Here is a 57,671-nt window from a genome sequence, read left to right on the forward strand (position 1 = left end):
GGAGCCGGCGGCGGCGCGGGTTTTGCGCGTCCGCTTGGCTGCGCCTGCGGACGGGGCTTCGCCTTCGAAGGCCGTCTTGTCGGCCTTCGATTGCACGCGAACCTTATCGACGATCAGGTTCGTAAATTTCTTTACGTTGGCCATGAACGCCTCGTCCGAGGCCAACCCGCGGGCAATCTCATTGAGGCGGCGCTCCCAATGGCCGGTCATCTCGGGCGACGTCAGCAGATCGACGCCCGCCCCCCGGATCAGCTCCACCGCCGTGCGCCCCTTCTGCGTAATGACGATCCGCTTGCCCTGCATGACGATGTAGCCGACCTGCTTCAGCCGCTCGATGACGGAAGCGCGCGTAGCCGGCGTGCCTAGACCCGAATCCTTCATCGCGTCGCGCAGCTCCTCGTCCTCCACCTGCTTGCCTGCGCCTTCCATCGCCTTCAGCAGCGTGCCTTCAGTATACGCTTTAGGAGGCTGCGTCTCCTTCTCCTTGGCCGCCGTTTTGGCGCACAGGACGCCTTCCTTGGCATTCAGACTGAACGGAGTGCTGATTTCTTCCTCCGGCTCCTCTTCACCTTCCTTATCCGTCTTGCTTTTGCGTTTGGCCTGTTCCTTCTTCTGGTCTTCGTAGATCACCTTCCAGCCGAGGGACAGCAGCTGCTTGATCGTGCTTTTGAACGTTTCGCGCTCCACTTCCGTCAAGACCGTATGGACCTTGTATTCCGCCGCCGGATAGAAGTGGGACAGGAATCTTCTCACTATCAAATCGTATACGTTCTGCTCGTCCGCGGACAAGCCGCCCGCCTTTTTATGCGTCGGGAGAATCGCGTGATGGTCCTCGACCTTCGCCGGATTGCAAACCGCCCGATTGTTTTTGTGCACCAGCCGCTTGTCCGCCTGCTCCGCCAAATCTCCGTATGAAGTCCCGCGCAGCTGATCCAAGGAACGATGCATTTCGGCGATGTTTTGCTCCGTCACATAGTTCGAATTCGTCCGCGGATAACTGATCACCTTATGCTTCTCGTAGAGCGACTGGGCGATATCCAGCGTCTTCTTCGCCGAATAGCCGTATTTCGCGTTCGCTTCGCGCTGCAGCAGCGTCAGATCGTACAGCCGGAACGGATACTCCTTCGTATCCTTCACCTCATAGCTGGCGATGACGCCCGGCTTGCCTTTCAGCTTGGCCGCAAGCGCGGCGGCCTTGTCGGGATCGATCAACCGCTCCCCTTGCCACAGGCCCTTGTATTCCGTCTCGCCTTGCCGGAATAGCGCCTCGACCTCGTAAAATTTGCTGGATCGAAACGCTTCGATCTCTTTCTGCCTGTCATACAAAATCGCCAGCACCGGCGTCTGAACGCGGCCTACGGAGAGCAGCTCGTTGTGCTTCGTCGTAAACGCCCGCGAGCCGTTCATCCCGATCAGCCAATCCGCTTCGCTGCGCGCCCTGGCCGCCTTGGTCAAATTATCGTATTCCGATCCTTCCTTCAGCTCGGCAAAGCCTCTGCGGATCGTCTCCGGGGTCAAGTCGGATATCCACAGCCGTTTAACCGGATGCCTCAGCTTCAAATGGCGCTGAATAAGCGAGAAAATATGCTGACCCTCTCGCCCGGCGTCGCAAGCATTGACAAGCTCTTTGCTGCGCTTGGCCAGCTCGGCGATCACCTTTAGCTGGTCCTTCGTCTTATAATTCGGAACCAGCTTGAACGTGCCCGGAATAATCGGCAAATCGTTGAAATTCCACTTTTTATATTTATCGTCATACGCATCCGGTTCCGCCAGCCCGATCAGATGCCCGATCGCCCATGTAATAATGTACTGCTCGCCCTCAATGTAAGTACGGTGATTTTTCGCCTTCGGATCGATGGCCGCGGCGATGTTTCTCCCCATATCGGGTTTTTCGGCAATGATTAATGTTTTCAAAAATATGTTCGCTCCCTACCGTGGACAATAGTTCCCATATTCGCCATGGTAACGAAAAAATGACGATTTGTAAATCGTCATTGATCGCTTCTGCCCTGGGAAGACATTGGCATAAGCATGAATATTTTCGTACCTTCGCCCGCTTTGCTCTCGATTCGCAGGCCGTATTCCTCGCCGAACACCATCTGAATGCGGCGGTGCACATTGACGATTCCGATCCCTCCGGTAACCCGCTCCTTGCTGCCATGATCGTCGGTCAGACGGTAGGAGCTCAGCCTCTCGTTCAACTCGGCCAGCTTGGCTTCGGGAATGCCCTCTCCGTTATCCTCGACGCTGACCCAGAAGATGCCGTCCTCCTCCCCGGCGTCGACCCGGATGTAATGATGAGGCTCCACCCCCTCGGGAAAGGCATGCTGGAAAATATTTTCCACCAGCGGCTGCAGCGTAAGCCGTACCATTTTGTGCAGCAAATACTTGGGCGGCACTGCGGCGTCGATTTCGAATTCATAATCGATCCGATGCCGGAGAATGACCATATACGTAAGCACATGCTTCAATTCATTGGCCACCGTAATCTCCTCAAGATTCGTTTGCACCGAATAACGAAGCATATACGCCATCGCCTTGACGATTTCCGATATTTCGTCCGAATCCTTCAATGCCGCATAGCAGGCGATCGTCTCCAGCGTATTGTATAGAAAATGCGGGTTGATCTGCATCTGAAGCGATTGAAACTCGGCCTTTTGCCGCTCCAGCTGCGTCTCCCGATTCGTCAATTCCGCCTCGTACACCTGCTTCACCAGCTCCGACAGCCGCTTCACCATCAGGTTGTAGCTGAAGGTCAGCTCATCAATCTCGTCCTTGGGCTCATAATGATTCACCGGAATCGTGACCCAGTTTCCTTTCTCCGTCTGCCTCATGCCGTTTTTGAGCACGCGGATCGGCCGGGTAATCGATAGGCCGAACCGCTGCGACAGCCATATGGCGAGGACGAGCGTCACCAGACCGATGGCGATCGTAGTCGTGCGGATGCTGGAAATCGGTTTTTTCAGCTGGTCCAGCGGCATGGACACGACCAGCGTCCAGCCCGAATAAGCGGATTTGCGGCTGACGAACGCCTGCTTCTTATTACCCTCGCCGCCTTCGAACATCTGCGCGTCGGAGGCGCCGATCTGCTCGCGCAGCTTGTCCGGCACCATCGTTCCGATCATCTCCCGCTGCGGATGGTACACGATTTCGCCGGATTCATCCATAATGAAGAAGTAGCCTTCCTCGCCGAGATCGATGCCTCCCCACAGCGTCGACAGCTCCCTCGACTGTACCTCGAAAGCGAGAATGCCGTTAAAATTCGGCGACGACAGCCCCTTGATTTTCCGCGCCAGCGTGATCACGCTATTTTTCCGCTCCGGCAGAATCGTCGTATTCAAAGCGCTGAGCAGCCCGTTATCTTTAGTGCGCTGCTTCAGCATCTGCAGCTGCTCATGCACCTCGGGCGGGGAGAGCGGCTGGTCATATCCGCTGTTAAAGGCGAAGATCGCGTTTTCATTATAGCTGATAATATAGACGTTATTGATCTCTGGGTTGCTGATAAACAGCGGTTTAATTCCGTACGCCTTGATCGAAGAATAAAAGCTGTAATAGTCGTAGCCGTCGATCCGCGGCATATCGATAAATTGCTTTACATCCTGGTTGGACAGAAGCGAAGTCATGGCGCGATCGTAATTTTGCAAATACAGATCGGTTTGGTACATCGCGTTATTGACGATCTGCGACATATGACGTGCGCTTTGCTCGTCCAGCTCCTTGGATGCGCGGGTATACGTCACTACGCCTACGGAAGAGAGAGAGAGCACGATCACGATCAAAAAGTACGTGAGCAGCTTGCGCGACAAATTGCCCTTCATTATTTAATCCCCAATATGCTGCGGTACTCGGAAGGCGAATAACCGGTCATTTTCTTAAACATTTTCGTAAAATGCGGGTAATCCTCGTAGCCGACCTCCGCCGCAATATCGCTCATTTTCAGATGAGGGACGGCCATCAGCTTCTGCGCCAGCTCGATCCGCCTCTTAATCCGGTACTGTACGAACGTCTCGCTTGTCATTTTCTTAAACAAAGAGCTGAAATATGTCGGCGTCAAACCGACCATATCCGCCACTTCCTCCAGCGTAATTTCCTGGGACAAATGGTTGTCTATATACGATTTCGCCTCTTTCATCGGGTCCTTGTAGTTGCCGCTCCGCTTCACCGTCAGCTCGGCGGTCAGCTGTTTTAATTGACGGTCGAAGTCGGCGAAAGCCTCCTCCCGCGTAAGAAACCGTTCCTCCGATTTCTCAGGCGCAACCGTGATGGATTTGCGGGCCAGACGTTTGACCAGCATCGTAATGCATTCCTTCAGCAGCTCCTTCAGCTGCGCTACGTTCAACTCCGAGGACAGGCAGTACTGCTTCCACTGCTCGGTAAGCCGCTCCACCTCTTCCAGATTGAGCATCCAAATCGCATGCTCCACCTGCTCGATCCAATCCTCGTACTTGGTCAGCGACAAAAACCCCTTTGTTTTGGCTTTCATCAGCGTCTCCAATATATCGGCCACATCCGTTTTGGTAACGGGCTTGAGCAAATAATGCTTAACGCCGTAGGACATGCACTTTTGCGCGTATTCAAAATCGGAATAGCCGGATATAACGACAATAGGGATGTGCGCATACTGCTCATGAAGCTGCTTGCACAGCTCCAGACCGTCCATCTTCGGCATTCTTATGTCCGTAAAGATAATGTCCGGAACTTGCTCCCGGATGATTTCCAAAGCTTGAACCCCATTGGTAGCCGTCTCGATGCCGGATAACGGAAGCTCGCACTGCTCCGCCATCTTAGCGAGACCCTTACGAATAATCGGTTCGTCATCTACGATCAGTAATTGCATGCAGGAAATCCTCCTTCTCGCGAAAACGGGAAAAGCATCTACCCTTTTCGATGCCGATCCGGGTAGATGCTTATTCATTATTGATTGTTAAAGAGAGATACGCCGTCTTTCTTATTATATCGTTCCGTAGCTTCTTTAATAATCTCGTTGCCGCCTTTGGACTTGTACTCTTCGATAACTTTCGGCCAATCGGAGATCGGCTCTTTGCCGTAAATCATTTTGACCATGTGATCGATGATCAGTTTAGGGCCTGTGTCGCCGAGCGGCGTCAAGTCAGGATATTTGGAGAATGCTTTCAGGTCCGGATAGAAGCCGATACCCGGAAGACCTTCTTTGGAAAGAATCGTATCGAACGCAGTCAATGTATCTTTGCCGTCTTTGCTTTGCTCCAGCTGCAATTTGTTGTAGGTCGAGTCTTGTCCGACCCACAGCGTCGTGCGCCATCCTTCTTCTTCCGTTTCGGCTTTGTTCGTAGGCGATTTGTACTTGATTTGTCCGTTCTCCACCGTGTAGTTCTCGCCTTCAACGCCAAGGCTGAAAAATTTGGCCGCCTCGTCGGTTGTCATCCATTCGAAGTATTTCATGATGCCGGCCGCTTTATCTTTGTCTACGTTTTTGTTGATGTAGAACGTACGAACCATCGGGGAGTACAAGAAGTATCCGCCTTTGCCTTCAGGACCTTTAGGAGAAGGAATAACGTCCACTTTTGCATTCGCATCTACCGATTTAATGTTCGTTCTGAAGTTAGCCAAGCCTCCGCTGACGTTAGCCGTCCACATGCCCGATTTTCCGGCGTTAATGTTTTTGCTGTAATCCGTCGAAGAGATCGTAGCGAAGTCTTTCGGGATCAAGCCTTCGTCATACATCGTTTTATAGGTTTGCAGCGCTTTTTGCATATTCTCGACATCGAAGAACTTCGGCACCACCTGATCGCCCTGCACCTCGAACTGGTCCTTGTAAGGGAGCACGTCGAACGCGCCCAGGAACGTATCGGCGTATTTGAAATTTTCGCGCATTTGGAAAGGATTTTCTACGCCCAGCTTTTTGAACGCGCGCAGCACGTCCAAATATTCGTCGACGGTTTTCGGTACCGGCAGCCCCGTTTTCTCCAGCAAGTCGGTGCGGATGTACGTACCGCGGCGGGACGGGTTCGTCAAGTAGTCAGGAATGCCGTAAATTTTGCCGTTATACGTAACGGAATCCCATGCCGCTTTCGGCACCTTCTTCAGCAGCGTAGGCGCGTATTGTTTCAGCAGATCGTCGAGCGGTTGGAACACCCCGGCTTCTACGGAACCGGCCATATCTTTTCCTGTCGGCAAGTCAAGGCTCCCCAGAACGTCGGGAATGTCGTTGCCGGCGAACAGCACGCTCATCTTCTCTCTCTGAATCAGCCTAACATCCAGCTCCGTGTTGGTCAACTTATCCAGACGCTGAACCCACTTTTCTTTGCTCAGATCCGGTTGTTTTTGCCCGTAACCGTCGCCCGTCGTCGTCGGGAAGGAAATCGAGAATTTCAAAGGACCCGCAGGCGCTGCAGCCCCTCCGCCGCTTCCTTCCGCTTCCTTGGAACCCGATCCGCTCGAGCAGCCCGCAATGGAGCCGACCGCCAGAACAGATGCCATTACCAGGCTTACTGTTTTTTTCATATTACCCCTTCTCCCTTTAGAGTCTTGAAATCTGTTTGGTTGCGTTTACATTCGTATCATAACCTAACTGACCCTGAAGCAGAATTGCTAAAATTACGGAAGGTTGTGTTTTTTTATGATTTAATCGAACCTACCAGCATCCCTTTAATAAAATGCTTTTGCAAGAACGGATAAACCAGCATGATCGGTATGGTTGCTACGACGATAACCGCCATTTTGAGCCCTTCGGGCGAAAGATCTATCGCCGAATCCAGCGCGGAGGAGTCGGAAGCCCCGAACTGATCCGTAATAATCATCTCGCGAAGCCGCACCTGCAGCGGAATTAACGACCGGGTGTTAATATAATAAATGGCCGCCGAATACGTGTTCCAGTTGGACACCGCATACATGATGCCCATCGTCGCCATCGCCGGCTTGGACAGCGGCAGCACGATTCTCCATAGCATTCCCATCTCGCCGCAGCCGTCGATCCGTGCGGAATCGAACAGCTCGTTCGGCAAATTCATAAAGAAGGACCGCATGACGAACAAATTATATGCGCTGATCGCCGTAGGAATCATAAGCACCCATAGCGTATCCAGCATTTTAATATTTTTGAGCAGCAGGTAGTTCGGAATAAGCGGCGCATGGAAAATCAATGTAATGAGCACCATAATCAAAATGATTTTGCGACCGATATATTCCTGTCTCGACAAAGGATACGCCAGCGAAGCCGTTGCAATCAAATTGATCAGGGTACCGCCCACGGTAATGATCACGCTGTTCCGAAACGCAATCCAAATCGTCGGGTCGTTCAAAATGCTGGAGTAGTTCGCCGTCGTAAAGCTGACCGGCCAAAAGTAGACGAGCCCTTTATTAATCGCGATGCTGTTGCTGAACGATTGCGCGATCACGTGCAGCAGCGGCAGCACCATCGTTAATCCCAATAAAGTCAAAAATACGATGTTAATGACGTTAAATGTTTTTACACCTTTGCTGATAACCATATCGTTTCACCTCCATAGAACAGGCTCCTTTAATAGAGACCGTCTCCCGTAGCTTTTTTGCTGAACGTGTTGCCGATCACGATAAGCGCGAGACCGACAAGCGATTTGAACAATCCGATCGCGGTCGTATAGCTGTATTGGCGATCGACCAAACCTGCCCGGTATACGTAAGTATCCAGAATCTCCCCGTTCTCGCTATTCAGCGGGTTAAGGAAAATATAGACGCGCTCGAAGCCGAAATCGAGGAAGTTCCCCATATGGAGCAGCAGCAAAATCGTAATGGTCGGCAAAATCGTCGGCAGCGTGATCGAGAACGTCTGACGCCAGCGGCTCGCGCCGTCAATTTGCGCCGCTTCGTACAAATCCGGGTTAATCCCCGCGATAGCCGCCAAATAGATGATCGTTCCCCAACCGCTGTCTTTCCATACGCCCGATCCGATCAGGATCGTACGGATGTACGAATTATCGCCCAGGAAGTAGATCGGTTCGATGCCGAAGGTAGACAAAATTTGATTGACGAAGCCGGTTGTCGGAGACAACAGACCGACGACGATACCGCCGACGATAACCCAAGACAGAAAGTGCGGCATATATACAACCGTTTGGATAATCCGTTTATACGCCATAATCCGCAGCTCGTTAAGCAGCAGCGCCAGGATGATCGGCACCGGAAACGCAAATACCAGATCGTACAGACCGATCAATAACGTATTTTTCAAAATCGTAATAAACTCCGTGTATTCAAACATGCGTTTGAAATTCGCGAGCCCTATCCACTCGCTTCCCGTTATCCCTTTAAAAATGTTGTAGTCTTGAAAGGCAATAACCGAGCCTAACAGCGGCACGTATTTGAACAACAGGAAGAAAATAATTCCTGGAACTGAAATAAGATACAAGGCAAAATATTTACGGATAAACGCCGTCTTGGCATTGCCGGATTTAAAGTTTACTTGTACCCGATCAGAAGCTTGAATTTTGCTTGCCATACTACACCCCTCCTCTAGTTTTCGTGAAAGTTATTGTAACTAAATTGTACTTGGCGGCCGCTTGTCCAACAATGGACTGACTTGTAGTGAGTTGTGTTTTTTTACGTTTTCTCGCTTGGTTGCAATTTCCAAAGCAATTATGATATAGTATATCTCCTGTCTTTTAAAACTAGGGTTGGAACGAATGGAGGTTTATCGTCTTGGAGTCCAGTGTGCAAAGCGCTTATCAGGAAGAATTGAATCGGCTTGAGGAAACGTTTAAAGAAATTGACCGGCAGCTCGCCGAGTTAGCTAAAATTCCCCCGTACACGGGTCACGAGCATACCGAGCAGGTGCTGGAATCGATACGGGAGGGCCGGCGCCGCAATCTGGCCGTGGCGCAGTCGGAGCCTTATTTCGGCAGACTGGATTTTCAGGAGAGCGGCCATCATAATCCAACTCCCTTATATATAGGAAAGGTCGGTTTGGAGAAAGATCCGACGCTGGAGCTCATGGTCATCGACTGGAGAGCGCCGGTTGCCAGCTTGTTCTATTCCTTTACCGGCGGCAATGAAGCGGTTACTTACGATTCCCCCGACGGAATGGTCGAAGGACTCGTTTACTTGAAGCGGAACTTGGTCATCCGCAAGCAGATTTTGCAGCGCGTCGTCGACACGTTCGATCGGGCAGGCGATAATATGGCCGTCACCGACGAATTTCTGCTGTACCGGCTCGGCGAGAACAAGGACAACAGACTGAGGGACATCGTCTCTACCATTCAGGCTGAGCAGGATGCGATTATCCGTGCCGTCAAGAACAGCGCTCTTTTTATTCAAGGGGTGGCCGGAAGCGGAAAAACGACGGTCGCGCTTCACCGGCTGGCTTTTTTATTGTATCAATACCGCGATCAAGTCCGCGCCGAGCGGATGATTATATTTGCGCCGAACCGCATGTTCCTCGACTATATCTCAGGGGTGCTTCCCGAGCTCGGCGTCGGGCATATCCAGCAGACGACCTTCACGGATTGGGCGCTGGAGCTCTTGGATCACGAAGTCAAGCCCGCCGATCAGGCGCAGCGGCTGCGGCACTGGTTTCAGATCGGCGGTCAGCGGCCGACGATGGACGATTCGGCTCCGGGACGGGTCAAAGGCTCCGTGGGCTTCATGCGCTGGCTCGACCGCGCGCTGCAGCAATATGAAGCCTCGGCTGGACCGCAAGCGGATTACTCCCCTTGGGACGGTACCAAGCTTCCGGCGGCGACGATCCGCCAATGGTACGACGTCGAGAACAAGCATGAGCCGCTGATGAAGCGGCGCGAGCGGGTGTTGGCAAGAATCAAGCGGTGGCAGGAAATGGAGCTCGACAAAGTATGGGAAGTCCATCTGAAGAAAGAATATAAGAAGAAGGCCGCCCAGCGGCTGCGCGAGTATACGAAGCAGTGGACGGAATACACGCCGTTCACCTTCTACAAAGAGCTGTTGGGGCCGCAGCCCCCCGCCTACCTCTCCTCGGAACTGCTTGCGGAGCTTTCGCCCGAGCTGATACGAGAGACGCAGGCGCTGCTGAAAAAAAAGCTCGTGCAGCCGGAAGATCTCGCCCCGCTTTTATACATTCGTTCCCGGTTTTACGGCATACACGGCGAGCTGACTTTCGATCATACGGTGATCGACGAAGCGCAGGACTTTTCCCCGTTTCAGATCACTTTGCTTAACATGCATACAAGAAACCAGTCGTTTACGATATTGGGCGACTTATCCCAAGGCATTCATGCATACCAGGGCATTCACGATTGGAAGGAATTTATGAGTCTGTTCGAAGCGGAAAAAACGGCTTATTTCCAGCTGAACCGCAGCTACCGCTCGACTATGGAAATCATCTATTTCGCCAATGCCGTCTTAATGAACAGTGCGGAGAAGCCATCCGTGCTTGCAGAGCCCGTCTTCCGCAGCGGAGATCCCGTCAAGATCCGGCAGGTGGGCGAAGCCCAGCTTGCAGGACAGCTGCAGCAGGAAATGCGCCGTCTGCAGTCCGGCGAAGTCTCGACCGTCGCCGTGCTGGCCCGCACCGAGGAGCGGTGCGAGCAGCTGCACCGGAGCTTGACCGCCGAAGGCATGCAGGTTCATCTGATCGGGGCCGGACAGCAGCATTATGAAGGCGGCCTCTCGATCGTGCCGACGTTTATGGCCAAGGGGCTGGAATTCGACGCCGTCATCATTGTCGACGCCGATCCCGACCATTACTCGGCAATGCCGCAGGACGCCAAACTGCTCTACGTCGGCTGTACCCGCGCGCTGCACTCGCTTCAGCTGTGGTACGACGGCACGCCTTCCCCGTTAATCGCAAGCATACAGGGAGATTTCGCAGTAAGCGAATAGTTTTTATAATTGTTGAACAAAAAGAAACCGTTCTTGAGTCAATGGAAGTACCATCCGCCATTTACGAAAGGAACGGTTTCTTTGCGCATTTTGCAAAATCAGGCTGTTTATTTGAATGGTCTGAAGTTCATGAACATGGCCTCGGGGATGTTCGTCTGTACCTCTTTTTTAACGCTTTGATAAAAAAGCGGCCGCGCCGAACCTTTCGGTTCCAGCGCGCCGCTTCTCTTCGACTGCACTCTATTTAACCAAAGCCTGCAGCTCCGGCACTACATAAGCCTTGCCTCCGGTCAAAGCGCCGACCAGATTTTGCGCCGCCAGCATCGCCATATCATAGCGCGTTCTTGATGTCGCCGAGCCGATATGGGGCAGCGTCACTACGTTATCCATCTTCAGCAGCGGATTGTCCGGCGACACCGGCTCGGTATCGAATACATCTAAGCCCGCTCCGCGAATTTGGCCGCTTTGCAGCGCTTCGATCAGCGCCTGCTCGTCCACCGTTTGCCCGCGCGACGCGTTGATGAAGAACGCGCTCGGCTTCATCAGCTCGAAGTGCTCCTTGCGGATATAATGAACCGTCTCCGGCGTCAGCGGCGTCATCAGAACGACGAAATCCGACCTCCGAAGCAGATCTTCCAGCGCGCAGTAGCTTGCTCCGAACTTCTCCTCCGTCTCCGGCTTGCGGCTGCGGTTATAGTACAGCAGTTCCATATCAAAGCCGTGCACCGCCCGCTTCGCAATCGCTTCGCCGATCCGGCCCATCCCGATGATGCCGAGCGTCGTATGATGCACGTCGAGGCCGAACCACTGATCTTCCTTGATCGCGCCGCGTTGCCACTTCCCTTGCTTGACGAGCCGGTCGAGTTCGGCTACTCTTCTCGACGACGACAGCATCAGCGCCATGACCAGATCGGCGACCGTATCGTCCAGCACATAAGGCGTATGCGTGCCGATAATGCCTCCTGCCAACATGTCCTGGGTATGAAAATGATTATAGCCGACGGATACGGTGCTCACCGCTTTAAGCCGGGGAGCATGCGCGATCAATTCCGCGTTCACGGGTCCGGCTGATACGATTAAGCCTTCGTAATCCTTAATGACGGAGAGCAGCTCTTCCCTCGGGATAGAGCCTTGACCCTCCCATACGGTACAATCGCAATGCTCGTTCAAATAGTCAAGCACAGAATCGGGCAATTTTCGGGTAATCATTACTTTCGGTTTATGTGCCAACGCGCTTCGCTCCCCTCATTCAACGCTTTAGTTTTATTTTACGGATTCGGCGTGGACCGCCTGCTGCTGCGGGCTAAGCACTTCGTTAAGACTTCCCGAGCGGTACCCTTTCAAATCCATCGTTACATACGCATAGCCGATTTCCTTGAGCTTGGCGTGAACCGTATCGGCGACGGCGAGCATTTCGGCCAAATCCGCCGCAGGAACTTCGATTCTCGCCAAATTGTCATGCTGGCGGACTCGGACCTGACGGAATCCAAGCTGGATCAGAAAATCTTCCGCTTGGTCGATCATGGACAGCTTCAGCGCCGTTATCGCTTCCCCGTAAGGAATCCGCGACGACAGACAAGCGAACGAAGGCTTATCCCATGTGCGCAGCCCGAACCCGCGGGACATATGACGGATCTCGGACTTCTTAATCCCCGCCTCCAATAGCGGAGCTCTGACCCCTTTTTCATGAGCCGCCTGCAAGCCCGGCCGATGCTCGCCGAGATCGTCGGCGATCGCTCCGAACACGACATACTCGTAGCCCCGTGCCTCTGCGATCGGAATCAGATGATCGAACAATGAATTTTTGCAAAAATAGCAGCGGTTCGTCGGATTTTCGGCGTAACCCGGAATGTCGAGCTCGCTGGTATGAATCACTTCGTGTACGGCTCCCAGCTCTCGGGCTAGAACGATGGCTTCCTCCTTCTCCCTGACCGGATACGTCTCCGAATCGGCCGTAATGGCCAGCACCCGTTCCGGACCGAGAAATTCAAGCGCGGCTTTCAGCAAAAAAGCGCTGTCGACGCCGCCGGAAAAAGCGACGACCACTTTATCCATCGAACGGAGAATGTCCCCGAGTTTCTCATATTTTTGTTCCATGCTTTCCATCTTTGTATGCCTCCTGAAGAATTCCATGCGGAATCCGTATATCATTGATTTTCGGATACTCGATATTACTTTGCAATCGTGTGCAAAGAACTAGACGTCTACCGATGTCCTTGTAACATGCTCGGACCGGGTTCATTTCATTATAGTCTTTTTTGTGCGGCAGAAAAAGGGGTTTCATCAAGGTAAGTAAGTAAACTTTATCGGATTCCCGCACGCTCGCGGTGCAGCAGCCGTTCGAACTCCCCGATCGGAAGCGGCCGGCTGAAAAAATAACCTTGCCCGTGCGCGCAATTTTGCTGCAGTAAAAAACGCAGGTCTTCTTCCGTTTCCACCCCTTCGGCCACAACCTCCAGCTTCAGATGGTTCGCCATCGCTATGATTGTCGATACGATGGCCGCGCTGTCCGGATCGGTGCTGAGGTCGCGGATGAACGACTGGTCGATCTTTAATTTATGTAACGGGATTTTCCGCAAATAATGCAGCGAGCTGTAGCCCGTGCCGAAATCGTCCATCGATATGCGGATGCCCCAATATTTGAGCTCGTTAAGCTTGCGGATGACGCGGTCCACATTATCCATCGCCATGCTTTCGGTAATTTCCAGCTCCAGGTAATGCGGCTTCAGGCCGCTCTCCCGCAGAATGCCCAAAATATCTCCTACCAGATTATGCTTCTGGAATTGTCGCAACGACAAATTGACCGAAACGATCAGCGTAGGCAAACCGCTGTCCTGCCAGCGTTTATTTTGGCTGCAGGCCGTCCTTAGCACCCATTCGCCTATGGCTACAATGAGCCCCGTCTCTTCCGCCAGCGGGATGAATTGAACCGGGGAGATCATACCGTGCTTCGGGTGATTCCAGCGGATCAGCGCTTCCATACCGATCAGCCGGTTGTTGCGGATATCGTATTGCGGCTGGTAATACAGCTCGAATTCCTCGCGCTCCAACGCTTTGCGCAGATCGTGCTCCAGCTCCAGCCGCTGCAGCGGATCGTTCATCAGCTCGTCCCGCGTATGGCGGTACAGCCTTTGCCCCTTCTCGCGCTCCTTCGTCTGCACCTTCGCCGCGTGCCGGATCAGACTGTTCATGTCGGTACCGTCCCGTGGGTAGTGCGCGATGCCGATATTGCCCGGAATCGTCAGCTCCCGGTCGTATACGGCGTAGGGAACCATCAGCTTCTCATGAATAATCCGCGCTTCTTCCATAATAAAGTCGGGATCGGCGTCCGTCTTGTACAGTAGCGCAAACTCGTGATTGCCGAGACGGCAAATCAGATCCGCACGGCCTATCCGCCGCTGCAGCCGCTCGCTGACTTGCTTCAGCAGCAAATCTCCCCAGCTAAGCCCCAACGATTCGTTTATGATCGGAAACCGGTCCAGGCTGACCAGCATAATCGCAAAAGGGGCCGGCGGACTCTCGTTCCCTGCCGCGGCAAGCGTCTGTGTCAATTGAATTTGAAACAGAGTACGGTTGGGCAGTCCGGTAAGCGTATCGTGATAAGCCATATGCTCGATAAGCCGGGACGCGAGCTTCTGCTCGGTAATATCCTTCATGATCAAATACACGAACCGCTCTTCTTGGCCGCATACCGGAATCAGCCGCAGCATAATGCTCAGCGTATGGCCGGAACGATGACGAAACTCGAGCTCTCCCTGAAGCGTATCGCCCCGCAGCGCCCTTGGAAAATAGCCCGCGAAAGCCTCCGCTGCATCGGCCGACAGCATGGATGCGAACGGACGCAGGTTCAATGCCCGAAAATCATAGCCGGTAAGTCTGCCGCACTCCGCATTAATTTTAAGGATGTGACCGTGTGTATCCAGAAGCAGCATCGCTTCGCCGCTTAACCGGAATAATGGATGCGATGTTATAAGACCGATCGGATCCGAATCAATCATGGTGCAATCACTCTCCTACTTGCCACGCTATGTACGGTTATTATAGCATAGGTCGAACGATCCATGGCGAAAAGCATAGGAATTTGTTGAAATTTGTATTATTTCACGAACATTATATGATTTTTTGAACATAATGCCGGAAAAATACGATTGATTGGGGGAAACCGTATTCCGGCTGCCAGCGCCGGCAAATATCTTTTCAATAAAAAAACCGCCAAAGGTGGACTGCACCTCAATTGTTAGATACGATCTAACATTGGAGGCGCAGTTCATTCCCGGCGGTCCGTAAATTACAGCTGTTTGGCGATTGCGTCCCGAAGCTCGCTGTCCTCCGGCGCCACTCTGCTGGAGAAACGGCCTGCGATTTGTCCGTCCTTGTCAATGAGAAATTTCTCAAAATTCCATTTGACGTCGCCCTGCGGTTCCGCATGCTCGGTCAGCCATTTGTACAGCGGATGCTTGTCCTCTCCCAAAATCTTCACCTTATCCAGCACCTCGAAGGTGACGCCGTAATTCATGCTGCAGAACTGCTGAATTTCTTCGGCCGTTCCGGGCTCCTGGCCTCCGAAGTCGTTGCAGGGAAAGCCGAGCACGACGAGCCCCCGCTCTTTCCACTCTTGGTTCAGCTGCTCAAGCCCCTTATATTGCGGAGTAAATCCGCATTTGGAAGCTACGTTCACAATCAGCACGGCTTTCCCTTTGTACTCGTCCAGCGATTTGGTGCGGCCGTCCGCCGCGGTTACGGAAAAATCATAAATGGATGCCACCAGAATGCCTCCCTCAGTTCGATTTCTTTTATCTTAACATGAATAATGCTGGAATAAAAATCCTCGGCGGATTCGTATAACGAAAGCAATTTTGTTACAATGTAAAGGTTAAACTTTCCATGGACTACGGTTAGGAGGGCCCCTTATGAACGATATCCAATCGATCCAAAATAAATTGGAGCAAGCCATCGTGCTGCTGGAAGAACGGTTTCTGGAACGCGAGGAGCTTATTCGTCTGCTGCTGCTCGGTCTGATGAGTCATGAAAACGCGCTGCTGATAGGACCGCCGGGAAGCGCCAAATCGCAGCTGGCCCGCGCGGTTTCCCAGCTGTTCGGCGGCGGCGGATGGTTCGACTATTTATTGACCCGCTTCACGACGCCCGATGAAATGTTCGGCCCCGTCTCGCTGCAGCAGCTCAAGCAGGACGTCTACGTGCGCCAAACGGCGGGCTATTTGCCCTCGGCCGATTTCGCCTTTCTCGATGAAATTTTCAAAGCGAACAGCGCTATTCTGAATGCGCTGCTGTCGATTTTGAACGAACGCGTCTTTTTCAACGGGCGGGAGAAGGAGCAGGTTCCTCTTGTGTTTCTGATGGCCGCCTCCAACGAGCTGCCCGAGGACAACGACCAGCTAGCCGCCCTGTACGACCGGTTCTTGATCCGTTACGAAGTCGGATTTTTAAAACAAATGTCCAGCTACGAGCAAATGTTCCAGCTGCCGACAGAGCCGCTGCCTTCCCTGCTTTCGGTCAAGGATGTGGAGAGCGTACGCAAGGCGGCTGCAGCCGTAACCATCCCGGAGACGCTCATCTATATGCTCTACCGGTTGAAAACGGAAATGGAAACGAAGGAATTTTCCCTCTCCGACCGCAGATGGCGCAAAATCGGAGAAGTATGGAAAACGTCCGCTGCGCTTAACGGCAGAAATACCGTCAACGTATGGGACACCGTATATACGCCGCATATGCTGTGGGATTTCCCCGAGGATTTGCACGTGCTTCAGGAGCTGTTCCAGAAGGAGTTTCAGGAAGCGCTCAAGCAGGAATCCGAACGCGAGCTGCCGCTGCGCGCCTACGATCAAACGGCCAAGCACTGGCTCGGCATGGAAGACGAGCTGCATTCGTTTCAGTTCAAGAAGGAAGTCGGGGGCCGCATGAGCCAGGAAGCCCAGGAACAGATGAAGGATAAGCTGGAGAGCTGCCGCATCGAGCTGGAGGAAACGGCAAGAGCCTTGCGCGGCAAGCTCGTACAGTGGCAGCAGCGGGAAAAGGATTTGCCCGGTTATATCCGCAATCAAAACTTTCTGCTGACGCAAACCGACCGCTTCGCGGTCAAATATACCCATCTGCGTATCCAGGGAGAACGCATTCTCCAGACGCTGCAGGGACTGTACCGGACGCTGTTCGACCGCGAAATTCCAGGCGTCCAGTACGATTACACGCTCTAGGAATCTGTCCGACGGAGTACATCAGACAGACTCCTAGTAGTCTGCTGAACAAACGGCCCTCTCAATCTATTTGTCGGCGGTGACGAATTATGATCATACAATGCGCCCGAATCGACCGGTTCGTCTTTGACGGGTATGTCCACTCTTCGCGGACGGCGCAGGAATGGGTCCGCGAGGCGCAGGCGACTTCGCCGTGGTTTACGGTCGAACTGTTCGCCGATTTTTTCATGTGCTTTTACTTGCCGCAGCCGGACATCGATCGCGCTCAGGATGCCTCCGCCTTTCACCGCTGGCTTGTGGAACAGCTGCGGCAGCAATTTTTTTACCGGACGATCCATCCGAGAACGATCGGTGAAGTGAACGCCTCGTTCAAAACCGCGCTGAAGAGCTTAATGTGGCTCACGGCCAGCTACGCAGACGAAGTGAAACGTCGCAAGCAGGATGAGCGGATTTTGACGGCGATGGGCTTGAATGAACAGAAACAGCAAGCCCAAGAGCAGGCGCAAGTGAACGAGCATTTGTCGGAGAAGCAGCTGGAGCGGCTCAAGCTGGTCGGCTATACGCTGCAGCAAGGCAAGCGCAATGTGGAGGAAAAGCAAGCGGCGCTCGATACCCGTCCTTTGGTCGAAGCCGAAGTTGTCCGGCTGAAGCGGAGGATCGTCGAGCTTCAAGAAGAAATGCGCACCGACTTCACGCGCAGGGACAAAGCCCGGCTCAAGCTGAAAAAGGCGGAGACCGAGCTTCAGCAGCGCGAGAGGCAGCTCGAACGGTTTACGAAACGAGACCAGGACATGTTCCGGCAGCTCGAAGAGCAGCTTGGACAGTGGCTCAGCCGCTCGCTCAAGGAAACGCTGGAAACTGAGGAACTGGAGAGTTTGAACGTTCACGAGCTGCTGCAGGCGAGCCAGCGAATCGCCAACCGCCGCTGGGGCGCCGATCTCGGACGGCTGCACCGGCAGCAGTTCGCCAATTACCTGCAGTGGGTAGAAAAGCTCAAGCGGCATCCCGAGCTGATCGCGTTCCTGCAGGAGGTCGGACGCAACCTTCAGCATTTGAAGGTGCAGCGCAAGAAGCTGCGCTCCCCGCATATCCCGGAAGCGTATGACGATCTCAGGCAATCCGGCGACATTAGCCGTATGCTGCCGAGCGAAGCGAGTCTGCTGGCCGATGCGGATTACGAAGCATATTTTACGGTCAAGTGGCTGGATCGCAAGCTGCTGACTTACAACGTATCCGGGTATGACGAAGAGCCCCGGAAGGGGCCGGTGCTATGTATGCTGGATACGTCTCATTCCATGCGCGGCGGCAAGCTGCGGCTCGCGCAAATCTTCGTCGCGACCTTCGCCGCCTTCAGCCTGCTGGAGCGCCGCGACTTCGTGCTGCTGCTGTTCGGCGCGCGCGGCGAGCTGATCGAGCAGCCGCTGTACTGGCGCAAGTCGGACTGGCCGGCGCTCTACGCGCTGGCGCAGCTCGCCTTCGGCACCCATTTCGATGCCCCGATCAAGCGCGGCATCGAGATTGTGGAAGGGCATCCGCGCTTCACGGATGCCGACTTCGTGATGGTCACCGACGGGATCGGGACCATCAGCGCCCCGGTTCGGCAGCAGCTCGCCGAACTCGGCAAGAGCAAGCAAGTGCGGCTGCACACGCTGATCGTCGGAAACGCGCGGCAGCACTTGGCGAACCGCTACGAGATCCTGGGGGTGTCCCATCAAGTGCGCTTCGCCGCTACGTGGGAGTCCCAGGACCCGATCAAGGACGAGCTCCTGCTCGACGTATTCCGCAAGCGCTAATCCGTTTCGGGCAGCCATGCCGGAAGATGCAGGCCCGTTTCATACCGTAGAACCGGCAGTCCCGGAGCAAGCATTCAAGCGCCGGACTGCCGGTTCTTTATTCGAGCCTGAAATCCGGCATCCTTCCCTGCCGAGCGGCACATCGTTCTTTCGTTAATCCGTTAACCGTTTGGCGTAGTAATGTCTAAGCTTTCCCCCGTACATTGGACGGGTAAACTGCCGCGTCAGCCCGGCCGCCTCCAAATTGTTAATGCTCGGCCTGTTGTCCGGATGAACGGTTGCATACAAATACAAGCAATGTCTCTCGCGGGCGCGCTGCTCGCGCAATTGATGGAAATATCTTTGTAAACCGCGCCCTCGCGCGCATTCGTGAACGACCGTAGAGTCCAGAACCGCTACGAAGGGCAATTCCTCCTCCGGTACGCCGAATTCTCTCCCGAGATTATCTGCGGCGATGCCGGGAAACTTCAGCACCGTATACGCTACAAGGCGTCCGTCAAGGAAGGCGCCGTATATCTCCCCTTTGTCGCCAATGTGCTCGTACAAATATTCTTCCTCGTCCATAGCGAATAACGCTTGCGAGGGAAGCCGCGAGATGACGTCCGTCATAAGACTGCGTATTTTTTCCACGTCATCGTGACCTAATCGGTGTATCTGCCGCTCCATATTTTCCATATTCTTCATCGGTACAGAGCCCTTCTCGAATGATCTTTACGATTGATTGCTTCTTTCAAATTCCTTCTGAGTCCGGCTTAGGCGCTATCGCGAGCCAATCGTGGGAACGCCGGGACACATACGGACTGTCTTTGCGTTTGGCGACGATGCCGGGCAGCTGCTCCGCGAGCGATTTCCGGTACAAATCTTCTCCCCTGCCGTCCGCCTGTTCCGTAATCCGGAAATATTCGTCTTCTTTCAGTACAGACTCCAATACGGACCTGCGCTTCATTAGCGGCAGGCCCCGTAAATCCCGTCCTTTATACATGAGGATATCCCACACGATATAGCAAGCCGGCCGCTGCTTCATATAAGCCCGGATTCGCTGATGTCCTTTCGCCTGCAATCTGTCTCCGGCCAGCTTAGGATCGTACCGCCCGGTGTGCGGATCGAGGCAGCATACCTCGCCGTCGAGCACCACATCACCGTCTGCCGGCACCCGGTGAAGCTCCGGAAAATGCCGCGTCGCTTCGTTCTTATCGCGCAGCCATAATCGCGTCTCAATGCCTTGGCGGGATAAAATAAGCCTCCGCCCGCCCCATTTAGGCTCAAATACGTACGCTTCGTCATTAAAGATACTGTCGGCATGCTCCGCCAGCATCGGACTTAATTTCATGGTCATCACCAATTTCATCATACCATGAGGCCTATGCATGAATAATTAGTTAATTGCTGGGGGAACATATCATTACTGGATGATTACTTACCAAATACAAACAACGAGGTGTCCATTATGGCAAACAACCAATCGAGAAGCAGCAACCAACTGGTCGTACAACAAGCATCTCAGGCATTGCAGCAATTGAAATACGAAGTCGCCCAAGAGCTCGGCATTCAAATTCCGGCTGACGGCTACTACGGTTACATGGCTACCCGAGATACCGGAGCCATCGGCGGTCACATGGTTCGCCGTCTCGTGCAAATCGCCGAGCAGCAATTGACGGGCTTCCACAAATAGACCGGCGCTACCCAAGACGCCTCCGGCTCCGCCTAGCGGATTTGGAGGCGTCTTTGCCGTTTGCCTTAATAAATTATCCGTCCTCCTGGCGCAGCACGGCGGATAACCGCGAAGGACTAGCTCCGCTCGTTTAATACAGACGCTGCGTATAGCTTTCCACCAGCCCTTGGGCGATGCTCTGTTCGTCCCTTCCGGTATGCGCCGCCAAAATCCGGGCCGGCACCGGCAGACGCTCCCGCCCCAGCCAGCTCTCCGGCTTCCACAGCTGCGACCGTTTGAACGCCTTGGCGCAGTGCATGTAGCATTCCTCGACGACGACGCCGATGCCGAGCTGCGGACTCTTGCCCATCGCCTGCATCCGCTGCAGCAGCTCCTCATCCCGGGTCACGTAGGCCCGGCCGTTTACGCGCAGCGTTTCCTCCAGCCCCGGAATGAGGAAGATCAGGCCGATCTGAGGGTTGGATATAATGTTGCGCAGCGAATCCGCACGCCGGTTGCCCGGCCGCTCCGGAATAACGAGCCGCTGCCCGTCAAGCACCAGTACAAATCCGGGCGCGTCGCCTCTGGGCGACACGTCGCACCTGCCCTCGCTATCCGAAGTCGATACGAGCAAAAACGGAGATTTGGCGATATAATCGCGGCAGTGATCGTCCAACGAGCCGATCGCTTTGCGCGCGACGACTTCGCTCGGATACCCCAATAGGTCCCGAAGTTCTTCTTCCCCTGTAATAACGTCCCGAAATTCATTCTCCCGCTCCACTGACGCATCACTCCATTCTAATCGTTTTCACGAGCTTCCATCCCCAAGCGAAGCAGCACCCCAGGCGTAATTTCTCTTATGGAGCTTACGACCGCCTCTGCCGCGGACACATCCTGACTACCCGAATCGGCATTCTGGAAGCCGATGCACTTCATCCCCGCAGCCTGCGCGGCCCTAACCCCGTGGCGCGAGTCTTCCACGGCGACGCAGTCGGTAGGGGCGACTCCGAGCAGCGCGGCGGCCCTCAGATACACGTCGGGCGCAGGCTTCCCTTTGCCGACCTCTTCCCCGCTGACGACGGCGGAAAAGTATTCGGCGATACCGAGCTTATCCAGCACGGCGAGAATAAACGATTTCGGCGAGGAAGAAGCCAAGCCGACGGCGATCCGGCGGTCCTTCAGCAAGCCGAGCAGCTCCGGGACGCCGTCGATCGGCCCTTCTGCGCTTTGCTGCAGCTCGTTCAGCTTCATTTGAACCTGCCATTCGATCAATTCTTCCAAGGAAGCCTCCAGATTGTGCTTTTCCTTCACTCTGCTCCACATATCGGGGTTTGTCATCCCGACGTAGCTTTCCAGCTCTTCCATATCGGCCGGTATTCCCAGCCGGTTAAACGCCATTTGTTCCACTTTGAAATGCAGCGGCTCGCTGTTGATCAGCACGCCGTCCATATCGAAAATGACCGCTTTCATCCGTTTTCTCCGCCTCCCCTGTAATAGCGGTGAAAAACGAGCGACCTGCAGTCGATAGAGGTTTCCGCTCGCTGTTGTAGCCGGAATCGCTTTTCCGGATTCAAACGGCCCCCCGCTCGTTGTTCACCGGGCTTCTAACCATCTTCTCTTACTCGCCGCTTTCGTCCGTTTTCCGCTGAATCCGGTCCACGATGCTTTCCAGCGGCTCGGGATCGAGCAATTCGACCGGCGATATGCCTTTGTCGAATTGCAGGAAATCCCCCTCCATCACGACGACATAGCGGCTGCCTACCTTGGCGATATGCAATTGGTCGCCAAAGTCCGCCAGCAGTCCGCGAACCGTCATGTTGCCGACCTTCAGCTTCATCTCGATATCCGGCTTCTGCTCGATCAGGATGGCCGACGCCTCCGAGACCTGCTCCGGCGTCCATTTCTCCTGCAGCTCCCGCTTCTCGCTGTAAGCCCACAGCTCCATCGCCTGAACTTCCTGCTCCTTCGCTTCCGGATTATCCTCGTACACTTGTTCGATATATTGATGCACGAAGCCGAGCACCTGCTCGTTCATCATCTCGGGCATCGATTTCTCATACTCGACGAATTTCAGGAAGTCTTCAAAATACCGCGCATGGGACGATTGATGAATTTTAAGCTCCCACGGCTCCACCATGCCTTCTTCCGGCATATGCGGGTACATGATCGACTTCATATTTTTGGCGTTGATCGCCATCTCCACTTTGTTAAGCAGGCTGCGCTCGTCGGTAATGCGCGCGATCTTTTGCTCGAAATCGCATTTTAAGACAAACAGAAACGGATCGTCGAACAGCTGCGCATGCTTCGCCCGCACGATAAAGACGGCGCCGCCGCGGATCGCGCTCGTATCCATGTAAGCTTGGACCAGAGCGTCCGCATGGCCGATGTACATTTCCTTCGTTTCCGCCGTCCGCAGCCGGTCAAACATATTATAGTTCGGATTGCTGTCCAGGTCGTAGCCGGGTTCTACCGCGAACCGTCCGATCTTGGTCGGCACCTGCTCCGCCTTCGGATTGCGCTCCGCATGACGCTTGGCTATCTTCGTAAATTCGCTGCCGAGAAACGAACTGAGCTCGCTCTCCAAATAATCTTGTCCGTCCAGCGTTTGATAATGCTTGTAATGCTTGCCGCCCTGGCCGTCCTCGCTTTCGGTTTGAATGACGAAGAAAGATATATATTCAACTTCAAATTTCATGTATGCAAGCTCCCCCGTGACAAATAAAAACCCACCCCATAGGCGAGATTACTCAGCCCCTAAGGTGGGTTCCATCCTATCGTATCACAGGTTTCTGCGGGCAGCAATGCCAAACCGCAGCAGCCGCGGCTACATAATGACGCCGCAGGCTATCCGGCTCCCGGAATTGCCGGAAGGATCGGTCTTGTAGTCATCGGCGTTCTCATGAATGACAAGCGCGGTGCCTCCGGTCTTCACGAGCGAATTCGCCTTATCCTTGGCCAAAGTCACCTTCGTATCGACGAACTCCGCGCGGGCGGTGCCGTCGGAGCCGACCTCCAGATTCGGCAGGTCTCCGGCATGATATCCTTGAGGATTGTCGAAGCCGTGCTTTTTGCCTTCCGGATTAAAATGCTCGCCGGCCGACGTGAAGTCCGGAGGCGTGCATACGCCGGTTTGGTGAACGTGAATACCGTGTTTGCCCGGAGTCAAACCGGACACTTCGACCTGGAACTTGACGCCTTCGGCTACTTGCGACAGCTTGGCCGTACCGATCTTCGTTCCTTTGCTGTTAATGATGTCGATCGACTTCGGAGCGACCGACGGCTCGTTCGCCTGAGCTCTGACCGTATCCGATCCGGCGCCGGCATTTTCATGCATCCCCGGATGGGCCTCATCCGCTTGGGCGGTCGTCGCCACCGTTCTCCATTCGCATCCGGATGTGAGCACCAATGCGAAGCTGAGCAGAACGGCTCCGCGGTTAACGATGTTTTTCATGTCTTTATCCTCCAATGGCCTGTGTAAAATGTTCCTTTTACATTGTGTCCTATCGGAGAATAATTAAACATCGAATCGTCGCCCGCCGGCGCCTGCCCTTAACGAGCCAGAAAAGGATTGCGCCATTCCATCAGCATGGCGTAATGATGCGATTCTTCATCGTCGAGGTAATGCTCCGCCAAGGCAACCGGCGTTCGGCCGCAGCGCATCAGGAAGGTCAGCACCGGGTCCTTCAGCCGCCCTTCCAGCACGGCCTCAACGTACTGCCCGGCCGTCATTTGATCGGCATGAACATGATAACCGGGGAGTCTTCCTCCGCCGAGCAGCCTTTTCAGTTTCAATTCAATGACGACCTCGTACATCGAATGCATGAGCAGCTTGCCGAGCCCGAGCTTCCGGTAAGCGGGCAGCGCGCATATGTCGACGATATACAGCGTATCCCCCTGCGGGTTGTGGTTGCGGATGTACCCGCCGTCGGTAGCCTGCTCCCATGTATGCCGCGGGCTGGCGGGATCGAAATCGACCCGCAGGCCGGTCACGGAAGCAACCGCCCTGCCGCCGATGTCCACGCACAGCGCCCCTTGAGGAAACAAAGCGACATGGTTGTCCAGCTGACGTTCGTTCCACCACAGCTCCGGCGGGAACGGGGGCGGGAAGCTTTGCCGCTGAATATCGATCAAGTCGGCGAAGTCGGCGTGCGTATAGCTGCGAACGGTCGTCATGACGGGGCGATCCCGGTCGAATACGTACAGCTCTTTCCGGTACAAGCCGTGTCCCTCCCTTCTAGCTCCAGTCCGTATACAAATCGGTTCTGCGGTCTCTCCACGTAGTGACGGAGCCTCTCTCGCGCACTTCATGAAGCAAGCTGAGGTCGAGATCGGCCGTAATTACCATATCGTGATTGATCTCTCCGGCAGCCAGAACCCCTCCCGGAGGAAACGGCACGTCATTGGGCGTAATGACGGCGGCCTGTCCGTAATTGCCTCTCATGAAATCGACCGTCGGCAGCGAGCCGACCGTTCCGGTCGTAACGACATAGATTTGGTTTTCGATCGTTCTCGCATGGCAGGTGTAGCGTACGCGATGGAAGCCGTGCCGGTCGTCCGTGCAGGACGGGCAGAACAGCACATCCGCGCCGCGGGCGCGCGCCATCCTTACGATTTCCGGGAATTCGACGTCATAGCAGATCAGCACGGCGATGCGCCCTTTATCCGTATCGAACAAATGAAGCGCGTCTCCGGCCTGCATATTCCATCCTTTAACCTCGGAAGGGGTTACGTGAAGCTTGCGCTGCTCGCCTACGCGGCCGTCCGGGTAAAACAGAAATGCAGTGTTGTACAATTTTCCGCCCTCTTCGATAATGTGGGTTCCGCCGATGAGATACATGCCGGTGCTTTTCGCGAGCGACCGGAACAATTCCATATACCGCTCCGTATAAGCGGGCAGTTCTTCAATCGTAAGCGCTGCAGGATGATGCTTCCCGCCCCCGATCGACATCAGCTGGGTCGTAAACAACTCGGGAAACAGCACGAAATCGGCTGCGAATTCCTCCGCGGTTTTAACGTAATGCGTCACCTGAGCGGCGAAATCCTCGAAGCTTGCGATCGTATGCAGATGGTATTGAACGGCAGATACTCTTAATTTCATAGGTAACGATGCTCTCCTTATTCATGGTTTGCTGGCAAATCTTTATCGCTCGCATTCGTGTTATCCTCAATCGGGTCGAAGAACAAAATATGCGGTTTTTTCAAACACCACGTCGTCATGCACCGCTGATGGGCTACGTTAACCGTCTTGAGCGGTTCCATGAGCAGCCCTTGCAGCCGCTCCGTCGTCTTCAGGATGCGTTCCTCGTCGGCGAGAAAGCGGGTGCTTCCGTCCGGCAGCTTATACCTTGAGTCTCCTAACGGAATGATCTTATTCTCGATTCCGATGCTTGTCGCCAGTCTGATGAACAACAGCCCGCCGGGGCGAAGCACGCGCCACATTTCTTGTACCATTTGTTGAAAATGCGTTTCATTCTGGGCAAAATGGAGCACCGCGCAGCTGATGACGACGTCGAAGCGGTCGTTGGCAAAGCTCATCTTCTCGACCGGCTCCGACCTAACCTGATCGTCCGACCAGACGGGAGCCAAAGCCTGTCCCATCTTGCGAACCGTCTGCACCGCCTCGTCGGAGCGGTCGACGGCGTACACCGGATAGCCGCTGCGCAAAAAATACGTCAGGTTGCGTCCCATGCCGCAGCCGGCGTCCAAAATCCGCATCCCCTCGGCAATCCGGCCCTTCAGCAGCTGATCGAATAAATAAATATCAATATCGCCGAACAGTTCGCGAGGATTCATTCCCCTTATCAGCTCACTTCCAAATCATAACTGTTTTGTTCAGCCATTATATCATCAAAAAAGCAATCGTAACCACCGGTTTAATCGATGGCTTCCATCGCTCTATAAGGGCTCCATTTATTGCAAAAAATCTCTAGCCCTTGATCTCACAAACTTAGAAAGTATCCTCAAACGTTGATCTGGCAAGTTATATGACGGGTGTTTTTCAAATTCAAAACTCAATAATTTGCGAAGCTTGCTCCTGTGACTCGGTTCCATATACTTGGCAAGGAATTTTAAATCCTTGTTGGGAGTAAAGGCAAAAGTATATTGTCTCCAATCCAAATATGCATTTAAGTCCGCGAAATCAGTGTCCATAGCCTGATGTAATAATGACATTCCGTTGTCGAATATCGGAGCTACTTCCTCGAGTTCACCTGTAAGATTGTTTCTTAAAAAGCCAAAATTGCCAAAGTGTCTATCGTGGTTGGCAATGACGACATCAAAAATCATAATATCTATAAACCTGTCGTAAAAGTCTTTCATCTTGGATGTCGCAAATAATAATTCCGATGCGGATAATCCGGGATATGCAACATGAGCGGGAATAAAAGATATATCTTTTGATGTAAACAAAAGGCATATCGAGCAAAGCTTTCCCTTCCACTTCTCCAGTTCATACCGAACATGATTTAAACCGAGAGCTTCGGCAACCTGTGCCGAATAATACTCGGAATAAGGCTCTAATCCTGCATTTGCGGCGCCTTCAGTACCGCCTTTATATAAATAAACCTTTCCGTCGATTCTCCTCCAACATTTTGGCAGCATTCCGTTTGTTGTAAACTCGGGCGAACTGACAATGCCTTTTACTTTTTCGTTATAGCCAGTAAATGCAACCAGCGCCAACGTCTCCGAAAATTCATTATCATATAAATTGTGGTTAGTCCATGTTAGATCCTTCTGTTCCTCCGGGAGAATCCAATAATCATCCGTTAGAGAAAGACCTAAAGTTGTACGGAGCAGGTTTACCAGCGGAGGGTCGATATCAGGCAATGCGCTTAGCAAGTTTTCTACAAATACGCGATTCTTTGGTATAAACCGGCTCTGTACCCATCCTAGCAAATATTCATTCGTTAGCTGCATCCCATATGGTAAAACCGCTGGATTCGAATCGTGTACTTTCTCGATCCGACACAGAGTTTCTCTCATTCCGGTTAATATAATTTTGAAATCAATCAAAACATCGTCTTTTTTGCATAAAGAAAATCTATAGCTCCTCTGCACTTCCAAAGAAGCAAAAAGCTCCGTTTTTCCCAAAGGGTTCATCCTCCCATCCAGTCATTTTTTTATCTCCTCGTAAATTTCCTTCATCCCCTTTTTCCGTGATCCCCTTATAAAATAAATCGATATCCGTTTCTTATATCATAGCACAGGACGAAGCCGCGACCTATACAGTAAATTTGCGAAAAGCACAAATAACGCAAGACTATGACAGCGCTTGTCACCCGTACATGACAGGTCCCATCCCCGCCATAGCGGAACAATGGAGAACGCCGCATGCGCAGATGAAAGACGGTGCGGGAGCCTGTAAGCGAATATCCGGCATCTCTATATTTTGTTTCCCGCGGGGGAATACTACCCATCGGTGAAAGGAGGGAATCCCTGATGAAGAACAATTTGCGCGGCGATACGGAGAGTTGGGTAGAGAAAGTGCACGACACCCAAGCCAAAGACGAAAAAAACCGCAAACACCAAGGAGACGGTCATCCGGACAAGTCGCTGCCGGGCAAGCAGCATTTGGACGGCAACTAAACGCAAGGCGAAGAGCACCGAAATGCAGCCGCTTCCTGCAATGACAAAAACAAAAGCACCCCGAGGGGTGCTTTTGTCATAAGAGGCCGAGCGTTCCGTTCCGGATGAAGGAAACGGCGGCCGGCTTCGTCCTCGGTTTAACGGTCTGTTTTAAGCTTCGACGATATCGACATGCTCCAGCCAGTTCAGCTCTTCGGCGGTCAGCTTGATTTGTGCGCCGTCGACGCATGATTGCAGCTCGCTTAAGTCTCTTGCTCCGATCAGCGCTCCGGTCGGGAACGGCTGATTGATGACATAGGCAAGAGCGATCTGAATCATGCTCACGCCTTTGCGGGCGGCCAGCTCCTGAGCGCGGCGCAGCCGCTCCCAGTTGGCGTCGCTGTAGTAGACGCGGACGATTTCTTTGTCCTCCAGCTTATCGGGAGCGAATCGTCCGGTGAAAAATCCTCTTGCCTGGGACGACCAGGATAGCAGCGGTAGCTGCGTCCGCTCATGCCAAGCGCATGTCTCGGCGTCGGCCGATACGCAGCCTTTCCAATGCGGCTCGTTAGGCTTGGCGAGACTTAAGTTCGGGCTGCTAAAGGTAAATCCGGCCAAGCCGCTCGCCGCCGCGTAATCGTTAGCCTCCTGAAGCCTTTGATGCGTCCAGTTCGACGCCCCGATCGCGTGAATGCGTCCCGCGCCGATATGGCGGTTCAGCGCATCGATAATGACGCTGACCGGAATGTTTTCATCGTCGCGATGAAGCGCGTACAGATCGATATAGTCGGTTCCCAGGCGCTCCAGACTTTTGGCCAAATCGCTGTCGATATCCTCGGGCGTAACCCGCGGGCCGTCGGCGTTATGATGAGCGCCTTTGGTCAAAATGACCACATCGTCGCGATTGCCGCGCTCTTTCAACCACTTGCCGATCGTTTCCTCGCTTTGCCCGCCGCAATAAATATGAGCCGTATCTATGGTATTGCCGCCAATGGCAAAATAATTGTCCAACACGTCGCACACTTTACCGTAAACGTCATGGGTAAAAAAGTCGGAGCCTTGAATCAGGTTGGTCACCGGTTTCGGGCAGCCTGCAATACGAATCGTTTCCATGAGATATCGTCTCCTTATTTTGTCGTTACAACACTACGCGCACGCGTTCCTGAGCGGATTGCATGCAGGCGTCGATCACTTTCATGCCCCGGACGATATCGTCGGTGCCGAAGCGCTGAGGGCTTCCTTCCAATACGCTGCGGCCGATATCGTCCGCCTGCAGCGCGTAATGGTTGACATAAGGAACCGCTACTTCCCTGCGTTCCCCTCTGACGGTGACGAAGAAATGATCGTCCGCGTTCTGACGGCTGACGTAAGCGCAAGGCACTTCAATCCGGCCGTCGGTACCGATAATCTCCAGCACGTTGCGCCCGGCGGCCCACATGCCGCAGTCAAAGGTGAGCGCCACGCCGTCCGCGAATTCGAGCAGTCCCGACGCCATCATGTCGACCTGGTCATGCTCCGAAGAGAAGAAAGCGTGCACCGTCGCCGCTTGCGGCTCTTGTCCGAGAATCAGCCGCGCCGCGCTGATCGGATACACTCCGACGTCATACAGCGAACCCCCGCCCATATACCGCTTGTAGCGGACATTGTTCGCATCCTTGGCGTTGTTGAACGTGAATGCGCCGTGAATCCCGCGGATCGCGCCAATCTCTCCGGAGGCGATAACGTCCCGGATCATCGCATACCGCGGATGATGGCGGTACATGAACGCTTCCGCCAGCTTCACGCCGGCTTTCGCGCATGCGGCTACCATCTCTTCCGCTTCCTGCGAATTGAGCGCCGCCGGCTTTTCCACCAGCACGTGTTTACCGGCTTCCGCCGCCCGGATCGTCCATTCCTTATGAAGATGGTTCGGCAGCGGGACGTAAACGGCATCAATCTGCTCGTCGGCAAGAAGCTCTTCATAGCTTCCGTACGCTTTCGGTATATTCAGCGAGGCAGCGGTTTCCTTGGCCTTCTCCTCGCCGCGGCTTGCGATTGCCGCTACTTCTCCCGTTTGCGATTGCTGAATGCCCGGAATAACGGCACGCTTGGCTATGCCTGCACAACCAAGTACTCCCCAACGCAGCTTGCTTTGACTCATTGCAATCTCCAGCTCCTTCGAATGTAAATCTTAAATGTAGTACTTTATTGCTATTATATTGAACAATAATTAAAATGAAAATAACAGCTTATTGCACATCGATATAATAATATTGTCATCAAAAGGAGGAGTCTTCCGGTATGAGAAGACAACGTCTGCTGCCCACCTTGACTGAGCATGTTTACTTCTGTCTCCCCGAATCCGTCGGCTGGTATAAGGACGATCCGGAGCACACCGTGAACCGCCAGGAAGGCGCCTTGAACAACTTCAGCATTCACCTGATTGTCTCGGGCAAGGGGTATGTCGAGGCCGACAACGAACTGCAAACGCTAGAAGCCGGCGACGCCTTCCTGTATTTCCCGCTTCAGCAGCAGCATTATTATTCCAGCGCGGACGAGCCTTGGGAAGTCCGCTGGGTTCATTTTTACGGATCGAAGCTGAAGGATTATTTGCTTGAGAACGGACTGCATCGTTCGCATCTATGGACGATCCGCCAGTGGAAGCCGCTGGAGCAAGCGCTGCACGAGCTCTTGATCGAAGCCGAGGAAAACTCCTTTTTCCAGCTCACCAGGCTTTCGACCTTGACCTATGCCGTAATTGCGGAATTCGTCAATCAGGCGGTTCCCTTAAGCGCCAACCAGCACGCCGAGACGACCGACCGCATTTTGCAGCTGCTCCCTCTGCTCCAGCAGGAAGCCTGCAAGCCGTTTGAGCTCGATGAATGGGCGCGGCAGGCGGGCATCAGCTCCTACTATTTCTGCAAGCTGTTCAAGAAGGTGACCCAGATGACCCCGATGACGTTCGTCACGCTCAGCAGGCTGCAGATGAGCAAGCAATGGCTGCTGGAGAAAGCGGACGTGCCGATTCGTCAAATCGCCATGGACGCCGGTTACCCCAGCACAAGCTACTTTAACAAGCGGTTTCTTGAGCAGGAAGGCATGACGCCGACCGAATACCGGGAGCTGTACCGCAACAAATAATTTCCGTCAGCCGGCTCTTGCGCTTAGCCAAGACACGTTCCGTCCAAGGCGAGCGGCCGCAGCGGCGGCATCTCTTTACCGGAAGGCTTGCCCGATCAAGCGGCTAGACGCAGACGACAATGCGCCGGAACATGGACAAGAGCCCCATTTTCCAGTAATGTTGTACATGATGGACGATGACCGTGCGGAATATGCGCCGCCCCTTACGCGCAATTCCCCGAAAAAATGCAGGATTTAGTAAAGGAGAAGCTATGAAATCACTCGTATTGGCCGAAAAACCGAGCGTTGCCAAAGAACTCGCCCGCGTCCTAGGCTGCAGCCAAAAACACAAGCATTATATGGAAGGACCGAAGCATGTCGTTACATGGGCGTTGGGACATCTTGTTACGCTTGCGGAGCCCGAAGACTATGATGCCAAATATAAAACCTGGAATCTGGAAGATCTGCCTCTGCTTCCGGAGCGCATGAAGCTCAAGCTGATCAAAGAGACGACGCCCCAGTTCCGGGCCATCTCGCAATTGGCCAAGCGCGCCGATCTGGAGCAGTTGATCATCGCAACCGACGCCGGGCGCGAAGGCGAGCTCGTCGCCAGATGGATTATGGAGCTGATTCATTGGCGCAAGCCGTATCAGCGTCTATGGATTTCGTCCCAAACCGACAAAGCGATACGCGAAGGCTTCGCCAAGCTGAAACCGGGGCGCGAATACGATTCGCTCTACCAATCCGCCGTCTGCCGCGCCGAAGCGGATTGGCTGATCGGCCTTAACGTGACGCGGGCGCTGACCTGCAAATTTAACGCCCAACTGGCGGCCGGAAGGGTGCAGACGCCTACGTTGTCCATGATGATGGAACGCGAGCGCGAAATACGCAGCTTCCAATCCAAGGATTACTGGATGATCCGCGGGCAATTCGGCGGCTTCCAGGCTCTCTGGCGGGGCAAAAAGCATCCTGACGGACGGCTGTTCGACAAGGCCGCAGCCGACGAGCTGGTAAGCCGTCTGCAGCGCGGCAAAGCAGCCGTATCCCAGCTGAAGGTTACCGGAAAGAGCGAGCCGCAGCCGCTGGCTTACGACTTGACGGAGCTGCAGCGGGACGCCAACCGCAAATACGGATTTTCGGCGAAGCAGACGTCGAACGTCCTTCAACGTTTGTACGAGCAGCACAAGCTGGTCACCTATCCACGGACGGATTCGCGCTATTTGACCTCGGATATGGTATCTACGCTGCCCGCCAGGCTCGAAAGCCTCAGCGTTCAGCCGTACGCCGCTTTGGTGAAACCGCTGCTTCGCAAGCCGCTGCCTGTCACGGGACGCATCGTCGACGACAGCAAGGTGTCGGATCACCATGCCATCATTCCGACCGAGCAGGCACCGCTGCTGCATACGTTAAGCGCGGACGAACGCAAATTGTACGATCTGATCGTTCGCCGCTTTATTTCACTGTTTTATCCTGTGTACCGGTACGATGAAACAGCCGTTACCGTTGAAGCGGCGGGCGAGAGCTTCTACGCCAAAGGCCGCATAACGAAGGATTTGGGCTGGAAATCCGTCTATGGTCAAGATGGCTCGGCCTCCTTCTCCGAGGATGATGACGAAGATCATCGCGACCACGATGCCCATGACCCGCAGCAATCGCTGCCGCAGCTTCAAATCGGCGATACGTTCAAGGAAATCCGCATCAGCCTGGAGAAGCATATGACGAAGCCGCCGGGCCGCTATACGGAAGCCTCCCTTTTAACGCTGATGGAAAAGCATAACCTCGGCACCCCCGCGACCCGGGCGGATATTATCGAGAAGCTGCTGTCGACCGATACGATCGAGCGCAAGATGAACACGCTCCAGCCTACCGGCAAGGGAGCCCAGTTGATCGAGCTCGTCGCCCCGGCGCTTCGTTCTCCCGAGCTGACGACCCGCTGGGAGCAGGAGCTGGAGCGGATCGCCAAAGGCCGCGGCAATATGAAGGCGTTTCTGGCGTGTATCCGCGAACAAACCGTCGAGATGGTCCGCGAGGTCAAGAACAGCACGACCGAGTACAAGCCGCATAATTTGACGCACTCGAAGTGCCCGGATTGCAGCCAGGCACTACAGGAGATCAAAGGCAAGCGCGGCAAAATGCTCGTCTGCATCAACCGGGAATGCGGCTACAAGCGCGCCGCAGAGCCTGCGCTGTCGAACAAGCGCTGCCCGCAGTGTCATAAGAAAATGGAGATTCATACGGGCAAAGCGGGCAAATACGCCCAATGCCGTCATTGCAACGTCATCGAAATGCTGAACGACGAATCGCGAATGAGCGGCAAGGCCGCAAGGCGCAACGCTTCGCAGCTGATCAACCAGTACAGCGACAACACGAGTCTCGGTTCCAGTCTCGGAGACGCGTTGAAAGCGGCGCTGCAAAAGCAAAAAGAAGATTGAGGCCAACAAGGCCCCAATCTTCTTTTTATTTGCCCGCCTGCAGCGGCTGTGCGGCGGCTTGCCGGACGCGCATTAGCTCCGTGCGCCGGAACCGGCCTTCTCCAAAAGCTGCGGCTTAACCTGCAGCTCGTAAAATGCCAGCAGCTGCTCCTTTTCGCCGGGAGTGAACTGGTATTCGCAGTCGATCCCCCCGTCCTGCGGAACGATCTGCGCGACGCCGCCCGAATACGTGCAAATCAATAGCGCCGTCAAATCGGTTACATCGTCCGGAATCGTATCGGCATTGCCCACGCCGAAGCGGATCTCCACATCGATCCACTGCTCGTCGCGCAAATCGATCGATGCCCGCAAACGGATCAGCTGCATTTCTTTTACATCAACAGAACCATATTGTATCATTCGTCTCCCCTCCCCCGCGAGCAGCTCTTATTTCAGCTGTTTGGCGCTGCCGAGAAGATCTCTCAGCGCAGACTCCAGAACCGGGTACTGGAAGTGGAACTCGTACTCGGTCGCCAGGTAAGGAAGCGCCCGTTGCCCTTCCAGCAGCAGCGTCGAAAGCTCGCCGAACATCAGCTTCATCATGAAAGCCGGAACCGGAAACCGGTGCGACGTGTTCATCGCTTTGGCCAGCGCCCGTCCGAACTCGTCGTTCGTAACCGGCTGAGGGGCGGTCGCATTGATTTGTTCGATAATATCTTCATTTTCGATGCAAAATTCGATTAGGCGGCATAAATCGTGAATGTGAATCCAAGACAGCACCTGCCGGCCACTGCCGATCCTTCCGCCGATCCCCAGCTTGTACGGCAGCATCATTTTCGGGAAAGCGCCTCCGTCCATGCCGAGCACAATGCCCAAACGCAGCTTTACGATGCGGGTATCCGGGATGCTGTCCATCGCCTGCTCCCACTGCGCAACGACTCCGGATAAAAAATCCGATACGTTCGGATCGCTGTGTTCGACGAACGTTTTCGTCTCCGACGTGCCGTAAATGGATATTCCCGAAGCGTTCACGACGACCTGCGGCTTCTTCTCCATCCGGGAAACGATATCCGCGATTTGCTTTACCGTATCCAGCCGCGATTGCAGAATTCGTTCTTTGGCTGCATTCGTCCACCGTTGATTGATCGTTTCCCCCGCCAAATTAACGATGGCGTCGACACCCTCCAGCACTCTGACATCCGACTTTAACTCCGCCCACGTCGCATTGCGAATCAAGGAATGACTGGAAGGCTTGCGATTCCGTGAAATGAGAATAAGCGAATACTTCCGCTCCAGAAAATACTTGATCAAGTGCCGGCCGATAAAACCGGTGCCTCCTGCAATGGCAATCTTCATTGATGACTACTCACTTTCAACTAATGGGATATAAAAATATAACCACATTATATACTAAAATCGGCGATTAGCAAAAAAAAACGGCGTAAAATCGGCCTAAAAAATAAGAAAACTTGCAATTCGGAGCCCTTTCCGCGCCGCCCATACGAACGCCATGAACGATATGAAGCGAAGGAGACGCCTCCTTTGCCCCACTTTGTGCGGTTATTTTATTGGCAGAATATTTGGCGAAGCTATATAATACTACTAACGGAGGTTACGCTATGAAAAATAATGAAGCGTTGGAGCAGTTCCTCACCCATATGCAAACGATCAATCGCCATATGCGCTCCAAAGTATTCGATCAGCAGCCGGATGCGCTGACCCGCGTTCAATGGCTCCTGCTCAGGCATCTTCACCGCAACGGCACCCGCACGATCGGCCAATTGGCCGTGCATCTGGATGTGCGCCCGAGCACCATGTCGCAAATGATCGACCGTCTGGAGAAATCGCGTCTGGTTTACCGCGAGTGCAGCCAGCCCGATGCCCGGGTGAAGAACGTCGGCTTGACGGATGAAGGCAAAGACCTCATACGCCGCACGGAAGCTCTGTGGATGGAAGCGTTGAACGATTCGTTCAACTTGTTCACGGAACGGGAGCAGGCGGATTTGATCGGGTATATGGAGAGACTGACCCGTGGGCTGAATAAGCATACGAGAAACTGACCGACTCTTGCCCGCTCCACGTGAATAAAGTCGATTGATGAAAGATATTGTCGGTTTCGGCAATTTCCTGTTGCTTCCTTTTTGCGAAAAAAGTAAAATATATTTAAATGGAAGTAATCGGAGGATACCCGCTTGTCATTGAACATAAACGATATCCAAATGCACAAATGGTACGATCACGAACCGTTTGCCTTTTACCATGGCCTCGACCTAACCACTGGGCGCAAGTATTGGATCAAGATGCTGAAGACGGAATATCCGTCCCAGCAGGATGTCCAGTGGCTTATAAATGAATATGAAAACGGACAAACCATCCAACTGGATGAGCTGATCAGGCCCCTCCGGTTGGAATCCTACAACAATTCAACGATTCTTTTGTTGGAGCATTCGGAAGGCCATCCGCTTTCTCAACTAGCAGCTTCGGGTCCCCTGGAAATGAAGCTCTTTTTGCGTTTGTCCATTGCGATGACCGAGATGATCCGCAAGCTCCATCAGCTCAAATATATTCATTTGAATCTCTCCCCTCACGCATTCGTTCTGGAATCCGGCAGCATGAGCATGCAGTTGACGAATATACATAACGCAAGCCACTTATCATCGAACGACGGCATTCCGGCGCAGCCGGCGGAATTGATGTTCTCCGGTCTGCCGTACATGGCACCGGAGCAGTTCGGCCGAATGGAGCGCAGCATCGACTATAGAACCGATCTTTACTCGCTCGGTATCGTATTTTACGAACTGCTCACGGGCACGCTTCCTTTTGACGGCGCCGATGCTACAGAATGGATACATCAGCATATGACCAAACAGCCGGTCACACCGTTCGAAGCGTGCGCTGACGTTCCGAAGCCGGTCTCCGATATTGTGATGAAATGTTTGGCAAAGCATCCGGAACACCGCTATCAGAGCGCCTTTGCTTTGAAATGCGATCTGGAGGCCTGCCTTGCCGTATGGCTCAAGGAAGGGTTCGTCGACAACGTTTCGCTGGGTGCGAACGCGGCTACGGACATCTTTCATATATCCGATTCGTTGTACGGACGCGATCAGGAGCTTGCCGACATTCAGAACGCCTATCATCGAATGCTGCTGGGAAGCAGAGAGATGGTGTTTGTTTCCGGTCTGTCCGGCGTAGGCAAGTCCTTTCTCATTCACGAATTTCGAAAGTCCGTGCAAACCGACGACGGCTTGTTCATCTCCGGCAAGTTCGAGCAATTCAAACGGGATATGCCGTTCCAGGCGATTCAACAAGCCGGCCAGCAGATCGTTCATTACTTGCTGACTTTAGGGGAAGCCTCTCTGCTCATGTGGAAAAAGAAAATTGCAGATGCGGTCGGCCCTAACGGACAGGTGCTCATTGACATGATTCCCGATATGGAAAAAATCATCGGCAGTCAGCCTCCTCTGAGCAAGCTTCCGCCTGCGGAAATGCATAATCGGTTTCTAATAACCGTTCAGCAATTTCTCGGCGTCTTTGCCACCAGGGAGCATCCGCTCACCGTCTTTATCGACGATCTGCAGTGGGCGGACCCCGCCTCGCTGCAGCTGATTCAAGATTTGGCGTCGCAGAATTCTTTCACCTACAGCTTGTTTATCGGGACTTACCGGAGCAACGAAGTGACGGACGCTCATCCGCTCAGCTGGATGATGGACAAGCTCAGGAGGCTGACGCACATCAATCTCGTTGCTATAGAGCTGGAGCCGCTCGGCGAGACCGACGTGAAGCATCTGCTCAAGGATACGCTGGGACCGGCGCACCCCAGTGAGCTGGGCGAGCTGACATCGATGCTGATTGAGAAGACCAAAGGCAATCCCTTCTTCACCAAGCAATTTTTGCGCTCCTTGTACGACTATCAGCTGCTCGCGTTCAACTACGACGCGGGCTCATGGGACTGGGACATCGCCAAAATCAAAGAGCTGCACATTACCGACAACGTCGTTGATTTCATGATCAACAAAATACGAAGGCAGCCGGAGTCGGTCCAGCAGCTGTTGATGAAAGCCTCCTGCATCGGCCACTTATTCCCTATGCAGCTGCTGGCGCTTGCGGCGTCGCAGGATTCCCAGAAAATCGAACGCGAGCTGCGAAGCGCCGTCGACGAAGGTTTGATCGTCGCCGTATCCGGAGCTTCAGACGATCAGCCTTCCGGCAAATACGCTTTCCTGCATGATCGCGTCCATCAGGCCGTCTATTCTTTGGTTCCCAAACACCAAAAGAAAGAGCTGCACCATCTGATCGGCAAGCTTATGCTGGATACATTCAGCGAGGAGGCGTTGGAAGAATATATTTTCGAGATCGCCAATCAGCTAAATTTGGGCAAGGAGCTGCTCGTCGCCAGGCAGGAGAAAGAACGGCTGGCCGGGTACAATATGAGGGCGAGCCGGAAAGCGAAGGCGAATACGGCCTATGAGACCGCCTTGAAGTATGTGACGCACTGCGTGCGGCTGCTCGACGAGGACAGTTGGAACGGCCAATATGAATTGGCCTTCTCCGTCTATCTGGAGCTAGCCGAGCTGGAATATTTATGCGGACATTTTGAGGAGGCGAAGCGGTCCTTCGAACTCATTCTCCGCCGTGCGCGAACCAAGATGGCCAAAGCCGACGCCTACAACCTGATGATGGTGCTCTATACCAATTTGGGATTGCACGAGCAAGCTATGGAGATGGGGCTCGAAGGATTGCGGCTCTTCGGCATACCGCTTCAGCCGGCGGTCAAACGCTCCTCCATCCTGCTTGAACTGGCGAAAACCAAGTGGCATATGCTTGCCAAACAGCCGGAGGATTTATTCGATTTGCCGCAGATGGTCGATCCCGATCACCGGGCGGTCATGAGGCTTATGGTCAATTTGATCGCTCCGACGTATTACCTGAATTCCGATCTGTATATTTATTTGATGCTGAAGATGTTCAACTACTCGCTTCGTTACGGCAACTCGGAAGGGTCCGCGCTGGCCTATTCCACTTACGGCGTCATTATCAGCTCCATTTTCGGCGATATTCGCAGCGGCGCCAAATACGGCAAAGTCGGCCTGATGCTGTGCGACGCGTTCGACCATTTGCCGATCAAATGCAAAGTGTACTTCGGCTTCGGGGCGTTCACGAACAACGTAACCCAGCATATCGAGACCAATCTGTTGTACCTGAAAAAAGCTTATCAATTCGGCGTAGAATCGGGAGACTTCGTCTACGGCGGCTATTCGATCGCGTTCAGCTTTTTCCTGCGGCTGTACAAGGGAGACCCTCTCGGCGACGTGTATAACGAAACGGAACTGTACCATCCTTTCGTCCTCCGCGCGCAGGATAAGGATACGATCTATATCATGATGGTGCTGCAGCGGTTTATGCTGTTCAACAAGGAAGAGCCGGTTCCGCAGGCTAACGCCAAGCCCGGGGACCCGCTGAAGCCGTTCATGAGCAAGGAAGAGCTGGAACAGCTCCAGAGCTTCTCTAATAAGGCGACGATCCATACGTATTACGCGCTGCAGCTGCTGACCTATTATATGCTGGGCCGGCAGACCGAGGCCAAGCAGCTTATGGATACGGCGGAGCAGAGTCTGCAATTCGTCTTCGGCCTAATCCATGTTCAACTATTTTACTTTATAAGCTCGCTCGTCATGACGGCCATTTATGAAGAAGCCGAACCCGCCGAAAAGAAGATGTATTGGCGCAAGCTGCAAAAGCATCTGAAAATCATCAAAAAATGGAGCGTTCATTCTCCCGACACCTTCCTTCACCAGAAGCTGCTGATCGAAGCGGAGATGAACCGGATATCCGGCAGTCACAGTCTGGCCGCGGTGCTGTACGAACAAGCGATTTTTCACGCCGGCAAGCAGCGGTTCGTCCATATCGAGGCGATAGCCAATGAATGCGCCGCCAAATTTTACATGCATACCGGCAAGCTCAAGATCGCCCGTTCTTATTGGATCGAGGCCAAAATGCTGTACAGCAAGTGGGGAGCGGCCCGCAAAGTCGCCGAGCTGGAAGATAAGCATCCTTATTTAATTAACCGCGCGCCTTCAGCCCATTCGGCGATCGACGTAACGACGGTTGCCAAGGCTTCGCAGGCGCTATCGAGCGAAGCGGTATTTCATAAGCTGCTCGAAAGCTTCATGCATATCGTCATGGAAAATGCGGGCGCAGAGAAAGGCCTGTTGCTGCTCATTAGAGACCATCGCCTCTATGTCGAGGTGGAGAAGCGTCCCGACAAGCCGTTCGCGGCACTGCATTCGATTCCGCTTGAGGAATACGAGCATGCGGCCCTCTCCGCCGTTCAATATGCGATGCGCAAGGAAGAGCCTTTGCTGCTGCACGACGCCGCCGGCTCGCAGATGTTCCCGAAAGACGTCTATATCCAAACGCATTTGCCCAAATCCATGCTGATTTTACCTATTATGAAGCTCGGCAAGATGATCGGCGTGCTGTACTTGGAGAACAATCTGGCCACCCATGTTTTTCAGGAGCAGCGGCTCGACACGCTGAAGCTTCTGACGTCGGAAATTGCCGTTACCATCGAGAACTCCACTCTGTACGCCAATCTGGAGCATAAAAATTACGCGCTGCGTCTGCTGGAGGAACAGGAGAAAAACGTCCGGCTGCAGCTGGACGAGAAGGAACGCTGGGTGCAGTCGTCCGAAGCGACGATGCTCAATATCCGCAAAGCGCTCAATATCCGCAAAGCGCAGCATGAGCTCATAAACAATGTGCAAACCGTCCACGCGCTGTTGATGATGAATAAATACGATATGGCCAAAGATTATATTTCCGTCTGGTGCAAAGAAATTGTTCAACAGTCCGTCGTCAACTCGGTGAAATTCCCCGTACTCGGCGTCGTTCTGAATAATATCAGCCTCCCCTGCATCTCCGGCAAAATTGAGCTTCAGGTAACGGGAGACCTCGATTGCACGTTCGACGGGCTGACGCTGCCGATCAGCTACTTCTCCAGCATCGTGCATAATCTGCTTAAAAATGCGATTGAAGCGATACCTGACGACGATCCGCTGCGAACGCTGCGCCTTACGATCGAGGAGCTGGAAGATTCGTACAGGCTGTCCATTTTCAATACCGGCTCTTACGTCGAGGAGGCTTACCGAAAAAAAATATTCGACAAAGGCTTCTCCACCAAATCCGAATCGACCAATTCCGGACTGGGGCTTCACATCGTTCAGAACTACATTCATCATTACGACGGGACTATCGAATGCCATTCGGAGAAAGGCGTCGGCACAACATTCACAGTATGCTTGAAGAAAAAAAATGCCGCGCCCTCGCTCACGCTTGCAGAAGCGAAAAACCCTTAAGACATGTTAAGTGTCCTAAGGGTTTTCGGCCTATGCCGCTTCAATCGCACGAAGCAAAATAGGATTCAAGGAAACCGAGCGCATCCGGCAGATGCTCGCTCCAGTAATCCCATGTATGTTCTCCGGAATACTCTTCATACTTATGGCTGTAGCCGATGCTTTCCAGATGCTCGCGATAAGCGGCGTTCATTCCGTGCAGTTCGTCGCCGGTGCCGCAATTGAAATACAGAGCGGGACGCCCTTCTTCCTTCAGCCTGCGGCTTGCGAGCGCTTGAAGATCGTATTCCCCGGCATACGGGCCATGAAGCGGGCCGATCATCCGGCTTATATCCGAACGCGCGTACCGGGCGGCAATCGCCGCCGTGGATGTCAATGCCCCGGACAAACTGGCCGCCGCTCCGAACAGCTGTGGATGCCTCAGCGCCAGCGAGAACGCGCCGAACCCTCCCATGGATAAGCCGCAGACGGCCCGACCGCCCGGCTCTTTTCTGGTTCTGAACTGCTTATCGATATCCTCGACCAGATCATAAATGAAATAATCCTCAAACCGCCCGCTGCCATCGTACCAGTTCATATAAAAGGTTCCCGTTCCGTAACCTCCGTCGCTCGGCATCACGACAATGCAGCGGCGAAGCGAACCGGCCGCCATCATCCGATCCAGCGTCTGCTCGGCATTTCCTTTCAGCAGCCAATGCGCCTCGCTGCCGAACATGCCGTGAAGCAAATAGATGACCGGGTAATCGCGCTCTTCCCGCTCATAGCCGTCCGGCAAATAGACGAAGCATAATTTACGGGCATACAACGCTCCGGAGAAAAACGGATGCGGCCGCACAGTCATGGTTCTTCCTCCCTAGATGTCGGCGCGAACCGGTTAGTCGAGAACCGCCGTCATATGTTCTTCCGTAATGGCCCAGTGGGACGTATTCCAAATCGTCTCTTTATTTTTAATATACAAAATTTGCGGGGAAGCGTGCTTCACGCCGGTATCTTCCGCAATCTGATTCGATACCGGACGCGATTCGATAACTTTGACCAATACGTAGTCGACGTCATTGTTCGGCTTATTTTGCAGGTAAGCCTCGTATTCTTTCAGCGCGTTGAAGCTGACCGGACAAGCCGTACTATGCTTAAGCACAACGATAGGCTTGTTCGCGGTTCCATCCAGTTGTTGATTCCATTCTTCCAACGTCGTAATTTCTTTCCATTGTGTCATGATAAAACCTCCAATATCGTATTAGAATGACGGCCGTCCCTAGTCAAAGTAGAACAAGGACGCCTCAACGCTCGAGCCCAGCTCGAGGATGCCGTAGGAATACCGCGGCTGACGCCGTTTGTCGGTCGGTGAACCGGGATTAAATAATAAAATGCCGTTATGCAGCCCTTGGTAGGGAATGTGGGAATGGCCGAATACGATCACATCGACGCTCATATCGCGGAATGCGTCGATGGCTTTGTCCAGGGTAGACTTGCGCCCTCCGTCCCCATGCACCAAGCCGATGCGAAAGCCGGATACGTTCAACACTTTATGGCGTCCGAACCGTTCGATAATGTCCATTCCGTCATTATTGCCGGCGACACCGTCCGTAGGAGCGATCTGTTCAAACAAGCCGACAACTCTCTCATCGATCCAATCTCCGGCGTGAACAATCAAATCAACGCCCTGCAAGCCTTCAACCAGAGCCTGCGGAAGCTGCTTGGCCCGCCCAAACATATGCGTATCGGAAACGACCCCAACGCGCAAATGTACCCCTCCTTTCGAATGCCGCTCATTTCTTCATTCTACCATAACTTTCATAAAAGAAAAAAGCACCTGTTAAGGTGCTTTCAAACGCATATCCGCCTCAATCGGTTTTGCCGAACCAGTCGATCGTTTGCGAGCCTAGAAGCTTGCGCATGCCTTGAAACTCGTAGTAGACGGAAAGCTTATATTTTTTAAGGGACTGGATTTTCCCGAGCAAATCGGAATCCTTGACGGTCATTTTATAGCTGTGTTCGCCCAGTTCTAGCTTCAGATCGTCGTCGTCCGCCGCCGTTTCCAGATAAAACTTTTGCTCGTAAGTCATGTTGCCGGCTTCGTCCTGGAATTGGATGATTACTTTGCTGCCGTCGTTATTCGTCTCCAGGAAGCTGTCCTTCTCCAGATCGTACAGGAAATTGACGCGCAGCTGGGAGCTGTCCAGCCAGGTGCTGATTTGGCTTAGCGATATGGTGTAGGGAGCGAACGACAATTGTTTCAGCGTCTCCTGCCCCTGCTGCCGTTCCCTTGGAAGCTCCATTTCGACGGCGTTAATATAAGCGTCCGGCTTGTCATCCGGCAAGCTGATGTGCTGATCGGTCACCGACTCCCCGACGACCAGCTTCAGACCGCTCGTATCCACGCTTACCGGCAGTTTCGTGGAAAAGGAGACGAGCGCCGTGCCCTGCGGGTTCAATTTCTGCTTCACTTCCCGCACCTTAGCCGGATACAACGAATCGTCCGGCGTTTTGACGAACGCCGACAGCTTCGGGATTGCGCCGGAGCGCTTCTCCCGGTTCGTCACCTCGAGCTGCGCTTCCAGCAGCTTACTTTTCCCGTCGGTAAATGTATTTATCGCGCGCGGCGCATACTGGGTGCTGCGCCCGGCCGCAGTGATCGATTGCGGCTGCCCGAACGGAACCTCCGGCAGCTTGACTGCCGATGGAGGCAGCAGAAATTGCGCGATGTCCTCCGTCCCGTTATCGCTTTCCTTCTCTTGAAGGACGAGCTTGATCGCCGAAAACGGGTATGTATACGGAATTTTGCCTACCAGCTGAACATGGACCGAAGCCGCCGGCGGAAGGCCCACAGCCTGATCCGTCTTGACTGCCTTAGCTTCTACCTTGACGCCGCCATCCAGCTCGTAATAAGCCTTCAATTCCGGGAAAGGCAGCGCTGAGGCCTGTCTATGCGAGATGCTTAGATCGGCGCTGAGCACGTCCTGGTCGTCCCACGGCATTCTGTCGAGCTTCTCCAGCTTCATTTCGTAGACTCCGTCTTTGTTGGTATACTCGATCGAATCGCCCAGCGATTGGGGGGCCTGCTGTTCGGCCGTCACCTTCAAAGTCGTCACCGGCACATCCAGTTTCAAATCGTTTGACACCGTGACCGGCTGGGTCATGACGACATCCCAGCCGCCGTCCGCGGCAGCTGCCGGAAGCTGAGCCGCCTTCAGCTGCAAATCCAGCGGCACCTCCGGCTGCAGCTGCTGCTTGTCTCCGTTTACCGCGATGTCCAGCGGATACATTGCTCCGTTCGACGCGCGAAGAGAGTACTGATAACCCGGCAGCTTCAAGGTCGCCTGTCCCTTGTTCGTCAGCCTTAGCGTGAGCTTGGGCGAGATAAAGCTGTCGTTCGTCAGCGCAGACCATGCGGTGACTTCCAAGGCAACGGGCATCCCGCCCATGGAAACCGTCTTGCTTGCCGACTCTGGAGCGAAGACGCCGGCGGCCTCCGCCTCCTCCGGAAATCGGATGTCGCCCACCTTCTTTTCCAGCTCGGCGCTCGAATAATCCCATCGGATAATGCTAAACGACAGATCGCTCAAGACCGTCGCATCATTCACTGGGGCATAGAAGGAAAAGTCCATTTGCTGCCCGGCGGGAATTTCCTTCTTCAGCTTATCCTGCGGCAGCAAATCCGCGGTAAATTCGGCGCCGGAGCGGCTGTACACCTTCACCCAATAATCGAGAAACGACAACGAGCCGTTCCCGCCGTTCGTCACCGTTAACGTAAAATACAGCATGTTTCCGTTATCCCCAGGCATGACGGCGGCGTTCTTCAGCTCGATGCCGCTGTACGGCGAAAGCGCGACGGACGACAGTCTCGCCGCAGCGTCCAGCTCATCGCGCTGATAACCGAAGCTTTCGGCCATAGCCTTGCTATCCGGCAAGCCCCAAACCGAGCTCGAAGCGAGCAGGACGAGCAGCGCCATTTTATTGATCGCAGACCTTCTCATGCTTTCACTCCCTTCTCCTCGGGAGGCAGCAGCACAATGCGTCCGTCTTCCACCTGAACCCGGACCTTATTGGACGACTGTATGCCGATCGTTTGCAGCATATCGCCCGGTATTTGCAGCCGTCCTGACTTATCCAGTACGGCGTACTCCACATGGGAATCCTCTTCGTCCACTTGCACGCCCCGCTCCAGCTCCGCCAGCTCGTCGGCATACGATTTCTTGCGGATAATCTCCGAAGAGGTTTTGCCGTCGCGGATCGCTACGACGCGGTCCACCTTCTTCGCCAGCAGCGGATCATGCGTAACGATAACGACCGTAAGCCCCATCCGCCGGTTCAAGTCGCGGAACAAATCGAGAATCTGGTTCGCCATCTTCGTATCTACGGAACCGGTCGGTTCGTCCGCAAGCAGCATCTTCGGATTGTTCGCGAGTGCAATCGCGATCGCTACGCGCTGCTGTTCGCCGCCGGACAGCTGATTCAGCCTGTTCTTGATACGATGGCTGAGGCCGACCGCCTCCAGCAGCTCCAGCGCCCGCTCCCGCTTCCGTCTGCCCTGCAGCAATATCGGCAGTTCCACGTTCTCCAGCGCCGTAAGATAAGGAATCAAGTTCCTCGCATTGTTCTGCCAGACGAAACCGACGGTTTCCCGCTTGTATTTGACGAGATCCTTCTCGGTGAATTTGAGCAAATCTTTGCCGTCCACCTGAAGTTGGCCCGCCGAAGGGCGATCCAGCCCCCCCAGCATATTCAGCAGCGTCGATTTGCCGCTGCCGCTGTTGCCGATGATCGCCATCAGCTCGCCGGGCTCCACATGAAGATCCAACCCTTGCAGAGCTACGACTTCCAGGTCGGCGACCTTATATATTTTGACAAGGTTATCGCAATGTATCATGTTCTAATCCTCCCCGAGCTTCACAGCTTGATGAATTTTAATCCGCGACAGCATGGTGCCGAGAATGAACAGTCCCATCAGCAGCATCACGCTCACGATGATGTACAGCTGCAGCTGGTCGCGGGGGTCGAACGTCACCTGAAACGGCGGCACTTGACTTGACGATTGCAGCGAGAGCTGGAACATCGGCACGAATAACCGGCTCGTCAGACTGCCCGAGAGCAGCCCGATCGCGATAGCGGCCCCCGATGTCAGCAGCTGCTCGCCGATCAGCATAAAGATCAGCTGCCTGAACGATATGCCCATAGCCCGCAAAATGCCAAGCTGCAGCACCCGGCTCATGAGCGACAAAATCCAATACAGCAAAAAGCCGCAAAAGCTGATAACGATCGAAATAATAAACCCTAGCGTCATCACGCCGTTGATAGCCAGCAGAAACGGATCATTCTTGGATTTGATCAGCTCCTGTTTGGCGTCGGTCAGCTTGGTGACCGGGATTTTCTTCTCTTCCAGCGCGTCGTACAGCTGCTGGCTGGAAGCGTCCGGTTTCAGCTTCAGCCAGACGTCATACGGCTCGAGAGCCATATTATTCTGGATATAGGACAAATGGCCGACGATAAGCATCGGAGCCAGCACTTTCTTCGCTTTAGCGCCTGCCGCCGAGCCGCTTGAGCTTGCCGACTTATCCGCATACTTCGGATTCGGATTCCAGGACGGCCAATAATCGACGATGCCGTATATATTGAACATCGTGCTCTCTACCCCGTTCCACCCCGCGTACAGATGGTCGCCTACCTTCACATTGAACTGATCCGCTAATGTCCGGGAAATAAGCACCGCTTGCGGATTAGAAGCGAGCAGGTTCAAGTAGTCGTTAAAATAATGATCCAGCAGTCCGTCCCGCAGCCAGGCCGTATTTCCGAAATCGTCGGTATCGATCCCCATCATGGTGGCGGTTCCCTTCTCCTTGCCGACCGTAAATTGGGCCTCCGGCTTCGTAAACACTTTGGCCGCATGCTCGACACCCGGCAGCTGGGTCAGCGGCAGAAACGGCGGCTCGGAATACTGAATCTTTTTCTTCGGTTCCGGGATGACCGGGGTCGCCCCGGCGTCTTGATCATCCGCGTCATCCGATTCCTCCATATCCATTCCAGGCGGGGGCGCGTCATCCTCCCATTTGATCTGCATCGCGATATCGGCCCCGTTGCCGTACATGATTTTCTCTCCGGCATTTTTATTAATCGTTCTCGCTGCGCTTGCGCTGAACAGGCCCGTAGCCAGCGTAACGCTCAGAAACACCATGATCGCCTGGTACTGCGTCGTCGACCGGCCTACCTGAAGCAGCGTCGAATATAGCGACGGTGGCCACAAACGGCGTCCGGCGCCGTAAATCCCGCGGATCATCCATGGATAAATGCGCAGCATGGCGAAGCTGGCTCCGAGGATGAATAGCGCCGGCACAAGAAACAGCAGCGGGTCCATCTGCAGATCGCTCGCCTCCAGGCCCAGCGATTGCATATCGGCCATTCTGCGCTCGAACGACTTCAGCCCGTAGAGCGCGATTCCGATCAGAATGAGGTCCAAAAAGTACTTGTGCCAAAACGAGGACTTGGATTGGCGGGCCATCTGCTGCTTATGACCGACGATGCTCGTTCTTGTGGCGAACAGCACGGGAAGCAGCGTCATCGCGAGCGAGCAAAACACCGCAATCATTCCGTATTGATACGCTTCGCGATTCAGACGCACGTCCAGGGCCGCCCGCTGCACGAATTCGAGAAATCCGTTGGAGGCCCCGAGCATTCGGGTCAGGTAAAGTCCGCACATCGGTCCGACGATGAGGGCGATACCGCCGAGCAGCAGCCCCTCGACCACATAGCCCATAATAATCTGCAGCCTGCTCGCGCCGCGGCTGCGCAGGACGGCGATTTCGGTCTTCTGACGCTCCGTAATCAGATTCGATACCATGAACAAATAGTACGCGAGCATAATCATGACCGGCACGTTCAGCGACCAGAGCATCGTGCGAAGCTTCTCTTCTTTGACATAATAACCGTTTAACGTTTGCAAAGCCGGAGCCTTCATCGAATAGTTCGGGAACTTGGAGCTCAGGAAATCTTCCGTTCGCTGGTAAGTCTGAATGAATCTCGGTATGGAATCCAGCTTCATCTGGCTGTAATCGACGGTCGTATACCAAATGCTGGAGCGAAGCATCAGTTGCTGCTCCTCGCTCACATATTTCTCAAACCATGGGAACGCGACGAGCAGGCTCGAATTATAGCTCGACAACGCATTGTACCAATACACATCGTCATACGATTTGCGGTCGATCACTCCGACGATTTTGAAACGGAACTTCTGCGGAGCCGCTTCGTCCTCAATCTCAAACTCCTGCCCTACGACCATTTTCAGATTCGTCAGCGCCTGATCGACAACTGCGACCTCGACAACGCCGTTCACCGGCTCCGCCGCCGGAAACTTGCCGTCGATCAGCCTGACGTGATCCTCCAGATCGCTCAGCGCGGTGATGTCGGCGAGCCGCTTGACCGTGCCGTCGATTTTACCGGCGTCCGCAGGCACCAGATTGTATTTGTCCGTCGCCCGTTCGATGACGTACGAGTTGATCGGAAGCTGAAAGCGCGGCTGCGCCGTATGAACCATATAATCGTCCGCATCGCGAATCGCTTGCTTCGCATCGGCAGGTTTAAGCTCCCCCGTAATGTAGGTGGACGTCCAGAAGATGCCAGGATACTGCAAAGTGTTTTCTTGCAGAAGCTCAAGGTCCTTCACCAGCAGCCGCTGCAAAATGGCGTTCGTATAAATGGGCATGCTGCTGACCAGTCCGACCGAGATGATCAGGCCCAGCAGCAGGCTGAATTCAAGCCATTTGTTTTTGATCATTTTGCGCATGATCATCACAAGAATTGCCAAGACCCGTCACCTCAATTGTTTAAAATCACCTTTTGCCCTTCCTTAAGCCCCTTGCGGATTTCCACCTCGGTGGCCGACACGATGCCTTTCTCCACGTCCACTTCTTTGCGGCTCTCTCCTTCCAACACCTGAACATAATCCCGCCCCAAATAGGAACGAAGTCCGACCTTCGGAATGACGAGGACGTTCTCCCTTTGCTCGGTCACGATGGAAATATCGGCATTCGTGCCGATCGTCACCTCGTCGGGAAGGCGATCGGGGACAATGACGATGGACTTGGCGTTTTTATCGGCGATCGCCTTCACATCGGATTGTGGAGCGGTAGCCGGAATCTGGACGACTTTCCCCTGAAGACTTGTCGATTTAATCTTTAATTCGGCCGTCATGCCTACCTGAATGCCGGTCAGATCGTTCGTATTGGCGGTTTCGTATACCAGCTTGATCGACTTGGGATCGGAGACGCTTACGATCGTTTTGTAAGCGGTTACCGCATCGCCCTGCTTAATCGAATCGATGTAAGTGACAATGCCGTCCACGTCGGAAATGAGCTTTGTTTTGGCCAATTGCTGGCGGAGCATATCAAGCTGTATTTCCTCCTTCTGGACGTCGAGGACTTTGGAACGAATGGCCAGAGCGTCTCCGCGCTTCTCATCCTTCGTCTGCTCCAGAGCGATCTTGGCTTTCTCCACGACCAGCTCCTGCTGACGGATTTTCCCCTCAATCTCTCCTTTGTCGAGCTCCGCCACTACATCGCCCTTCGCCACTTCCGAGCCGAGCATTACGTTGATTGCGGTCAATCTGCCTCCCGATTCGGGGTAGGACAAATACTGCAGCCTGTCGGAAGCGAAGGTGCCTACGCCGCTAATCTGCTTCGTAATGGTCCCTTTCTTCACTTCGTAAAGCTCGAAGTTTTCCTTGACGGGCTTGACCAACGGCGGTTGCAGCGCCTGTTCTTCTTTGGGCAGCAGGCTGCAGCCCGGCAGCGCCAATACCGATGCGGCCAGCGCCGCCATAATGAACGGCTTATGCCGGTGATTAGCCTTCTTCCACAATGTGCCCATCCTCCAATGCGTATACTTGATCGACGATTTCCATAATCGCCGGATCATGCGTCGTTAAGACGATCGTCATGCCTTCCTGCTGGACGAGATCCTTAAACACCTTCATGACCTGCAGCCCCATCCGGCTGTCCAGCTCCGCGGTAGGCTCGTCGGCCAGCAGCAGCTTCGGGCGATGAGCGATCGCCCGGGCAATGGCGACGCGCTGCTGCTCTCCCCCCGACATCTCATAAGGGCGATGCTTCATTCTCGCCTTCAGCCCGACAAAATCGAGCGCCTGCTCCGAATACTCCCGATACTTCGACGAAGGGACGCCGGCGATGCGCAAGCCGAATTCGACGTTCTCATAAGCCGACATATACGGCACCAGGGCGAAGGACTGAAAGATGAGGCCAAGCTGCGTGCGGCGCAGCTCGTTGCGCTTTTTGTCCGACATGACGGTGACGTCCTGTCCCATGAAATAGATCGCCCCTTCGGTCGGCCGGTCGAGCGCCCCGAGCATGTTCAGCAGCGTCGTTTTCCCGGAGCCGGATCGTCCTCTCAAAGCGACAAGCCGCCCCGCGGAAATGCTAAGATTGGCGCCGCGAAGCGCATGAACGGCCCCGCTTCCCTTACCGAAAGTCCGGGTTACGCCGAGCGCCTGGATAATCGGCTCCGCAGCGGATTGTTTCAATAACGGATAATTCATATCGATGGATTGCACCCCTTTTTTATGTAAGCGTTCTCTATAATAAATGTAACTTTTTCCATCGCATAAAAATAGACACCAATTTGTTAGGAATTGGTGTCTATTTGTTCTGTTCCTCGTATTCTTTCGGCGTGCATCCGACAATTCTTTTGAACGTCTTGGCGAACGCTTTGGCGTCGATGAAGCCGACGGCTTCCGCGACTTCATACACTTTCCGCTCGCCTGCGGTCAAAAGACGCTTGGCTTCGTCAATCCGGATGGCCGTAAGCGTCTCCGTCAGCGATTCGCCGGTTTCCTTGCCGTACAAATCGCTCAAATAGCTGCGGCTGAGCCTGACATGCTCGGCAATGTCGGATGTGCTGATTTGCAGATGATAATGACGCTCCATATAATGTATCGCCTTGCGGACGAACGGATTGCGCGAGACCGGCAGCGGCTTCGCTTGCAGCTGCCTAGCTAAAACGCGACAAGCCTCCGTCAGCCATGCCGCCAGGGAATCCATCCGCAGATGCGACTGCACGGAGACGGCCGTAACATACTGCCGCTCGAACGGCTCCAAATCCGCGGCCGTCTGCTGCCTAGCGAATGCGGCCGCCTGGCCGAGCAGCTCGTACACGAACGCGTACGCCGCATCGACGGCAGGCTGCAACTGCAGCAGGCGCTCCCCGATTTGCCGGGACCAATAGTTCATCGCTTCTTCGTTCATCCCGGCAACGGCCCGCAGCAAATTTTGCTTCTCTTCCTGCGGAAGCAGCCCTTCCGCCGCTTGCTTCGCGAAGCCGTCGGCCGCTTCCCGATCCGTCCCGTCCGCCGCCTCGTATCCATAGAAATAGCCGTGGCGCTTGCTCTCGTGCATCGCGATAACGTCTCTCAGCTGCTCGGCGCAGCGAATGCCCGCAACCTCGGTTATCAAGTACGACTCCGGCATGAGCCCGGCCTCTCCGCCGAGAAAGTCCGCGAGCCCGCCGCCGTTCCCCGGCTTGTCATAGAAAAGCAGCAGCCGCTGTTCGCTCAGCGACACATAAGCGAGCGCATCAGGCCAGTGCCAACCGAGTACCGGCAGAGCTGCGCCGGGCGCGAAATAAATCATGAAGCTGGCCATTTCGGCGCCCGCCCCGAACCATTCGTTCGCCAGTTCTTCGTCAGGCTCCCCGCTGATCCACGTTTTTTGCAGCCTAAGGCCCCATTGGGCCTGCTTGGACTGCTGCAGCTCGCGATGCAGCCGCTCGCGCTGCGCTTTATCCGTCCGTTGGCTCTGCAGAGCTTCTCTGGCCTCGCCCAAAATAACCGCCAGCTGCTCCGGCTCCATCGTCGGCTTCAATATATAATCATGGGCCCCCCGCTTCATCGCTTCCTTTACATAGGCGAAATCGTCCAGGCAGCTGAGCACGACGATAGCGACATCCGCCCCCTCTTCCTTCAGCCGCTTGACCAGCTCCAAGCCGTCCATTCGGGGCATTAGAATATCGGTAACGATCAGATCGACGCGGCCGCTGCGCACAAACTCCCACGCATCCAGGCCATCGGCCGCTTCGCCCGCCCATTGCAGGCCGTGCTCCTCCCAGCGGATCATCGTTTTGAGCACTTTGCGCACGATCGGCTCATCATCGACAATCAGTACGTTCATCATGGGCTTATCCTACCTCGCTTTGATGCACCGGCAGCGTCAAACGTATCGTCGTTCCCTGCCGCGCCTTGCTTATAATGCTCATGTTATAGCCGTCTCCGTAATACAGACGGATTTTTTCCCGAATATGCTTCAGTCCGATACCGCTCATCCGCTCCCTCATCGCGGCCGCGTCGCTATCATGCCGCAGCGGCTCGCTCTCCATACCTATTCCGTTATCTTCTACTTGGCACAGCAGAAGCTCACGCTGCACGTCTAGCCAGATGCGGATAACGATAAGTCCCCCTTTTCGCCCCGGCTCGATTCCGTGAATAATCGCATTCTCAACTAAAGGCTGCAAAATCATGCGGGGAACGAGGCAGCCGTTAGTCAGCGAATCGACTTCGCATTCCAGCCGCACTTGATCGCCGTAGCGAAACGATTGAATTTCCATATAATCGCGAATCAGCCCGATTTCTTCGCGGATCGTGATGAAATCTCCCTTTTTCCCCAAGCTCGCCTGCAGCAGCCTTACCAGCGAGGTAACGACCTCGGCGATTTGCGGCGTATGATGCATCTTCGCCACCCATTTGATCGTATTGAGCGTATTATACAAAAAGTGAGGGTTCAGCTGATATTGCAGCGCTTCCATCTCCGCTTCTTTTTTCAACGATTCCTCTCTCTTTACCTGCTTGATCAGCTCTTCCAGCCTGTTGAGCATCTGGTTGTAGCTCTCTCCGAGCTCGCTCCATTCGCGGCTGCTTTTACGTACCCAATACGCTTTGAAATCGCCGAGCTCCGCCCGATTCATCAATGCGCGCAGGTGCAGCATCGGGGTCGTAAAAAAATGACGAAACAAGTAAGCGCTTAAACCTATTACAAACAGCAGCAGCAGGATCGCCAGTGCGAGCGTCTGCCGAAAAGCTTGTCCGTGAGCATGCTCCAAGCTCTGCGGAGCTTCGATTCGCGACGTCCATACCGTCCCGGGCAGTTCCACCTTAAGCTGGGACCATACGGCATCGCCCTTCCACTGGGTCTGTCCGTCCTGCGCCGTCGCCCATTCCGGCTCTCGGACATCCCCGTTATAGGCCGAGGAGAACCTGCTGTACATCGTCGCGCCGTCTTGATCCAGCAGTTGGTTGCGCAGCAGCGGCCACTTGCCGTAGATGTCTTTCATCAGCGAATCCATATCGATCATCATGTGCACCGAACCTCTGACCACATTCGTTTTGCGGTCCGCTACAGGCGCCGCATAGATCATTTCCGCCGGACCCGACACATCGTCCTCCGCCTGTCTGCGCACGATAACTCTATCCTGCTTCTGAAGCGCGCCCGGCTGAACGTCAAGCAGCGCGCCGGCCGCATCGGAGTTCGTGCAAATGATATAGCGTTTATCGTTCACCGCGACGCATAAATCCGATATATACGGCATCTGCGAGATTTGCTGTTTGATAAGCATGTCGGTATAGTCTCTGAGCGTCCTCTCCTCCGCCGAATCGCGGGTTAGCGAATCGTCGGCCAGCCGCTGCACATAAGGATCGCCGCCAATGCTGCGGGCTATGCCGTCCAGCTCGGCAAACGTTTGCTTCAGTCTTTGCAGCGTCTGTTCGTGCAGACGCGCGACCTGTCCCGACATTTCGAGGCGCTCCTTCTCCGCCAATTGGCGGGAATAGAACGTAACGGTGGCAAGCACGGACAACGTGCATACGAGCAACACATAAATTAGCAGACGAAACATGCGCGTCTAATCTCCCGAAACCTCTCAAATTTGGAAAAAAACCCATGAGCCTTAAAGCTCACGGGTTTCATTTCGTTACGGCGTTCCTGCCATTTGAATCGCTTGAGCCGCAAGCTCGTCTTTATAGCTCGACATGCAGTTGCACAAGAAATCCTTGCGGCAAATCGGGCAAGGCTCTTTGAGCAGACGATTGACATGCGTCAAAACCGGCTCGCCGGATGCTGCTTCCTTCTCGAATATAAGTCGGCACGAAGTGCGGTCCTTCAAGTTCACCACAATTTCAAACAAACCATTTTTCTGGTTGTGGCTGACAATTTTGGCATCGACGACTTGTGGTTGATATGCCATTGATCTCAGCACCTCTCTTATGTATTTATCTTTGAATAATAGCTTGTTTTACTTATCCCCGTCAAGTAGATTGCCGATTCCCCCGAGAATGCTGCCTTCTTCCTTACGGCCGCCCGCGCGGGTAGCCGAAAGCACGCGGTCTGCCAGACGGCTGAACGGCAGCGATTGAATCCATACCCGTCCCGGCCCTCGCAGCGTGGCGAAGAATAAGCCTTCCCCGCCGAAAATAGCGGTCTTGATTCCTTTGACGAACTCGATATCATAATCGATATCCTGCGTCATGGCGACCAGGCAGCCCGTATCCACGCGGATCAGCTCTCCCGGAGCCAGCACCTTCTCGCAGATCGCCCCGCCGGCGTGAACGAACGCCAGTCCGTCTCCCTCGATCTTTTGCATGATGAAGCCTTCTCCGCCGAAGAAGCCGGTACCCAGCTTACGCTGCAGAGCGATTCCTACCGATACGCCTTTGGCGGCGCAAAGAAAGGCATCCTTCTGGCAGATCAGCCTGCCGCCGAGCTGCGACAAATCCATAGGCAGAATATGCCCCGGATACGGCGAAGCGAAGGACACTCTCTCCTTCCCGCGGCCATGGTTCGTAAACAGCGTCATGAACAAGCTTTCGCCGGTCAACAGCCGTTTGCCCGCGCCGAACAGCTTGCCGACAAACCCCTTGTCATCGTCGCTGCCGTCTCCGAAAATCGTCTGCATATGGATGGAGCCGTCCATCATCATTAAGCTGCCCGCCTCGGCTACGACGCTTTCCCCCGGATCGAGCTCTATTTCCACATATTGCATTTCCGAACCGACAATTTGATAATCGATTTCATGAGCGTTCATTTGGCAATCCCTCCCGCTTCATACTATATCATACCTCGGCTTGGCAAGTCTTGCCTTGAGCAGCCTGGCTCAGACGGTCTTGGGACCGCGCTCCTCCTTGCGCTTTTTCCGCGCTTGGTACCGCTCCTCGGCGCTCGCGAACAGCTTAAGCTCCTCTTCGCTTTCGGGGATGACGGCGGGAACGGGAGTCGGCTTGCCCTCGTCATCCAGCGCCACGAACGTCAGAAACGAGGTCGCCGTCGTCTTCCGCTCTCCCGTAAACAAGTTTTCGGACTGCACCTTGACGTAAACTTCCATCGAGCTGCGGTGCGTCCAGGAAACGAACGCTTCCAGCATGATGGCCTCCCCGACTCTTACCGGAGCGAGAAAATCGAGGCTGTCGCTGGATGCCGTAACGACGCCTCGCCGCGAGTGGCGCATGCTGGCAATCGTCGCGATTTTATCGATATACCGCATGACGACGCCTCCGAACATCGTCCCGTGATAGTTCGTATCGGAAGGAAATATAATATCGGTCATCGTCGAGCGTGACAAGCTTGCCGGTTTGGCTTCGTCAGTCATGATCCCGGACACCTCCTGTTGTTTTGACAAACAGCCTGCTCACGAAAAATAATTCGTTTAGTAGCTCAGCTTCAATAGAGCGGCGGCTTCGGCCGCCGTTTGACGAGCCTGCTGCACGTCGTCCGCCGTGCTTAACGCAACCGCCATTCTGCGGCCTACCTTGGTCTCCGGCTTGCCGAAGACGCGCACCTGCGTATTGGGCAGCGCCAGCGCCTGCCCGATGCCCTCGACGCGGAATTGCTGCCGTTCTTCCCCGGCCTTCAGCGTGTGGGACGCTCCCGGTGTCAGCAGACGGATCGTCGGAATCGGAAAGCCGAGAATCGCTCTGACATGAAGGGCGAATTCGGACAAATCTTGCGTCACCATCGTCACCATGCCCGTATCGTGGGGCCGCGGCGACACTTCGCTGAAATACACCTCGTCTTTGCCCAAAAACAGCTCGACGCCGTAAATCCCCGTTCCGCCCAGCGCTTCGGTAATCGTCCCCGCAATCTGCTGCGCCCGCGCAATCTGCCGCTCGCTCATCGGGTGAGGCTGCCAGGACTCGATATAATCGCCGTCCTTCTGCACATGGCCGATCGGCGCGCAGTACGTCGTTCCCGAAGCCGAGCGCACCGTAAGCAGCGTAATCTCCGATTCGAAATGAATAAACTGCTCGACGATGACCCTCGTCTTCTTGGCGCGGCCTCCCTCCATCGCATAGTTCCACGACGCCTCTACGTCGTCCGGCGTGCGGCAGACGCTCTGGCCCTTGCCCGAGGAGCTCATAATCGGCTTAATGACGCACGGCGTGCCTATTTTGGCGACCGCCGCCTCCAACTCCTCCAGGCTGTCGGCGAATTCATACTTCGCCGTCGGCAGCTGCAGCGTTTCCGCAGCCAACCGGCGGATGCCTTCGCGGTCCATGGTCAACCGCGCCGCCGTCGCCGTCGGAACGACGCGGAAGCCTTCTTGTTCAAGCTCTACCAGCACGTCCGTAGCGATCGCCTCGATCTCCGGAACGATCAGATCCGGGCGTTCCTGCAAGATCACCCGGCGCAGCTGCTCGCCGTCGAGCATATTGATCACATACGAGCGATGCGCCACCTGCATCGCCGGAGCGTTCTCGTAACGATCGACGGCAATCGTCTCGACTCCGAGCCGCTGGGCTTCAATGACGACTTCCTTGCCGAGCTCCCCGGAGCCGAGCAGCAGCATTTTCTTGGCCTGTCCTGATAATGGTGAACCGTACATGATTATCCTTCCTCCCGAAGCGAGAATACTTGCATCTGTAACCATTCATTTTCTTATGTATGACTGCGCCGCCCGCAAGACCGGCGAATAAGCCGTGCGATTAGCGGAGCAGCAGTCTGCGCAGTATAGGGGCAAGCTGCCCGGCAAGCTCGGAAACGTCGGGTACGAGCACGCTGTGCCTTCCGTAAATATTTCTCATCGTTTCGCGTTCCGTGTCTTTAATAAACCCGCTGCCAATGAATACGCTGATGACCTCCACGCCCCGTCTTCTTGCCTGAAGAACGGCCTCGCACGTATCTACGATGCCTTCCTCATGATAATCGGAGGCCGACGGCTCTCCGTCTGAGAATACGAGCAGCACCTTCTGCTTCTCCGGTCGAGGCAGCAGCCTCTCCGACGCAATCCGGATCGCATAGCCGTCCCGGTTATCCTGCTCCGCCTGAAGCTGAAGCAGCTTGGCGCCGGCCGACGGGTCTGTCAGGCTGCCCGCGAAATCGGTAACGATCCGAAATACGTTCGGAGCGGCTTCCTCCGTCACCTCGTCCGCATCCTCCCAAAAGCCGATCACTTCATGCGGAATGCAAAGCTGAGTCAACGATTCGTGGAACAGCGCAATGCCGAGATGCGCCCGTTCCATTTTATCATACATGGAAGCGGAGCAGTCGACCAACAAGGAAAAAACGGCGTCGATCTCCGCGGCAGGCTGGCTGCGCTTGTAAAACAGCCGCGGCAGCGGCTCCCACGCGCTGCGCACCAGCTTGCGGCCGAGCCGCCCCGACAGCCGTTCTCCCCGCGGGGCGCTGCGTTTCTGCTCCATCGTCATTCGAATCGTCTTCTTCAGCTTGCTTGCGATCGGCTCCACCTGCCGCTTCATCTCCGCATAGTCCAGCAGCGCCCGCGAATCGGGCGCTTCC

The 57,671-nt window shown here is 54.4% G+C and carries 48 protein-coding genes (1 of these 48 running past the window's edge); 9 read left to right on the forward strand and 39 right to left on the reverse strand.

Going from position 1 to position 57,671, the window contains the following annotated elements; translation table 11 throughout:
- The 6 genes from N0M98_RS12870 to N0M98_RS12895 form a co-directional block, all read right to left on the reverse strand.
- The coding region (locus N0M98_RS12870; protein ID WP_259618110.1) for a DNA topoisomerase 3 at positions 1-1,914 on the reverse strand (1,914 nt) is incomplete at its 3' end.
- A gap of 77 nt (positions 1,915-1,991) precedes the next feature.
- Positions 1,992-3,818 carry a cache domain-containing sensor histidine kinase gene (locus tag N0M98_RS12875; RefSeq protein ID WP_259618111.1) on the reverse strand — a complete coding sequence of 609 codons (1,827 nt, stop codon included), beginning with the start codon at positions 3,816-3,818 and terminating at the stop codon, positions 1,992-1,994.
- On the reverse strand, positions 3,818-4,837 hold the full coding sequence (locus N0M98_RS12880) for a response regulator transcription factor (protein WP_249863781.1): 1,020 nt from the start codon (positions 4,835-4,837) through the stop codon (positions 3,818-3,820). Before N0M98_RS12880 ends, N0M98_RS12875 begins: the two co-directional genes overlap by 1 nt.
- A gap of 77 nt (positions 4,838-4,914) precedes the next feature.
- A complete protein-coding gene (locus N0M98_RS12885) occupies positions 4,915-6,483 on the reverse strand; it encodes a type 2 periplasmic-binding domain-containing protein (RefSeq protein ID WP_259618112.1) in 1,569 nt (522 codons plus the stop codon).
- A gap of 113 nt (positions 6,484-6,596) precedes the next feature.
- On the reverse strand, positions 6,597-7,469 hold the full coding sequence (locus N0M98_RS12890; RefSeq protein ID WP_259618113.1) for a carbohydrate ABC transporter permease: 873 nt from the start codon (positions 7,467-7,469) through the stop codon (positions 6,597-6,599).
- A gap of 29 nt (positions 7,470-7,498) precedes the next feature.
- Positions 7,499-8,455, reverse strand: a complete 957-nt coding sequence (locus N0M98_RS12895; protein WP_259618114.1) for an ABC transporter permease — start codon at positions 8,453-8,455, stop codon at positions 7,499-7,501.
- A gap of 200 nt (positions 8,456-8,655) precedes the next feature.
- Here N0M98_RS12895 and N0M98_RS12900 point away from each other — a divergent pair, with 200 nt between their 5' ends.
- Positions 8,656-10,809 carry a HelD family protein gene (locus tag N0M98_RS12900; protein WP_259618115.1) on the forward strand — a complete coding sequence of 718 codons (2,154 nt, stop codon included), beginning with the start codon at positions 8,656-8,658 and terminating at the stop codon, positions 10,807-10,809.
- A 240-nt stretch (positions 10,810-11,049) separates the two neighbouring features.
- Here the strand turns inward: N0M98_RS12900 and N0M98_RS12905 are convergent, their stop codons facing one another.
- The 4 genes from N0M98_RS12905 to N0M98_RS12920 form a co-directional block, all read right to left on the reverse strand.
- Positions 11,050-12,018, reverse strand: coding sequence for a 2-hydroxyacid dehydrogenase (locus N0M98_RS12905; RefSeq protein ID WP_249863786.1), 969 nt, complete (start codon positions 12,016-12,018; stop codon positions 11,050-11,052).
- 54 nt (positions 12,019-12,072) lie between these two features.
- On the reverse strand, positions 12,073-12,915 hold the full coding sequence (larE, locus tag N0M98_RS12910) for an ATP-dependent sacrificial sulfur transferase LarE (protein WP_249863787.1): 843 nt from the start codon (positions 12,913-12,915) through the stop codon (positions 12,073-12,075).
- Positions 12,916-13,112: 197 nt separating this feature from the next.
- Positions 13,113-14,807 (reverse strand): putative bifunctional diguanylate cyclase/phosphodiesterase, encoded by a 1,695-nt coding sequence (locus N0M98_RS12915; protein WP_249863788.1) that lies wholly within the window; start codon positions 14,805-14,807, stop codon positions 13,113-13,115.
- Positions 14,808-15,097: 290 nt separating this feature from the next.
- Positions 15,098-15,574 carry a glutathione peroxidase gene (locus tag N0M98_RS12920; protein WP_249863789.1) on the reverse strand — a complete coding sequence of 159 codons (477 nt, stop codon included), beginning with the start codon at positions 15,572-15,574 and terminating at the stop codon, positions 15,098-15,100.
- A gap of 145 nt (positions 15,575-15,719) precedes the next feature.
- On the opposite strand from N0M98_RS12920, the gene N0M98_RS12925 reads away from it, so the two are divergent.
- Both N0M98_RS12925 and N0M98_RS12930 read left to right on the forward strand, forming a co-directional pair.
- Positions 15,720-17,021: an AAA family ATPase gene (locus N0M98_RS12925; RefSeq protein WP_259618116.1), complete on the forward strand. Its 1,302-nt coding sequence runs from the start codon at positions 15,720-15,722 to the stop codon at positions 17,019-17,021.
- An 89-nt stretch (positions 17,022-17,110) separates the two neighbouring features.
- Complete coding sequence (locus tag N0M98_RS12930) at positions 17,111-18,814, forward strand: vWA domain-containing protein (protein WP_259618117.1); 1,704 nt, start codon at positions 17,111-17,113, stop codon at positions 18,812-18,814.
- 153 nt (positions 18,815-18,967) lie between these two features.
- Here N0M98_RS12930 and N0M98_RS12935 read toward each other — a convergent pair whose 3' ends face one another.
- Positions 18,968-19,498: a GNAT family N-acetyltransferase gene (locus tag N0M98_RS12935; protein ID WP_259618118.1), complete on the reverse strand. Its 531-nt coding sequence runs from the start codon at positions 19,496-19,498 to the stop codon at positions 18,968-18,970.
- A gap of 46 nt (positions 19,499-19,544) precedes the next feature.
- Positions 19,545-20,150, reverse strand: coding sequence for an ATP-dependent DNA ligase (locus N0M98_RS12940; protein ID WP_259618119.1), 606 nt, complete (start codon positions 20,148-20,150; stop codon positions 19,545-19,547).
- A 111-nt stretch (positions 20,151-20,261) separates the two neighbouring features.
- Between N0M98_RS12940 and N0M98_RS12945 the strand changes: the two genes are divergently transcribed.
- Positions 20,262-20,486, forward strand: a complete 225-nt coding sequence (locus tag N0M98_RS12945; RefSeq protein ID WP_249863794.1) for an alpha/beta-type small acid-soluble spore protein — start codon at positions 20,262-20,264, stop codon at positions 20,484-20,486.
- 130 nt (positions 20,487-20,616) lie between these two features.
- Here N0M98_RS12945 and N0M98_RS12950 read toward each other — a convergent pair whose 3' ends face one another.
- The 8 genes from N0M98_RS12950 to N0M98_RS12985 form a co-directional block, all read right to left on the reverse strand.
- The gene (locus N0M98_RS12950) at positions 20,617-21,246 is read right to left on the reverse strand and encodes a pyridoxamine 5'-phosphate oxidase family protein (protein ID WP_259618120.1); all 630 of its coding nucleotides are present in this window, start codon (positions 21,244-21,246) and stop codon (positions 20,617-20,619) included.
- Positions 21,247-21,263: 17 nt separating this feature from the next.
- Positions 21,264-21,935: an HAD family hydrolase gene (locus tag N0M98_RS12955; RefSeq protein ID WP_249863796.1), complete on the reverse strand. Its 672-nt coding sequence runs from the start codon at positions 21,933-21,935 to the stop codon at positions 21,264-21,266.
- Positions 21,936-22,083: 148 nt separating this feature from the next.
- Positions 22,084-23,160, reverse strand: a complete 1,077-nt coding sequence (locus tag N0M98_RS12960; RefSeq protein WP_259618121.1) for a DUF3900 domain-containing protein — start codon at positions 23,158-23,160, stop codon at positions 22,084-22,086.
- Positions 23,161-23,289: 129 nt separating this feature from the next.
- Positions 23,290-23,916: a superoxide dismutase family protein gene (locus N0M98_RS12965; RefSeq protein ID WP_259618122.1), complete on the reverse strand. Its 627-nt coding sequence runs from the start codon at positions 23,914-23,916 to the stop codon at positions 23,290-23,292.
- 98 nt (positions 23,917-24,014) lie between these two features.
- On the reverse strand, positions 24,015-24,683 hold the full coding sequence (locus tag N0M98_RS12970; RefSeq protein ID WP_249863799.1) for a GNAT family N-acetyltransferase: 669 nt from the start codon (positions 24,681-24,683) through the stop codon (positions 24,015-24,017).
- Positions 24,684-24,699: 16 nt separating this feature from the next.
- On the reverse strand, positions 24,700-25,563 hold the full coding sequence (locus tag N0M98_RS12975) for a carbon-nitrogen hydrolase family protein (protein WP_259618123.1): 864 nt from the start codon (positions 25,561-25,563) through the stop codon (positions 24,700-24,702).
- A gap of 17 nt (positions 25,564-25,580) precedes the next feature.
- Positions 25,581-26,258, reverse strand: coding sequence for a class I SAM-dependent methyltransferase (locus tag N0M98_RS12980; protein WP_259618124.1), 678 nt, complete (start codon positions 26,256-26,258; stop codon positions 25,581-25,583).
- Positions 26,259-26,375: 117 nt separating this feature from the next.
- Positions 26,376-27,554, reverse strand: a complete 1,179-nt coding sequence (locus tag N0M98_RS12985) for a HipA domain-containing protein (RefSeq protein ID WP_249863802.1) — start codon at positions 27,552-27,554, stop codon at positions 26,376-26,378.
- Positions 27,555-27,902: 348 nt separating this feature from the next.
- Between N0M98_RS12985 and N0M98_RS12990 the strand changes: the two genes are divergently transcribed.
- The gene (locus tag N0M98_RS12990) at positions 27,903-28,049 is read left to right on the forward strand and encodes a DUF4023 domain-containing protein (protein WP_249863803.1); all 147 of its coding nucleotides are present in this window, start codon (positions 27,903-27,905) and stop codon (positions 28,047-28,049) included.
- Positions 28,050-28,199: 150 nt separating this feature from the next.
- Here the strand turns inward: N0M98_RS12990 and N0M98_RS12995 are convergent, their stop codons facing one another.
- Positions 28,200-29,141, reverse strand: coding sequence for an aldo/keto reductase (locus N0M98_RS12995; RefSeq protein WP_259618125.1), 942 nt, complete (start codon positions 29,139-29,141; stop codon positions 28,200-28,202).
- 25 nt (positions 29,142-29,166) lie between these two features.
- Entirely contained in the window at positions 29,167-30,168 is a 1,002-nt protein-coding gene (locus tag N0M98_RS13000; protein WP_249863805.1) for a Gfo/Idh/MocA family protein, read from the reverse strand.
- A 140-nt stretch (positions 30,169-30,308) separates the two neighbouring features.
- Here N0M98_RS13000 and N0M98_RS13005 point away from each other — a divergent pair, with 140 nt between their 5' ends.
- The gene (locus N0M98_RS13005; protein WP_259618126.1) at positions 30,309-31,148 is read left to right on the forward strand and encodes an AraC family transcriptional regulator; all 840 of its coding nucleotides are present in this window, start codon (positions 30,309-30,311) and stop codon (positions 31,146-31,148) included.
- A 251-nt stretch (positions 31,149-31,399) separates the two neighbouring features.
- Positions 31,400-33,559: a DNA topoisomerase III gene (locus N0M98_RS13010; RefSeq protein ID WP_259618127.1), complete on the forward strand. Its 2,160-nt coding sequence runs from the start codon at positions 31,400-31,402 to the stop codon at positions 33,557-33,559.
- A gap of 72 nt (positions 33,560-33,631) precedes the next feature.
- Here the strand turns inward: N0M98_RS13010 and N0M98_RS13015 are convergent, their stop codons facing one another.
- A complete protein-coding gene (locus tag N0M98_RS13015; protein ID WP_259618128.1) occupies positions 33,632-33,958 on the reverse strand; it encodes a hypothetical protein in 327 nt (108 codons plus the stop codon).
- 27 nt (positions 33,959-33,985) lie between these two features.
- A complete protein-coding gene (locus N0M98_RS13020; RefSeq protein WP_249863809.1) occupies positions 33,986-34,894 on the reverse strand; it encodes a TIGR01777 family oxidoreductase in 909 nt (302 codons plus the stop codon).
- Positions 34,895-35,157: 263 nt separating this feature from the next.
- On the opposite strand from N0M98_RS13020, the gene N0M98_RS13025 reads away from it, so the two are divergent.
- Positions 35,158-35,598, forward strand: coding sequence for a MarR family winged helix-turn-helix transcriptional regulator (locus N0M98_RS13025; protein ID WP_249863810.1), 441 nt, complete (start codon positions 35,158-35,160; stop codon positions 35,596-35,598).
- Positions 35,599-35,730: 132 nt separating this feature from the next.
- Complete coding sequence (locus N0M98_RS13030; protein WP_259618129.1) at positions 35,731-40,893, forward strand: AAA family ATPase; 5,163 nt, start codon at positions 35,731-35,733, stop codon at positions 40,891-40,893.
- 40 nt (positions 40,894-40,933) lie between these two features.
- Here the strand turns inward: N0M98_RS13030 and N0M98_RS13035 are convergent, their stop codons facing one another.
- From N0M98_RS13035 to N0M98_RS13105, 15 genes are all read right to left on the reverse strand, one after another.
- Positions 40,934-41,731, reverse strand: coding sequence for an alpha/beta hydrolase (locus tag N0M98_RS13035; RefSeq protein ID WP_249863812.1), 798 nt, complete (start codon positions 41,729-41,731; stop codon positions 40,934-40,936).
- 33 nt (positions 41,732-41,764) lie between these two features.
- Positions 41,765-42,106, reverse strand: coding sequence for a bacillithiol system redox-active protein YtxJ (ytxJ, locus tag N0M98_RS13040; protein ID WP_249863813.1), 342 nt, complete (start codon positions 42,104-42,106; stop codon positions 41,765-41,767).
- A gap of 39 nt (positions 42,107-42,145) precedes the next feature.
- On the reverse strand, positions 42,146-42,634 hold the full coding sequence (locus tag N0M98_RS13045) for a metallophosphoesterase family protein (protein ID WP_249863814.1): 489 nt from the start codon (positions 42,632-42,634) through the stop codon (positions 42,146-42,148).
- Between the two features lie 100 nt (positions 42,635-42,734).
- The gene (locus N0M98_RS13050; protein ID WP_259618130.1) at positions 42,735-44,867 is read right to left on the reverse strand and encodes a hypothetical protein; all 2,133 of its coding nucleotides are present in this window, start codon (positions 44,865-44,867) and stop codon (positions 42,735-42,737) included.
- Entirely contained in the window at positions 44,864-45,760 is an 897-nt protein-coding gene (locus N0M98_RS13055) for an ABC transporter ATP-binding protein (protein WP_259618131.1), read from the reverse strand. The genes N0M98_RS13050 and N0M98_RS13055 overlap by 4 nt, the downstream gene beginning before the upstream one ends.
- A gap of 3 nt (positions 45,761-45,763) precedes the next feature.
- Positions 45,764-48,688, reverse strand: coding sequence for an ABC transporter permease (locus N0M98_RS13060; protein WP_259618132.1), 2,925 nt, complete (start codon positions 48,686-48,688; stop codon positions 45,764-45,766).
- 11 nt (positions 48,689-48,699) lie between these two features.
- Positions 48,700-49,740, reverse strand: a complete 1,041-nt coding sequence (locus N0M98_RS13065) for an efflux RND transporter periplasmic adaptor subunit (RefSeq protein WP_259618133.1) — start codon at positions 49,738-49,740, stop codon at positions 48,700-48,702.
- Positions 49,724-50,434, reverse strand: coding sequence for an ABC transporter ATP-binding protein (locus N0M98_RS13070; RefSeq protein ID WP_259618134.1), 711 nt, complete (start codon positions 50,432-50,434; stop codon positions 49,724-49,726). The genes N0M98_RS13065 and N0M98_RS13070 overlap by 17 nt, the downstream gene beginning before the upstream one ends.
- Before the next feature lie 100 nt (positions 50,435-50,534).
- A complete protein-coding gene (locus N0M98_RS13075; protein WP_259618135.1) occupies positions 50,535-52,064 on the reverse strand; it encodes a response regulator transcription factor in 1,530 nt (509 codons plus the stop codon).
- Positions 52,065-52,068: 4 nt separating this feature from the next.
- On the reverse strand, positions 52,069-53,778 hold the full coding sequence (locus N0M98_RS13080) for a sensor histidine kinase (RefSeq protein WP_259618136.1): 1,710 nt from the start codon (positions 53,776-53,778) through the stop codon (positions 52,069-52,071).
- 75 nt (positions 53,779-53,853) lie between these two features.
- Complete coding sequence (locus N0M98_RS13085; RefSeq protein WP_249863822.1) at positions 53,854-54,126, reverse strand: hypothetical protein; 273 nt, start codon at positions 54,124-54,126, stop codon at positions 53,854-53,856.
- 48 nt (positions 54,127-54,174) lie between these two features.
- A complete protein-coding gene (locus N0M98_RS13090; RefSeq protein ID WP_249863823.1) occupies positions 54,175-54,963 on the reverse strand; it encodes a TIGR00266 family protein in 789 nt (262 codons plus the stop codon).
- A 69-nt stretch (positions 54,964-55,032) separates the two neighbouring features.
- Positions 55,033-55,524 (reverse strand): acyl-CoA thioesterase, encoded by a 492-nt coding sequence (locus tag N0M98_RS13095; protein ID WP_249863824.1) that lies wholly within the window; start codon positions 55,522-55,524, stop codon positions 55,033-55,035.
- Between the two features lie 57 nt (positions 55,525-55,581).
- Entirely contained in the window at positions 55,582-56,757 is a 1,176-nt protein-coding gene (gene purT, locus N0M98_RS13100) for a formate-dependent phosphoribosylglycinamide formyltransferase (protein ID WP_259618137.1), read from the reverse strand.
- A 100-nt stretch (positions 56,758-56,857) separates the two neighbouring features.
- A protein-coding gene (locus N0M98_RS13105; protein ID WP_249863826.1) for a nitric oxide reductase activation protein NorD crosses the window boundary here: on the reverse strand, positions 56,858-57,671 show its 3' end. The gene runs 1,100 nt beyond the window's last position; 814 of the gene's 1,914 nt are visible here — the last part of the coding sequence; its start codon lies beyond the right edge, outside the window; it ends in the stop codon at positions 56,858-56,860.

Origin of the sequence: Paenibacillus doosanensis, from assembly GCF_025060755.1 — a bacterium.
GTDB classification, from domain to species: domain Bacteria; phylum Bacillota; class Bacilli; order Paenibacillales; family NBRC-103111; genus Paenibacillus_S; species Paenibacillus_S doosanensis.

Coding starts and splice junctions, on each gene's coding strand:
- N0M98_RS12875 (WP_259618111.1), bottom strand. CDS start 3,818: ATGAAGGGCAATTTGTCGCGCAAGCTGCTCACGTACTTTTTGATCGTG.
- N0M98_RS12880 (WP_249863781.1), bottom strand. CDS start 4,837: ATGCAATTACTGATCGTAGATGACGAACCGATTATTCGTAAGGGTCTC.
- N0M98_RS12885 (WP_259618112.1), bottom strand. CDS start 6,483: ATGAAAAAAACAGTAAGCCTGGTAATGGCATCTGTTCTGGCGGTCGGC.
- N0M98_RS12890 (WP_259618113.1), bottom strand. CDS start 7,469: ATGGTTATCAGCAAAGGTGTAAAAACATTTAACGTCATTAACATCGTA.
- N0M98_RS12895 (WP_259618114.1), bottom strand. CDS start 8,455: ATGGCAAGCAAAATTCAAGCTTCTGATCGGGTACAAGTAAACTTTAAA.
- N0M98_RS12905 (WP_249863786.1), bottom strand. CDS start 12,018: ATGATTACCCGAAAATTGCCCGATTCTGTGCTTGACTATTTGAACGAG.
- larE (WP_249863787.1), bottom strand. CDS start 12,915: ATGGAAAGCATGGAACAAAAATATGAGAAACTCGGGGACATTCTCCGT.
- N0M98_RS12915 (WP_249863788.1), bottom strand. CDS start 14,807: ATGATTGATTCGGATCCGATCGGTCTTATAACATCGCATCCATTATTC.
- N0M98_RS12925 (WP_259618116.1), top strand. CDS start 15,720: ATGAACGATATCCAATCGATCCAAAATAAATTGGAGCAAGCCATCGTG.
- N0M98_RS12930 (WP_259618117.1), top strand. CDS start 17,111: ATGATCATACAATGCGCCCGAATCGACCGGTTCGTCTTTGACGGGTAT.
- N0M98_RS12935 (WP_259618118.1), bottom strand. CDS start 19,498: ATGAAGAATATGGAAAATATGGAGCGGCAGATACACCGATTAGGTCAC.
- N0M98_RS12940 (WP_259618119.1), bottom strand. CDS start 20,150: ATGACCATGAAATTAAGTCCGATGCTGGCGGAGCATGCCGACAGTATC.
- N0M98_RS12945 (WP_249863794.1), top strand. CDS start 20,262: ATGGCAAACAACCAATCGAGAAGCAGCAACCAACTGGTCGTACAACAA.
- N0M98_RS12955 (WP_249863796.1), bottom strand. CDS start 21,935: ATGAAAGCGGTCATTTTCGATATGGACGGCGTGCTGATCAACAGCGAG.
- N0M98_RS12960 (WP_259618121.1), bottom strand. CDS start 23,160: ATGAAATTTGAAGTTGAATATATATCTTTCTTCGTCATTCAAACCGAA.
- N0M98_RS12965 (WP_259618122.1), bottom strand. CDS start 23,916: ATGAAAAACATCGTTAACCGCGGAGCCGTTCTGCTCAGCTTCGCATTG.
- N0M98_RS12975 (WP_259618123.1), bottom strand. CDS start 25,563: ATGAAATTAAGAGTATCTGCCGTTCAATACCATCTGCATACGATCGCA.
- N0M98_RS12980 (WP_259618124.1), bottom strand. CDS start 26,258: ATGAATCCTCGCGAACTGTTCGGCGATATTGATATTTATTTATTCGAT.
- N0M98_RS12990 (WP_249863803.1), top strand. CDS start 27,903: ATGAAGAACAATTTGCGCGGCGATACGGAGAGTTGGGTAGAGAAAGTG.
- N0M98_RS12995 (WP_259618125.1), bottom strand. CDS start 29,141: ATGGAAACGATTCGTATTGCAGGCTGCCCGAAACCGGTGACCAACCTG.
- N0M98_RS13000 (WP_249863805.1), bottom strand. CDS start 30,168: ATGAGTCAAAGCAAGCTGCGTTGGGGAGTACTTGGTTGTGCAGGCATA.
- N0M98_RS13005 (WP_259618126.1), top strand. CDS start 30,309: ATGAGAAGACAACGTCTGCTGCCCACCTTGACTGAGCATGTTTACTTC.
- N0M98_RS13010 (WP_259618127.1), top strand. CDS start 31,400: ATGAAATCACTCGTATTGGCCGAAAAACCGAGCGTTGCCAAAGAACTC.
- N0M98_RS13015 (WP_259618128.1), bottom strand. CDS start 33,958: ATGATACAATATGGTTCTGTTGATGTAAAAGAAATGCAGCTGATCCGT.
- N0M98_RS13020 (WP_249863809.1), bottom strand. CDS start 34,894: ATGAAGATTGCCATTGCAGGAGGCACCGGTTTTATCGGCCGGCACTTG.
- N0M98_RS13025 (WP_249863810.1), top strand. CDS start 35,158: ATGAAAAATAATGAAGCGTTGGAGCAGTTCCTCACCCATATGCAAACG.
- N0M98_RS13035 (WP_249863812.1), bottom strand. CDS start 41,731: ATGACTGTGCGGCCGCATCCGTTTTTCTCCGGAGCGTTGTATGCCCGT.
- ytxJ (WP_249863813.1), bottom strand. CDS start 42,106: ATGACACAATGGAAAGAAATTACGACGTTGGAAGAATGGAATCAACAA.
- N0M98_RS13050 (WP_259618130.1), bottom strand. CDS start 44,867: ATGAGAAGGTCTGCGATCAATAAAATGGCGCTGCTCGTCCTGCTCGCT.
- N0M98_RS13055 (WP_259618131.1), bottom strand. CDS start 45,760: ATGATACATTGCGATAACCTTGTCAAAATATATAAGGTCGCCGACCTG.
- N0M98_RS13070 (WP_259618134.1), bottom strand. CDS start 50,434: ATGAATTATCCGTTATTGAAACAATCCGCTGCGGAGCCGATTATCCAG.
- N0M98_RS13075 (WP_259618135.1), bottom strand. CDS start 52,064: ATGATGAACGTACTGATTGTCGATGATGAGCCGATCGTGCGCAAAGTG.
- N0M98_RS13080 (WP_259618136.1), bottom strand. CDS start 53,778: ATGTTTCGTCTGCTAATTTATGTGTTGCTCGTATGCACGTTGTCCGTG.
- N0M98_RS13085 (WP_249863822.1), bottom strand. CDS start 54,126: ATGGCATATCAACCACAAGTCGTCGATGCCAAAATTGTCAGCCACAAC.
- N0M98_RS13090 (WP_249863823.1), bottom strand. CDS start 54,963: ATGAACGCTCATGAAATCGATTATCAAATTGTCGGTTCGGAAATGCAA.
- N0M98_RS13095 (WP_249863824.1), bottom strand. CDS start 55,524: ATGACTGACGAAGCCAAACCGGCAAGCTTGTCACGCTCGACGATGACC.
- purT (WP_259618137.1), bottom strand. CDS start 56,757: ATGTACGGTTCACCATTATCAGGACAGGCCAAGAAAATGCTGCTGCTC.